The sequence below is a fragment of the Serratia sp. FS14 genome (genome assembly GCF_000695995.1).
Lineage (GTDB): Bacteria > Pseudomonadota > Gammaproteobacteria > Enterobacterales > Enterobacteriaceae > Serratia > Serratia nematodiphila.
The window spans coordinates 4,069,316-4,126,389 of record NZ_CP005927.1 but is presented as its reverse complement, the minus strand read 5'-3'; the positions used below and the strand labels follow the sequence as shown (position 1 = coordinate 4,126,389).

The following is a 57,074-nucleotide window of genomic DNA, read 5'->3' as shown; positions in this document are numbered from 1 at the left end:
GTGGAATGTCGATAATCTGACGCTGGCCAACGAGCAGGCGATTGCACGCGAACAGCAGCGCGAAGCCGCAGAGACCGCCGAGCGGCAGCAGCGGAACCTGGAACAGCAGCAGAAAAAGCAGCGCTGCCTGCGCAGACACTCGAAAGATCCTCATCCCGAGGCTAAGTGTTACATGCACAACTTCTAACCTTCAACGTCCGGGCGCTTTCTGCGCCCGACGTCGTTTAGGCCGGGCGGCAATGCTCTTTCAGCATGGCGATCGCGTCCGGTTTCAGCTGATACAGATAGACCGGCCGGCCGGTGGCGCCATACAGAATACGGGTGCCGAGGATGCCGCTTTCCGCCAGATAGATGAGGTACTTGCGGCAGGACACCCGCGAAATGCCAATGGCGTTGGCCAGATTGTCGGTAGAGAATTCGCTGTCGTGCTGTTGTTCGATCCACTCGCACACCGTGCTCAGGGTGATGCTGGTCAGGCCCTTCGGCAGCTTTTTGCTCTCCTGGCCGCCGGGCTGGCGGCGCAACAGGCTGTCGACGTCGGCCTGCGAAAACTCGCGTTGCGCCAAGAGCTGTGACTGTTGCCGGTAGTGGCTCAGCGCCTCCTTGAAGCGGCTGAACTGGAACGGCTTGATCAGATAATCCACCACGCCGTAGTGCAGCGCTTTTTGCACCGTGTTCACGTCGCTGGCGGAGGAGATGATGATCACATCGGTCTTTTCGCCGAGTTCGCGCAGGCCGGGCAGCAGATCCAACCCATTCTCCTGCTGCATGTAGATATCCAGCAACACCAGATCGATGCTGACGCTGGCGTCGGCCAGCAGGGCGCGCGCCTGGCTCAGGGTCGCGACCGTCGCCTGGCAGTGAAAACCGCCGACCTGGCTCAGGTAGTATTTGTTCAGCTCCGCCACCATCGGGTCGTCGTCGACAATCAGTACGTTAATCATGGGCTCTGCTCTTGGCCTGATAGGGAAGGTGCACGAAAAATTGGGTCAGCTCGCCCGGTTCGGATTCGAAATCGATGCTGCCGCCCAGTTTCTCCAGATGGCTGCGGATCAGCGCCAGGCCGATGCCGCGTCCCGTTCCCTTGGTGGAAAATCCGTGTTCGAAGATGCGCGCGCCGATCGCCGGATCGATGCCGGGGCCGTCGTCGCTGACGATACAGTGTAATTGATCGTCGTGATGATGGAAGCTCAGGCCGATCTCGTGGCCCTCAACGCCGTCGATGGCGTCGATGGCGTTTTCGATCAGGTTGCCGAGCACGCTGATCAGCACGTGGGTGGTTTCCGCATCGTCGGTTTCCGGCAGCAGGCTGTTTTCCTCGATGGTCAGTTCGATGCCGGCCTCGTGGGCGCGGCTGATCTTGCCGATGAAGAAGCCTGCCACCTCCGGCGAATGGATCTTGCGCAGCAGCGCGCCGATCTCTTCCTGGTAGTTGCTGGCGGTGTTGATGATGTAGTTTTCCAACTGCTGATAGGCCTTCATATGCAGCATGCCGAGTATCACATGCAGCTTGTTCATAAATTCGTGCGACTGCACCCGTAGGGCATCGGCGTAGTGCGCCATGCCGCTCAGCCGCTGCAGCAGGCGGCTGATCTCGGTCTTATCGCGGAAGGTGGCGATGGCGCCGGTCACCTGGCCGTTGACGATCACCGGCACGGTATTGGTCAGCAGTTCGCTGCCGTTGAAGCTGATCTGCCGATCGCGCAGCGGTTCGCCGCTGGCCAGCACCTCCGCCAGATGCAGCTGCGCCGGCCAATGCTTGCTGGCGGCTTCCAGCAGCAGGTTTTCCACCGGCCCGCTCTGGCGCAGCAGGCGCTTGGCTTCGTCATTGACGATGGTGATGCGGGATTCATTATCGACCGCGATCACGCCTTCTTTAATCGATTGCAGCATGGCGTTGCGCTGTTCGAACAGGTTGGATATTTCGTAAGGCTCGAAACCCAGCATGATGCGTTTGAGCGCAGAGACCAGGAAAAAGGTGCCCAGGCTGCCGACCAGGGCGGCGAAGGCGATGGTCCAATAGATGATCCATCGGCTTTCCGCCACCACCCGCTGCACGGTGTCCAGCGCGATGCCGAGCGCCACCACGCCGATTTGTTTTTCTGATCGTCATACACCGGCACGAACACCCGCAGCGCCGGAGCCAGCGTGCCGCGGTTGATGGCGCTGTTGACGTTGCCTTGCAGCGCGGGCGCCAAATCGTCGCCGATAAAATGCTTGCCGATCAGCCAGGGTTTAGGGTGCGAATAGCGGATGCCCTGCATATCCACCACCACCACGAACAGCAGCTCGTTTTGATGGCGCACCTGCTCGGCGAAGCGCTGAATGGCGCCGCTGTGATCGTGCCGCTGCAAGCCGTCGATCACGGTGTTGGAGAGCGCCAGCGTGTTGGCGACGGCGATGGCTTTTTGCTGCAGCTGATCTTGCCCCTCGCGGCTCATCTGCACGAAAAACAGCGCGAACACCACCAGCAGCACCGAAGCGATGATGGCGGACACCATCAGCGTGATGGAGGTGCTCAGCTTGAGCGGCACCCGTTGTTTTGGCATGGCGGTTCTCCGAATGGCGATATCACGGCGTATTCTAGCGAGGAATGCGGCAAGCTGCAGTTACCGGCAGCAGGTTATAGCACGCTGCCGGGGTGCGGAGGGGTTATTTTAGTTACAAAAGCGGGTCACTGCTGGTGGTAGATCTCCAGCGCCTGTTGGCCGCTGGCGCCCTGGTGGATGATCGCCATCAGGGCGCGCACCACCTGCGACGGGTTGCTGTGTTGATAGACGTTGCGGCCATAGACCATGCCGGAGGCGCCCTGGGCCATCAGCGCGGCGGATTTCTCCAGCACCGGGCCCAGCTCTCCCTTGCCGCCGCCGCGCACCAGCGTCGGGCAGCGCGCCGCTTGCACCACGCGGTGGAAATCTTCCACCCGATCGGTCGGATCGGCCTTGATGATGTCGGCGCCCAGCTCGCGCGCCAGCCGCACCAGCGGCACGATCTTCTCCACGTCACCCAGCGATCCGTAGGCGGCACCCTGGCCGGCCGGGGCCATCACCAGCGGTTCGATCATCAGCGGCATGGCGTAGCGATCGCAGGCGTGGCGCAGGCGGCCGATGTTTTCTACGCACTGGCGGAAAATGCCGGGTTCATCCGGGATCATATAGAGGTTGACCACCACCGCGGCGGCGTCCATTTGCAGCGCGGCCAGGATCGGCGCTTCCGGGTTGTGCAGCACCGCCCACATTTCGCGGTGGCGTGCGGCGTTGTAGGCGTTGCCGACGTCGGTGCGCATCACCAGCGCCGGTTTTTTCGCGCTGCGGCGCGCGCTGCAGCAGATCCGCCTGCCCGTAGTTGACCTGAATCGCGTCGGGGCGCGCGGCGATCAGGTTGCCCATCACCCGTTCGATATCTTCCAGCCCGATTAAAAAATCCGGTTCGTTGGCGATGCCGTGATCGATCGCCACATCCAGGCACTTGCCGTTGTTGAACAGGCGGTTCATCCGCACCTTACTGCTGAGCTGCATGTCAGGTCCTCCTGAGATAGGGATATGTCCATTATTGCCGAGTAAGGATGGTCGGGAAACGCGGAAACCGCAAACTGCGCGCCCGCTCGCAGTTTTTGCCGGCGCACGAAAGGGGAATGCTCGCGGGCGGCTTTCATTTCATTTGTTAGATCCGTGTCATGTTTTTGTTAATAAGCCATTCCAAAACGCATGTTTCGCTTGTTTGGGTTAAAAAGTTTCAATAGTCTAAATTATGAAATAAACATTTAAAAAAGCGGCGAAGACGCGGCTTGCTCCACCAGGGGTTTATTTCAATTGATTGTTTTTAATCTATTTTGAGATATCGATCACCATTTTGTTCACGGCCTTAATACGGCGATAACGCGGTAATTTCGCCGTATCAAAGGGATAATACCGACCGTATTGTTGTTTGAATGTAAAAAATATTTTTCATTAGCTGTCAACCAACAGACCTCTTCATTCTAACGATTAAAGGGTAACGAACATGAAGCTGAAGAAATTGATCGCCGCCTCGGTACTGATGTGCATGCTGCCGGCCAGCGTGTTGGCGAAAGACATCAAGATCGGCGTTTCCATGGCTTACTTCGATGACAACTTCCTCACCATTCTGCGCCAGTCGATGCAAAGCAAAATGAAGGCCGACGGCAACGTCAGCGGCCAGTTCGAAGACGCCAAGGGCGACATTGCGCAGCAAATTCAACAAATCGAAAACTTCGTCAGCCAGGGCGTCGACGCCATCATCCTCAACCCGGTGGATACCCAGGGCGTCAAGCCGATGATCAAACTGGCCGAGAGCGCCAAGATCCCGCTGGTGTTCGTCAACCGCAAGCCGGAAGTGACGCTCCCGGCCGGCATGGCCTACGTCGGCTCCGATTCCAAGCTGGCCGGCAAACTGCAGATGGAAGCGTTGGCCAAGCTGATGAACGGCAAGGGCAACGTGATGATCCTGATGGGGGAACTGTCGAATGAATCGACCCGCGACCGCACCCGCGGCGTGGAAGAGGTGGCGGCCAACTATCCCGGTATCAAGATTGTCGATAAGCAAACCGCCAAGTGGACGCGTAAAGATGCGGTGGATATCACCACTGACTGGGTGCTGACCGGCCAGCAGATCGACGCTATCGCTTCCAACAACGACGAAATGGCCATCGGCGCCATCCTGGCGCTCAAGCAGGCTAAAAAGTCCGGCGTGCGGGTGGCCGGCGTGGATGGCACGCCCGATGCGCTGGAATTCATCAGAAAAGGCGATCTGGCGCTGAGCGTGTTCCAGGACGCCAAAGGCCAGGGCGAGGGTGCGGTGCAGACCGCCGTTCAACTGGTGAAAGGCGAGAAAGTGGAGAGCAACGTGCTGATCCCTTACCAGCTGATCACCCAGGCCAATTACCAGCAATTCGCCGATAAAAACAAGAAATAAGCCTTGAAGCCCGCCGCGGGCGCCGGTGTGGGGCGAACGCGGCGGAAAACGTGGGTCAGTGCGGAGGTAAGCGGTATGTACCCTTATGTTCTTGAGGCCGAAGGCATCAGCAAGCAGTTCCCCGGCGTCAAAGCGCTGGATAAGGTCTCGATTAAAATCAAACCCGGCAGCGTGCACGCGCTGATGGGGGAAAACGGCGCAGGCAAATCGACGCTGATGAAATGCCTGATCGGCATCTACCACCCGGATGAAGGCTCGATAAAAATCAAAGGCCGGCCGGTCACCTTCAGCGACACGCTGCAGGCGCTGCATTCGGGCATTTCCATGATCCACCAGGAGCTGAACCTGGTGCCTTATATGACGGTAGCGGAAAACATCTGGCTGGGGCGCGAGCCGGCGCGGTTGGGGTTCGTCAACCACGAGCAGTTGAACGAGAACACCCGCGAGCTGCTGGCGCGGCTGAACATCAAACTGCAGCCGGACACGCTGGTGGGTGAACTGAGCATCGCCAACCAGCAGATGGTGGAGATCGCCAAGGCGGTGTCCTACAACGCCGACGTATTGATCATGGACGAACCGACCTCGGCGCTGACCGAAGGTGAAGTGGTGCACCTGTTCGCCATCATCCGCGAGCTGCGCGAGCAGGGCAAAGGCATCATCTATATCAGCCACAAGATGGACGAGATCTTCGCCATCACCGACGAAGTGAGCATTTTCCGCGACGGCACCTTCATCGCCTGCGACAAAACCGAAAATCTGACCAAACAGTCGCTGATCACCATGATGGTGGGGCGTGAACTGACGCAGATGTTCCCCAAATTCAACAACAATATCGGCGAGGAAGTGCTGCGGGTGGCGGGGCTGCGCCGCAGCGGCTGGTTCCACGACGTGTCGTTCAGCGTCAAACGCGGCGAGATCCTCGGCGTCGCCGGGCTGGTGGGCGCCGGGCGCAGCGAAGTGATGGAAAGCCTGTTCGGCATGCACCCGGCGGACGGCGGCGAGATCTTTATCGAGGGCCAGGCGGTGAAGGTCGATTCCCCGGCGAAGGCGATCGAGAGCGGGTTGGCCTTCCTCACCGAAGACCGCAAAAAATCCGGCCTGTTTTTGGTGCTGTCGGTGGTCGAGAACATGAGCATCGTCAACCTGTCGGAATACATCGGCAAGAACGGTTTCGTCAGCCACGTGCAGATGGCCAAAGACTGCATGGATCAGATCAAAAAGCTCAACATCAAAACGCCGACCATGGATCAGATCATCAATAACCTCAGCGGCGGCAACCAACAGAAGGTGCTGATTGCGCGCTGGCTGCTGGCGCAGCCGAAAATCCTGATCCTCGACGAACCGACGCGCGGCATCGACGTGGGAGCCAAAGCGGAAATCTACCGCCTGATCAGCGAGCTGGCCAACCGCGGCGTCGCCATCATTCTGGTCTCCTCCGAGCTGCCGGAGATCCTCGGCATGAGCGACCGGGTGATGGTGATGCACGGCGGCCGCATCACCGGCATTTTGGACAAAGACGACGCGGACCAGGAAAAGATCCTGGCGCTGGCCTCAGAATAACGAAGGGTGAACATCATGAGTAACGTAAAGATTGAGAAGCCGCTCTCCGCCGATTCAACGAGCAAGGGAACGCTGTTCTCCGGGCTGAGCGGCAAAATGCCGAAGGATACCGGCATCTTCATCGTGATGCTCGGCATCGCGCTGGTCTTCGAAATCCTCGGCTGGTACATGCGCGATCAGTCGTTCCTGCTGAACCCGAACCGCCTGCTGCTGATCGTGCTGCAGGTGGCGATCATCGGCATCATCGCAGTGGGCGTCACCCAGGTGATCATCACCACCGGCATCGATCTCTCCTCCGGTTCGCTGATTGCGCTGACTGCGGTGGTGGCGGCCAGCCTGGCGCAGACCTCGGACAGCATTTCGCCGATGTACCCGGGGCTGCTCGATCTGCCGGCGGCGATCCCGATCGGCGCGGGGATTGGGGTGGGCATTGTCTGCGGCTTTATCAACGGCTTCCTGATCACCCGCACCGGCATTCCGCCGTTCATCGCCACGCTGGGGATGATGGTATCGGCGCGCGGTCTGGCGCAGTACTACACCAAGGGTAACCCGGTCAGCTTCCTGTCGGACGGCTTCACGTCAATCGGCCAGGGCGCGATGCCGGTGATCATCTTCCTGGTGATTGCGGTGATCTTCCATATCGCGCTCAAACACACCCGCTACGGCAAATACATCTACGCCATCGGCGGCAACATGACCTCGGCGCGGGTCTCCGGCATCAACGTCAACAAATATCTGGTGACGGTTTACACCATCGCCGGCGGGTTGGCGGGACTGGCGGGCGTGGTGCTGGCGGCGCGCGTCAGCAGCGGCCAGTCGAGCATGGGGATGTCGTACGAGCTGGACGCCATCGCCGCGGCGGTGATCGGCGGCAGCAGCCTGATGGGCGGCGTCGGGCGCATCACCGGCACGCTGATCGGCGCGGTGATCCTCGGCCTTATCAAAAGCGGCTTCACCTTTATCGGCGTCGATTCTTACATCCAGGACATCATCAAAGGCGTGATTATCGTCGCTGCCGTGTCGATCGACATGCGTCGCAACCGCAAGAAACACTGATTGCCGTGAATTGCCGCCGGCGCCAGGGTTGGCCGGCGGTGTTTTTTTACCGGGGGGCACATCATGAATTACCTGAAAGGGCTGTGGCTGGCGGTGGCGCTGTGTGCGTCCACCCCGGCATGGGCGCAAACCATCGGCGTATCGATGGCCTATTTCGACCAGAACTTCCTCACCATTATCCGCCAGGCGATCGACAAGGAGGCCAAGGCGCGCGGCATTACCGTGCAGTTCGAGGACGCGCGCGGCGACGTCGGCCGCCAGACCGACCAGGTGCAAAGCTTTATCAGCGCCGGGGTGGACGCGATTATCGTCGATCCGGTCAACTCGGCCAGCACGCCGGTAATGACCAAAATGGTGCAGGCCGCCGGCGTGCCGCTGGTGTACGTGAACCGCACGCCGGGCGACGCCAAACTGCCTCAGGGCGTGGTGTTCGTCGGCTCCGACGAGCGGGAGTCCGGCACGTTGCAAATGGAAGAGTTGGCGCGGCTGGCCAACTATCAGGGCAACGTGGCGGTGATGATCGGCAACCTGACCGACGCCGGCGCGCTGCAGCGCACCAAAGACGTGGAGCAGGTGGTGGCCAAATACCCGAACATGAAGGTGGTGCAGAAGCAGAGTGCCAACTATTCACGCAGTGAAGGCATGGATTTGATGATGAACTGGCTGACCAACGGCGAAGCGATAGACATCGTCGCCGCCAACAACGACGAGATGGCGATCGGCGCGATCATGGCGCTGCAGCAGGCGGGCAAGGCGGACAAGAAAGTGCTGATCGGCGGCATCGACGCCACGCCGGACGGCCTCAAGGCGCTGGCCTCCGGCAAGATGCAGGTCACGGTGTTCCAGGACGCGATCGGCCAGGGCAAGGCCTCGGTCGAGGTGGCGCAGCGCATGATCAACGGCGAAAAGCTTGAACCGTATTACTGGATCCCATTCGAGCTGGTGACGCCGGCCAATCAGGAGAAATACGCGGCCAAACCGTGAGTTCGCCGTCGGATCCGCGTTGCCGGGGCGCTGCTTGCAGCGCCTTTTTTATTGCGCCAATTGCATGTCCGCTTGCGGCCAGCGCGGCGTCGAACCTTGCCTCACACTGAGGATCTTTAAACAACGTGAGGATGAGCGATGAACGCATTAAACGGCAAGGTGGCGGTGATCGGCGGCGCCAGTTCAGGGATCGGCAAAGCGGCGGCGCTGCTGTTCGCCCGGCAGGGGGCGGCGCTGGTGTTGGGCGCCCGGCGCGCGCCGCTGTTGGCCGAGCTGGTGGAGGACATTCGGCGCGAGGGCGGCCGGGCATTGGCGGTAGTGGGTGACGTGCGCGATGAAGCCTTCGCCGAACGGCTGACGGCGACGGCGGTCGACGAATTCGGCGGCCTGGATATCGCCTTCAACAACGCCGGCACGTTGGGGCCGCTGGGGCCGTCGCTGGCGCTCAGCGCGTCAGAATGGCGCGAGGTGCTGGAAACTAACCTGTCCAGCGCCTATTACGGCGCCAGGCATCAAATTCCCGCCATGCTGGCGCGCGGCGCGGGCTCGGTGATCTTCACCTCCACGTTCGTCGGCCACACCGCGGCGTTTCCCGGTACGGCGGCCTATGCGGCCGGCAAATCGGGGCTGATCGGCCTGACGCAGGCGCTGGCGGTGGAGTTTGGCGGGCGCGGCATTCGGGTGAACGCGCTGCTGCCGGGAGGCACCGATACGGCGATGGGGCGGCAGATGAGCAATACCCCGGAAGCCTTGGCGCAGGTGGCCGATCTGCACGCGCTGAAGCGGCTGGCGATGCCGGAGGAGATCGCGCAGGCGGCGCTGTATTTGGCGTCTGACGCTTCCTCATTTGTCACCGGCACCGCGATGCTGGTGGACGGCGGCGTGTCCATCCAGCGCGGCTGAGGCCACGGGCGCCCGCGGCTTCAGCGGGCGTCAGAAAGTGGACAGGTGGCGGCGTACGATCTCGCGGCCGATCTCCAGCGAGGCGGTCGCCGCCGGGGAGGGGGCATTGCACACGTGCAGCGAGCGTTTTCCCTGTACGAAGTGGAAATCGTCCACCAGCTTGCCGTCGGCGGTCAACGCCTGGGCGCGCACCCCGGCCGGCCCAGGCCGGATATCCTGCTCTTGCAGCGCCGGGATCAGCCGGCGGGCGTTGTCGGCGAAACGGCGGCGCGACAGCGAACGGCGCATTTCCGCCAGCCCTTCGCCGAGGTAGTTGCCGGCGATTTTCCAAAAGCCGCGATAGCCGAGCACCTCGCTCAGATCGCGCAGGCTGAAGTCGCACTTGCGGTAGCCTTCGCGTTTGAAGGCCAGCACCGCATTGGGGCCGACGTCGCGCTTGCCGTTGTACATGCGGGTGAAATGCACGCCGAGGAACGGGAAGTCCGGGTTGGGCACCGGGTAGATAAGATGGTTGACCAGGTGGTTTTTCGCCTCGTCCAGCACATAGTATTCGCCACGGAACGGTACGATCTTCATGCCGGTTTCGTAACCGGCCAGTTTGGCGATGCGATCGCTGAACAACCCCGCGCAGTTGACCAGCACCCGTCCTTCGAAGGTGTCGCCGGCGGCGGTGATGGTGACGCCGGCGGCGTGCTCACGAATGGCCTCGACCTGATGGCCGTAAGCGATTTCGCCACCGTGCCGCACAATGATCTCCGCCAGCTTGGCGGCCACCTCCGCGTAGTTGACGATACCGGCGTCGGGCACCAGCAATGCCTCGAGGCCGTTAACGTGCGGTTCACGCTCCCGCAGCTGCGCCTGCGACAGCCGGGTGACCTGCAGGCCGTTCTGCAGGCCGCGCTGATAGATATTCTCCAGCCGCTCCAGCTCGTTCAGCTGGGTGGCGACGATCACCTTGCCGCACTGGTCGTGATACAGGTCGTGTTCGCGGCAAAAGGCGAACATGCTGCGGTTGCCCTGTTTTGCCAACTGCGCTTTCAGGCTGCCGGGCGCGTAGTAAATGCCGGAGTGCACCACGTTGCTGTTGTGGCCGCTTTGGTGCGCCGCCGGGCCGCGCTCTTTTTCCAACACCAGAATGCGCCGCTGCGGATCCGCTTCCTGCAGCGCATTCACCACGCCAAGCCCTACCAGGCCGGCGCCGATCACGATCGCGTCGTACATCACGGCTTTTGCTCCTCGTTTTCCAGGCGGCGTAATTTGCCGCGCACGTTGTTCAAATGATTTTGCATGGCGGCGGTGGCCGCCGCCGCATCGCCGTCGCGAATGGCGATAAACACCCGTTCATGCTCGTCGATCACCCGCTGGCGCTCGGCCTGCCGCCCCCGATTTTTGCTGAGCGAGTACACCAGCACCCCCAGGTACAGCTCGTGCATGTTATCGAGGATTTGCACGAAAAACGGGTTATGTGACGCCAGCATGATGGCGCGGTGAAACAGGTAGTCCTGCCGATAGCCGATCTGGCCGTCGTTCAGCGTGCAGTGACGAAAGGTGAGGTGCGCCTGTTCGATCGCCTGCAATTCCTGTTCGGTGCGGCGCTCGGCGGCCATGCGCGCCGCCTGTTGCTCCATGACTTCGCGCATTTCCAACAGCGCCTCCACCTCACGGCGGTCGGCGATTTCCATCACCAGCGGCTCGTATTTGCTCAGCAGCGAATGCTGTTCCACCCGATGGCCGCCGCCCTGGCGTGAGGAGATGATGCCGCTGACCTCCAGCACGCCGAGCGCCTCGCGCACCGGCACCCGGCTGACGCCGAACGCGTCCGCCAACACATTTTCCGACGGCAGCTTCTCGCCGACCGGAAAGGTGCCGTCGTTGATGCCGGCTTTCAGCTGCGCCAGCACTTGATGAGAGGCTTTCTGGCGCGTCACTTTGCGGATCATGACGCGCCCCCTGGCAGTGCGGCGCGCTGCTTATAGCGCAGCAGGTGCATGGCGGCGGCGGCGGCGATCAGGGCCGCGCCGCCCAGATCGGTCATCAGGCCCGGTTTGATCAGCAAAATCGCCGCTGTGGTAAACAGCACCCGCTCCAGCCAATGGGTTTTCATCAGCCAGAAATTGGCGCTGGCGATCGACAGCGCGTAGATCCCCACCAGCGCGCTGATCACCATATGCAGCACCGATAGCGGATTGAGATCGTCGCCCTGCATCAGCAGCATCGGGTTGTAGACCAGAATGAACGGAATGATAAAGCCCGGCAGCGCCAGGCGCACCGCATCCCACGAGGTTTGCATCGGATCGGCGCGGGCGATGCTGGCGGCGGTGTAGCTGGCCAGCGCCACCGGCGGCGTGATGTTGGACAGTGCGCCGAACCAGAAGACGAAGAAGTGCGCCGCCAGCGGCAGCACGCCGGCCTTGATCAGGATCGGCGACACGGTGACTGCCACCACGATGTAGAGCGCGGTGGAGGGCAGCCCCATGCTGAGCACGATGCACACCAGCATCACCACCAGCAGGATCATCCACAGGGTGTTGTCGGTCATAGCGACGATGTTGAACGCCAGCGTCGAGCCGATGCCGGTCATGGTCACCACGCAGATGATCACGCCGATGGCGGCGCAGGCGATGGTGACCTGAATCGAGCCGCGCGCCGCGTCGTTCAGGGCCAGTGCGATTTTTTTCGGCGTCATGCGTACCGAGCTGTCGGGGGTGAGCCAGCTGGCGATGATGATCGAAATGATGCCGAGAAAGCCGGCGTAGATCGGCGTTTTGCCCAGCAGCAGCGTGCCGATGACGATGACGAGCGGCAGCAGCAACAGCCCGCGCGCCTTCAACACCGCGCGCACCTGGGGAATGTTCTCTTTGCTGATGCCCTTCAGGCCCTGTTTCTTGGCTTCCAGATCGATGGCCATGATCAGCGCGGCGTAATAGAGCAGCGCCGGCACGATGGCGGCGATGACGATGGTGGTGTATGAGATGCCGAGGAAGCCGGCCATGATAAATGCCGCCGCGCCCATGATGGGGGGGCATGATCATGCCGCCGGTGGAGGCGGTGGCCTCAACGGCGCCGGCGAAGCGAGGCGACAGGCCGATGCTTTTCATCAGCGGAATGGTGAAGGTGCCGGTGGTGGCGACGTTGGCCACCGCGCTGCCGCTCAACGAGCCGGTGAGCGCCGACGAGATCACCGCCACCTGGGCCGGGCCGCCGCGGCGGCGTCCGGCGGCGGCCAGCGCCAGATCGTTGAACAGCGCGGTCGCGCCGCTGACGCTGAGAAAGGCGCCGAACAGAATAAACACCACGATGGCGGTGGAGGCGGTGGACAGGGTGATGCCGAAAATCCCTTCGCTGGTCATAAACAGCCGGTACAGCAGGCGCTCCACCGAGAAGCCGCCGTGGCCGAAAATGCCCACGAAATACTGGCCGAACAGCGCATAAACGATGGCGAAAGTCGCCAGGCCGGGAATGAAATAGCCGGTGGTGCGGCGCGCGGCTTCGAACAGGACGCCGATGCCGATCGCCGCCATGACGTAATCGGTGGTGTTGGGAATGCTCTTGCGCACCACGTGCAGATCGACATAGTTAACGTAGAAATAGCCGTAGCTGACCAGCGTCAGGATGATGAACAGATAGTCCCAACGGTTGAAGCTGCGGGTGGCGTGGCGAGCTGAAAACGGGAACAGGATAAAGCCCAGGATCAGAATGCCGCTCAGGAAGGTGGTGTTGCGATAGAACTCTTGAGTGTTGGACAGCGCGTTGGCGTAGATGGCGTAGGCGGAAATGGCGATCGCCAGGACGGTCGCCAACTGCAGATAGACGCCGCTCAGCGGCCGGCTGCCGGCACCGGCTTCCTTGTCCAGATCGACGGCGGGCTGCGGTGAAGAAGAGTGAGTGCTCATACGTCCTCCTGGATTATGGGTTGGCGGCCAGCGCGGTGGCTTCCGGCGGGATCAGATAATCGGGTATCTCGACGCCGGCTTCGCGGTAGTAGCGATAGGCGCCGAGGTGCAGCGGCACCGAAACGCCTTTCAGCGCGTTTTCCAGCGAGATGTATTTGGCCGAGCTGTGCACCTGGTGCACTTCCGGTAGGTTCTCGAACATCGTTTTGGTCAGGTCGTATACCAGCTTTTCGTCGAGCCGGCTGAGGGCCACCAGAATGTTGGGCTGCGCGATGGTGGTGACCGCCTTGGGCTGGCGCGGGTAGGTATCCGCTTTGATGTCGAACCGAAACCAGGAGTTGGCGATGGCGTTGATGCTGGCCAGCTGCTCGTCGGTGACTTCCAGGATGCGCGCCGGCACGCCGCTGGCGTACATGTCGGTGACGGCGGCCGCCGGCACCCCGGCGGGCAGGGCGCCGCCGTCCAGGCGCCCGTCGCGCATCGCGGACACCGTATCGCCGTAGCCGAGGTATTCCGCCGACAGCGATTTTTTGCTCAGCTTGACGCCCTGCAGGATGATCATCGTCGACTGCTCGGTGCCGCTGGCCTGCGGCCCGACGGAAAAGCGCGTGCCGGCGATATCGTTCAGCGTGCCGTCTTTCACCCGGCTTTCCAGCATCACGAAGTGTTCGACGTTGGGCCACAGCATGGAGATGGATCGCAGCTCGCGGTCGGCGCGGCCGTTGAAGTTGCGCACGCCCTGATAGGCTTCAACGGCGATCAGGCTCTGTAGAATCGCCAACTGCGCCTCGTCTTTTTGCAGCAGGTCGATATTCTCGATCGAACCGGCGGAGGACTGACCGGTCACCTGGATCCCCTGATGCTTCAGCCGGTTGCTCCAGACGTTGGCCAGCCCGACGCCCATCGGGTAGTAGGTGCCGCCGGTGGAGGCGGTGGCGACGGAGAGGAAGGTTTTGTCGGCGTTTTCCGCTTTACCGGCGATGGCCAGCAACGCGGCGCCGACCACGGCGCAGGTAACAAGCAACGTTTTGATTTTTCTATTTTTCATTATTTTCCCCAGCGGTTTTTTGAAACAAATAGAAAACATTTACGCAAACTTGTATACAACATGGCAGCTTTATTCACCTAAAGCGCAGTGTTTGATTTGTGATCTGGGTGGGTGAAAAGTGAACGGGGCGGCGGAGGGGAAATGCAAAACCCGTGGCCTGGCGCCACGGGCATACGGGAGAGGGTTACCAGCCTTTGACGGCGTCGCCTTTGTAAATTTCGGCGGCGCTGGCCGCCACTTCGTCGGTCTGATAGGCCTTGACCAGTTCCTTCACTTTCTCGCTGTCTTTGTTGTCGATGCGGCTGGCGAAAATGTTGACGTAAGGCGAGTTTTTGTCTTCGACAAACAGCCCGTCCTTGGCCGGCGACAGGCCGATCTGGCTGGAATAGTTGGTGTTGATGATCGCCAGCGTCACCTGTTGGTCGTCCAGCGCGCGCGGCAGCTGCGGTGCTTCAATCTCGACGATCTTCAGCTTTTTCGGGTTGCTGACGATGTCCAGCGCGGTCGGCAGCAGGCCGACGCCGTCTTTCAGGGTAATCAGCCCCTGTTTTTGCAACAGCAACAGCGAGCGGCCCAGGTTGGTGGGATCGTTCGGCACCGCCACCTGCGCGCCGTCCGGCAGCTGGCTGAGTGCGGTTATCTTCTTCGAATAGCCGGCGATCGGGTAGACGAAGGTGTTGCCCACCGCCGCCAGCTTGTAGCCGCGCTCCTGCATCTGCTTGTCCAGATACGGTTTGTGCTGGAAGGCGTTGACGTCCAGATCGCCGTTGTTCAGCGCTTCGTTCGGCAGCACGTAGTCGTTGAAGGTCACCACCTCCACGTCCAGATCGTATTTCTGCTTGGCGACCTTTTGCACCACCGCCCACAGCGACTGATCGATGCCGGCGCTGATGCCGACCTTGATGTGGTGATCGTCCTGTGCGGTTGGGCCGCAGGCGGTCAGCAGCAGCGTGCCGGCGGCGGCCAGCGCCAGGGTGAGGTTTTTCAGCGTAAATGTCATTTTCCCAGGGTCCTTGTCAACATTGCCTGCTAATTTTGGCGGGCAGAATAGTGGCAGTGACTGTAGGTAATCGCTGGGCTAAAACAAAATACTGATTCACTATGACTCATAGCGATTAGCTATGAGCGGCCGCCGCTCCGCGCGGTGCGGATTGTTTTGACGGCGAATCGGCGGGCTTATTATGATAGCCGATGGCCCGCGAGGGCAGACTGGGTACTGAAACGAAGGAAAAGACAATGCGATTGAACACTTGGAGCAAGGCGCTGCTGCCGCTGGTGGTGTTGGCCTGCGTCTCGGCGACTCAGGTTCGGGCGGCGGAAAGCGATACCGGGCCGATCCCCAAACAGCTGATGGGCAACTGGCGCGTCAGCAAGATCGTGCCGACCCAAACCACCGGCTGCTGGGATCAGCAGCAGGCGCAGAGCCTGATCGGCGGCAAAATCAGTTATAAAGCGGACGCCTTCAGCTGGAACGGCACGGCGCTGAAAAGCGAAGGGGCCACCGTCAGCACCGTAGAAGCGCAGGAGTTCGTCGAGGACAACGCCGGCAGCAGCTCCTACATCGATTTCCCGATGCTGGGCATCAGCACGCCGTCGGTCGAGCGCGTGGCCATTCAGCACGCGGATACCGTCATCAAAGGCATCACCGATCAGGGCACCGATGGGGTGCCCGGCGATAACGTGCTGGTGAAAGACGCCAACACGCTGATCCTGTCGCTGTGCAACGTCTGGTTTGAGGCGCAGCGCGAGAAATAATTTCTGCCTTCAGCCCCGGCGACGGGGCTTTCCCACCGCATCACCTCCCGCCACGAGCGCCATTTCTGAACTAAAATTAATCATAACGATATGACCCCGGCGTGATATCGGAGCCTCGGCTCAACCGAGTCCATGACAGGAGGCGCTATGTGTTACCACCATATTGTCATCGCCACCGATCTGAGCGATGACGGCAAACGGCTGGTCGAAAAGGGGGCGTTGCTGGCGGAGGCGCTGCAGGCCAAACTCTCGCTGATCTATGTGGACGTCCACTACGACACCTACCACGCGGCGATCGGCTTTTCGGAGCGCAGTTATGACGGCGTGCCGTTCGAAGAGAAGATCCGCAAAGAGCTGGAACCCACCACGCAAAACGTCAATTACCCGATCGCGGAAGTGATTATCGGGCGCGGCGGCTTCGTTGACGAACTGCGCACGGCGGTCGTGGACAAGAACATCGATCTTCTGGTGTTCGGCCATCACCACGATCTGTGGAGCAACCTGTTTTCTTCTACCCGCAACGCCATCAACCAGCTGAATATCGACGTGCTGGTGATCCCGATCCGATCATAAACGCGGGCCACCGCCGGGCAACGATGGCGGTGGCCGCCGCGGCTTATTGCGTGAAGAAGTCGTTATACAACATGTACAGATGCGCCGCGCTCCAGGAGAAGTTCGGCGCGCCTTGCTGTTTGCCGGTGAGCGGGTTGTAGTTCTCGCGGATCGGCCCGTCGGCGACCAGGCCGTCGGCGTGGCGGAAGAAGGCCTGCGCCATCGCTACCGCGTCGTCGCGATAGCCGTAGCGTTCCATGCCCTTGAGGCCGAAATACAACTGATCGACCCACACGCGGCCGCGCCAGTAGATGTCCGCGCCGAACGCCGGGTTGGTCAGCGCCGCGGTGCCGAGCGGCACGTAGGTATTGAACTCGCGCGGATCCTTCATCACCCTGACCACCGCATCGGCGTGCGTCTGGCTGGCGGCGCCGTTGAACAGCGGCGACCAGCCTTCCGGCCCTTTGCCGCGTTCGACGATCGGTTTGCCGGCGCAGCCGTTGGCCAACGGCCGGCTTTCGATGCGGATGTCGTAGAAGAAACCGCTCTGCTTGTCGAACATGCAGGTGTTGATGTAGGCCGCCAGCTTATCGGCTTTGGCGCGGAAGGACTCGGCCTCGGCGCCATGGCCCAGAATATCGGCCATCTCCGCCAGGTAGCGGTTATCGCTGTACATATAGCTGGCCTGATCCACCGACTCCTGCAGCAGCGAGTAGCCGAGCAGCGTGCCGTCCGGCGCGCGGTTTTCGGCGAATTTCACCTGCCAGTCTTCGCGTTTGCCGCCCTGCGCCACGTAGCGCGCCAATTGATCCGGATCGATAAAGCCGAATACCGCCGCATCGTCACGGCCCGACTCCCAGGAGGCGGCGGTTTGCGCCGGGATCGCGATGCTGTCGTAATGCCCCTCGCGCACGATGCGATCGTAGTTGTCGAGGCCGGCCAGCGTTTGCTCGCGTTGCCCGCGTTTGACGGTAAACAGCATGCGCCCGTCGGGCGTATTGTGCGCTTTGTCGCGGGTGGCGCCGTACTCCGGCACGCCGTTGCCGTTGTGATCGCGGTTACGCAGCCACCAGTCATGGTAAGCCACCAGCTTCGGATACATCTCAGCCAGCCAGCCCTTATCGCCGGTGACGCGATAGACCTCCATCACCGCCCAGGCCGCCAGGCTCGGCTTGGTGTTGCGTTCGTTCCAGTTGCCGCCGTCGCCGCCGCGCTCCGGGCTGGGGTTGTAGGCGATAAGGTCGGGCAGGAAACCGGCGTCCCACGGCCGCAAAGCGTCGCCCGGCCGGATCTGGTAGGCGAACACCGCGCGAATGTTGTCCTTGGCCACGTCCGGGTTGAAGTGCGCCATGGCGTAGGCCTGTTTCCAGGTGTCCCACGGCCAGGTCTGGTTGCCGGAGAACCAGCGCCCGGTGACCGACGGGGTGACCGAGTCGAACTTCATCGCCCCGGCGGCGCCGCGCCAGTTGCCGTTCAGCGTTTCTATCGCTTTGACCGCCACACGCGTTTGTTCCGCCGTGGCGTGCGGGTTGCGGAGCCCGGCGGCGAGATAGCGTTCCCAACGCTGGGCCGATGCGGCCATATAGCGCTGCGGGTGAGCGAGGATGTCGGCGATAGCGCGCTGTTCGCGCTGCGCCTCGTCGGCGGTGAGCAGGTGCGAATAGGTGGTGTACAGCGTGGTGGTGCCGGCGATGCGCGCCGTGGCGCGGAAGCGGTGGCCGTCGACCGTGGTGCGCTGCGGCAGCGATTTATGGATCTGATACTCGGACTGGCCGGAGGTCATCAGCTGCGACGGCGCACGCACCTTGCCGAAGGCGACGCGCAGGCCGTCCGCCGTCGGCACAATGCGGCGCGTGTAGTCCGGAAAGGCCTGTTCGAGGGTCGCCGGCGGCTGCGGTTTTTGCTCTTTGGCCGCGTAGCGCTCCAGCAATTCGCCATCCCACACCAGCTCCAGCGGCGCATCGGTGATAATTTGCGTCTCCAGCAGCGAGGTGCGCGCACTGGCGAAGCGCAGCGTCAGGTTGACGGTAACCCCCGGCGCGCTGAGCCGTTGCACCAGGGCGCCGGGCAGGCTGTAGGCCGTCATGGTGAAAGACACCGGCTTGCCGTTGCGATACACGCTGAGCCGATCGAAATTGTTGGCCATAAAGTTGATGTATTCTTCGGTCAGCAGTGCCGGGCCGGGGAAGCCGCCCATGCCTTCCGGGCCGCTCGGCAACAGGTGGCCGTGCCAGGCGCCGAGATCGAAGAACGGGTTGAAGCGTTGATGATCGTCGAAGTCATAATCGAGCATAAAATGCGGCGCGCCGTGGCGATCGATAACGTTTGGGTAGCGTTCGGCCAGTGGGGCAGTGGGCGTTTTCGGCGCGCAGCCCGCCAGCGTCAGCGCGAGGGTGAGGGCGGTGGCCAGCGGCGTCAGGGGAGTCATGTTCATCGTAGGGGCCTCAACGGTTACCAATAGAAATATTGCATCAGAAACACCGAGTTGCTGGCGCCGGTGCTGTCGTTGCGCATAAAGAATTTGCTGTCCAGCGCGGTGGCCAGCTTACCGCCGGCATATTCGTACCAGATGCCGAACTGGGCGTAGGAGGTGGCGGTATCCGCCGCGTTATCAAACCGGTGGCGGGCGTAGCTGTAGGCGGTGGAGAGGTACAGCCCTTTGGCGGTTTCCGTCATCGCGCTGAGCATCAGGCCCGATTCGCTGCCGGGATGGCCGCCGCTGTCGCCTTTGCCGGTGTGGTGCCAAACGCGGCCGGCCAGGTGTTTGCCTCGCAGCCCCAGCAGAAACAGCTGCCCCAGGCCGTCGGTCACCTCCAGGCCGTTCAGCAGCGTCAGACCGTCTTGCAGATCGTACTGGGTGTAGCCGTTGATCATCGCCCGGTAGGTGTATTTGTCGGAGTAGCGGTCGTATTTGCCGAAGTGCAGCAGCGCCTTGCTCTCGTCGATGCGGCTTTCCGGCGCCGCCGTCACGCTGTAGCGAAAGCGCCCGGTCAGGTTTTGCAGCTTGGCGGCGTAGCTGAGATCGCGGGTATTGGGGATCACGTAGCCGTACTCCGGCGTGAAGTCGCCCCACCATTGCAGATCGTCGAGCGATGAGTCGTTGCGTACGCTGAGCATCATCTCGGTGCCGTCATCGGTGCGGTAACCGCCGTAGAAACGGTTCAGGCCCCCCTCGAAGCCGCCCCAGCCGTGTCCGGGCGTCCAGGCGTGGCCCTGGCTGTCGGCCTGCACGGTCCAGCCCTCGCCGTAAATCAGGCCGAACCAATGGCCCTGTTTGATCTCGAGGCCGCCTTCGATGTAGGTGCCGTCGCTGTATTTATGTTGATGTTCGCCGTTCAAATAGACGCTGCCGCCGATGCCGAGCTCGCCGTAAAAGCGCAGGGCGGTCGCGGCGGTTTCGGGCAACGGCGGCGGCGGCAGCTGATTGCGCTCCGCCGGGGTAACGGGTTCCTGCGCCGCCCAGACCGGCGCGCTGAGTATCAGTAACAAGGGCAACAGGGCGTGATGATTTATTGATGTCATGGGGCATGTGCCTGGTGTTGGATGGATCGGCGCGTCAGTCGAACGGCGGCTCACGCAAGGTCGCTCCCGGCTCCTTGGGAGAAGAGATAAAGTCCGCCCGGTCGCGGGCGGTAAACGGCAGGTATATTAGTAAAATATTTAGTAAAAAATACGCTTTAATCAGTAAATCGTTAACTTGATCACAACGGGTGAAATGGGTATCTTTCGCTGCAGGCGCCCGGCAACGATTTGCATGAGCGAGCGCCGGCCCGGTCTGGGAAGAGAGGAGCGGGCGGCACTGTACGTTGCGCCGCTATCCGATTAAGCTACCGTTTTTCGTCTGTGCATTGGGACTCTATGGCCACACTGAAGGAAATTGCTGAAGCCGCTAATGTGTCCGTCGCCACCGTTTCGCGCGTGTTGAATGACGACCCCACCCTGAGCGTGAAGGCGCAAACCCGCCAGAAGATCCTGGAAGCGGCGGAGCGCCTCGAATACAAGGTGGCGCCCTCCAAACGGCAAAGCGGACATCGCCTGCAATTCGCCGCGCTGTTCACCTATACGCAGGGTGTGGAGATCAACGATCCCTATTACCTGGCGATGCGCTACGGCATCGAAACGCAGTGCGAAAAACTGGGCGTGACGCTGAGCGCCGGTTACGACTTTACCGGCGACAAGGCGCTGCCGGCGGCCGACGGCCTGCTGGTGATCGGCCGGCCACAGCCTGCGCTGTATGAGCAGCTCAGGCAGCAGGAAACGCCGGTGGTGTTTATCGACGGCGTGGTGGACGATGAGCGTTTCGACTGCGTCAATGTCGACCTGTACAAGATCAGCCGCAAGGTGATCGATTACTTCATCGGCCGTGGCTATCAGCGCATCGGCTTTATCGGCGGGCGCGACCATCCGGCCGGCATCGACCAACGCGAGCAGGCGTTCGTCGAGTATGGCCGGCAGCAAAACGTGGTGCGGCCGCAGGATATTTACCACGGCGATTTCAGCAGCCAGTCGGGCTACCAGTGCGCCAAAGCGATGTTGCAGAGCAAGAATGGCTATCCGCCGGCGCTGCTGGTGGCGACCGATTCGATCGCCATCGGTGTGCTGCGCGCGCTGCATGAACACGGCATTCAGGTGCCGGGGCAGATCGCGTTAATCAGCGTCAACGACATTCCCACCGCCCGCTTTATTTTCCCCGCCTTGTCCACGGTGCGCATCCCTTCGGAAACCATGGGCGCACAGGCCGTCAACCTGCTGGCGGAGCGGCTGCGCGATGAGCGCGCCGTCCCGCTGTCGATCTTCGTTCCCAGCTCGCTGCAGCTGCGTGACACCACCGTCGCCTGACCGGCCCCCGCCTCGGCGGGGGCGTTGGCGCTCAAAATTAACGTCATGATAAAAAAAGGCATTTGAGATTTATTGTGATCCTGTCGTCATTTGGTAAATATAGACTGTAATTTTTACTAAATATTTACTATCGTTTCCGCATTGCACAGGTGTCGGGAGACGTGACGTGAATAATTGGGAAAACATTGAAAAACAGTCGGAGCACCGGTTGGCGCCGCGCGCGAGCTTCTTCAGCTACGCGGACGCCGGGCAGGCGCTGAGCTTCGATCGCAACGCCAGCCGGCGTTTCCAGCTGCTGAGCGGCCGCTGGCGCTTTCGGTTCTTCGAGCACCCGGCGCAGGTGCCGGCGGCGTTTTACCGTGAGCCGATGAGCGACTGGGGCGATATGGCGGTGCCGGGCATGTGGCAGCTGGAAGGGCACGGCCACCTGCAGTATACCGACGAGGGCTTCCCGTTCCCGATCGACGTGCCTTACGTGCCGACCAACAACCCCACCGGCGCCTATCAGCGCCACTTTACGCTCGACGCCGGCTGGCGGGACCAGCAAGTGCTGATCAAATTCGACGGCGTGGAAACCTACTTCGAGGTGTACGTCAACGGCGGCTATGTCGGCTTCAGCAAGGGCAGCCGACTGTGCGCCGAATTCGACATCAGCCCCTATGTGCGGCAGGGCGAGAACCTGCTGTCGGTGCGGGTGATGCAGTGGGCCGATTCCACCTACATCGAAGATCAGGACATGTGGTGGATGGCCGGCATCTTCCGCGACGTTTATCTGATCGGCCAGAGCGCCACTCACCTTCACGACCTGACGCTGGTCACCACCTTCGATGAGCGCTATTGCGACGCGCAGTTGGCGATCGACGCCGAGCTGCGCCATCTCGGATCGCCGGCCGCCGAGGGCTGCCGCCTGCAGGCGCAGCTGTTCGACGGCGATCGCTGCGTGGCGGAGCAGTGGCGCGACGATCTGCGCATCGAGCGGGCGCTGATCTGCCGTTTCGAGCTGCCGGTCAGCCGCCCGCAGCAGTGGAATGCGGAAAATCCCTATCTGTATCAGCTGTTGCTGAGCCTGTATGACGGCGCCGGCAACCTGCTGGGCGTGGTGCCGCAGCGGGTGGGCTTCCGCGAGATCGCGGTGCGCGACGGGCTGATGTACGTCAACGGGCGTTACCTCAAACTGCACGGCGTCAACCGCCACGATCACGATCACCGAAAAGGGCGCGCCGTCGATATGGCGCGGATGGAGCGCGACATCGTGCTGATGAAACAGCACAACATCAACTCGGTGCGCACCGCCCATTATCCCAACGATCCGCGTTTTTACGAGCTGTGCGATCTCTATGGCCTGTTTGTGATGGCGGAGACCGATCTGGAGAGCCACGGCTTTGCCAACGTTGGCGATCTGAGCCGCATTACCGACGATCCGCGCTGGGAGCAGGCTTACGTCGAGCGCATCGAGCGCCACGTGGCGGCGCAGAAAAACCACCCGTCGATCATCATCTGGTCGCTCGGCAACGAATCCGGCTACGGGTGCAACATTCGCGCCATGGCCCGGCGCTGCAAGGCGCTCGATCCGACTCGCCTCATCCACTACGAAGAAGATCGCGACGCCGAAGTGACCGACGTGATCAGCACCATGTATTCCCGCGTGGCGATGATGAACGCCTTCGGTGAATACCCGCACCCCAAACCGCGCATTCTGTGTGAATACGCCCACGCCATGGGCAACGGCCCCGGCGGGCTGTTCGAATACCAGTCGGTGTTCAACCGTCACGCCAGTTTGCAGGGGCACTATATCTGGGAATGGTGCGATCACGGTCTGCTGAGCCACGACGAGCAGGGGCGCGAGCGCTACCAGTACGGCGGCGATTACGGCGACTACCCGAACAACTACAACTTCTGCATGGACGGCCTGATCTACCCGGACCAGCGCCCCGGCCCCGGCCTGCGTGAATATCAGCAGGTGCTATGCCCGGTGGAAGTGACGGCGGAAGAAGGCGCAGGCGACGTGCTGCGGGTGAAAAACCGCTACTGGTTCAGCTCGCTGGCGGACATCACGCTGAAGGTCAGCGTCAAGACCGACGGCCGCAAGGTGGCGAGTTACGAATTCAAGCTGCCGCATCTGCAGCCGGGCGAGAGTGAAGACATGCACCTGCCGGTGCTGGCGCTGGGGCAGGGGGAAACGCTGATCGACGTGGCGGTGCATAAAGACAGCGCCACCCGCTACAGCGAGAGCGGCCAACTGCTGGGGCATTACCAGCATCTGCGCCAGGCGGCGACGCGGCTACCGGCTCCACCGTTGGCCGATGCGCCGGCGCTGCAATGCCGCGAGGAAAATCATCAGCTGCTCGTCAGCGGCGGCCGGTTCCAGCTGGCGTTCTCGCTGCTGAGCGGCGAACTGCTGTCGTGGCGGGTAGACGATGAAGAAATGGTGGGGCGCGCGCCGCGCATCACCTTCTTCAAACCGGTGATCGATAACCATAAACAGGAATATGAGGGGATTTGGCTGCCGTATCACTTCCCCATCATGCAACAGCATTTCCGCCGCCTCAGCCGACACTGGCAGGGGGAGGACCTGCTGATCGAGGTGCACAGCCTGATCGCGCCGCCGGTGTTCGACTTCGGCATGCGCTGTACCTATCGCTGGCGCATCTCTCCGCAGGGCTGTGTCAGCCTGGATCTGGCCGGCGAGCCTTACGGCGATTTCCGGCAGGTGATCCCGAAAATCGGTCTCGATTTCGGCATCAGCCGCCGCTTCGAACAGGTGGAGTACTACGGCCGCGGGCCGGGCGAGAACTACCGCGACAGCTGCCGGGCCAACCTTATCGGCCACTACCGGCAGCGCGCCGACGCGCTGTTCGAACACTATCCGTTCCCGCAGGACAACGGCAACCGGCAGGACGTGCGCTGGCTGAGCCTGCAGGACGCGGCGGGCAAGGGGATCTTCATCCAGCCGCGGCGGCCAATCAACTTCAGCCTGTGGCCGTACAGCGCCGAGATGCTGCATCAGGCCCAGCACATCAACGAGCTGGAGCCTGACGATTGCCTGACGCTGAACCTGGACGATCAGGTGCTCGGTCTCGGCTCCAACTCCTGGGGCTCCGAGGTGCTGGATACCCACCGGGTCTATCTGGCGCCGTTCAGTTACGGCTTCACGCTGGTGCCGTTCGACGGCCGGCAAACGGACGGCGCCACGCTCGCCGGTTATGACTTCGCGCCGGCCCCTCATCACCCGCAGTCTGCGGAGGAAAACGCATGATCATTCTCGAATCCCTGACGGAGTTTCAGCGCATTTATCACAGCGGCAAGAAATGGCTGCGCTGCATGGAGGCGATCGCCAATGTCGATCGCATCAGCCCGAACGTGTGCCATTCGATCGGCGACTCGCTGACCTATCGGCTGAGCGTCGGCGCCGGCCGGCAGCACGGCTGGCTGGAAGGCAACCGCCGCTACTTCGACGTGCACTACTACCTCGAGGGAGACGAGATCGTCGAAGTCGCCGACAAACGGGCGCTGACGACGGTGGCGCCCTATCAGGACGAAACCGACCGCGAGTTTTTCAGCGGCGAAGGCGAGAGGCGCCGGGTTGGCAAAGGCAACGTGGTGATCTTCGAAAACCACCAGGCTCACCGCTTCAAAGAAAGCGGCAAGGTAAAAAAAGTCATTTTAAAAGTGACGGTGGAAGACAGCTATTTCATCAACAAATAGCGCGACCGCCGATCGATAACAACAAACCGAAGTCCCCTACACCATTCGGAGAATCTCTATGGCTGCGTCGAACAGAAACACCATCGGCAAGTTTGGCCTGCTGTCGATGACGTTTGCGGCAGTGTTCAGTTTCAACAACGTGATCAACAACAATATTCAGCTCGGCATCGCCTCGTCGCCGGTATTCCTGGTGGCGACGATCATTTACTTCATTCCCTTTTGCCTGATCATCGCCGAGTTCGTCTCGCTCAACCGCAACTCCGAGGCCGGCGTCTATGCCTGGGTCAAAAGCGCGCTCGGCGGGCGCTGGGCGTTTATCACCGCCTACACCTACTGGTTCGTGAATCTGTTTTTCTTCACCGCGCTGCTGCCGCGCGTCATCGCCTACGCTTCTTACGCGTTTTTAGGTTACGACTACGTGTTTACGCCGCTGACCACGGCGATCATCAGCATCTTCCTGTTCGCCTTCTCGACCTACATCTCCAACAGCGGCGCAAAACTGCTGGGGCCGATGACCTCCGTCACCTCGTCGCTGATGCTGCTGCTGACGTTTTCCTACATCATCCTGGCGGGCGCGGCGGTGCTGGGCGGCATCGAGCCGGCCGATCCGATCAACGTGCAGGCGATGACGCCGAACTTCAACTGGGCGTTCCTCGGCATTACCGCCTGGATCTTCCAGGCGGCGGGCGGGGCGGAATCCGTGGCGGTGTACGTGAACGATGTGAAAGGCGGCAGCCGCGCCTTCGTGAAGGTGATCATCGTTTCCGGGCTGTTCATCGGCGTGCTGTATTCGGTGTCATCGCTGCTGATTAACGTATTCGTGCACCGCACCGACCTGCATTTTACCGGCGGTACGGTACAGGTGTTCGAAGGCTTGTCGGCGCACTTTGGCCTGCCGACGGTGCTGATGAACCGCTTTGTCGGCATCGTTTCCTTCACCGCCATGTTCGGTTCGCTGCTGATGTGGACGGCGGCGCCGGTGAAAATTTTCTTCACCGAGATCCCGAAGGGCATTTTCGGCGAGAAAACCATCCGCCTGAACCGGCACGGCGTGCCGACGCGCGCCGCCTGGATCCAGTTCTTCATCGTTATCCCGCTGATGCTGATCCCGACGCTGGGCTCCAGCAGCGTGCAGGATTTGATGAACACGCTGATCAACATGACCGCCGCCGCCTCGATGCTGCCGCCGCTGTTCATCATGCTGGCCTACCTGAATCTGCGGCTGAAGTACGACCGGGTGGCGCGCGATTTCAAAATGGGCTCGCGCCTGCAGGGCATCGCCATCGTCAGCGTGCTGATCGCCATCTTCACCGTCGGCTTCTTCGCCTCGACGTTCCCGACCGGCGCCAGCATCATGACCATCGTGTTCTATAACGTCGGCGGGCTGGTGGTGTTCCTCGGCTACGCCTGGTGGAAGTACAACCGCTACTCAAAGACTCTGAATGCCGAGGCGCGCTACCACGAAGACATGCCGCTGGCGCGTCTCGCGCTGGAAGCGCAGGAGGGGGCGCCTGCCGGTCAACCGGCGCTGACCACGCCCGCATGCAATAAACCGCTGTAATTGCTCACCTCTCGACTCCGCGCCCCGGCGCGGAGTCTCGCCTTGCGAAAAAAATCTGCCTCTGCGTTTGCATAATACATAAGTGAATACTAATGTGTTTGTATGAACGAAAATGACATCTTCAAGGCGTTGGCCGATCCGACCCGCCGCAGCATCTTCGACAAACTCGCTGTCGCCAGCATGAACGCCAGTGCGTTGCGTGAAGGGCTGCCCATCAGCCAGTCGGCGATGTCGCAACACCTGGCGGTGCTGCGTAACGCCGGACTGGTACGCGAGACGAGGCAGGGGCGCTGCGTCAATTACCAGGTCGACCCGGAAGGGCTGGCGCAGATCGCCCAGTGGCTGGCGAAGTACCGCGCCTACTGGCCGGCGCGCATCGACGCGCTGCAAACTTTGCTGAAGGACATGGATCAATGAACAAACAGGCTGAGCGGCCGCCGCGCGACCGGCTGGTGTTGGAATATTCGCTCGAGGCGCCGCCGGAAAAAGTGTGGCGGGCGCTCAGCGTTCCCGAATTGCGTGAGCAGTGGCTGCCGACGGGGGATCTGGCGCAGGCCGAGCCGCTGGCCGCCACGCCGGGCGAGGCGGTGAGCTATCGCTTGCGCGACGACCAACCGCCGTTTCTCGAAAGCGTCGTCACCCTGCAGATCGTGCCGGACGCCGGCGGCGGCAGCCTGCTGCGGATTATCCACCAGCTCGATGCCGCCAACGATGGCCCGCCGACGGTGATGCGCGCCGCCTGACGCGTTAAACACATTTCCCTTTGTTGCCAACCCAGGAGTTCACCGATGCGTGAGAAGATGATGCTCGTCCCGATGGTGGTGGAACAGACCAGCCGGGGAGAACGTTCCTTTGATATTTATTCGCGTCTGCTGCGCGATCGGATCGTGTTCCTTAACGGCGAAGTCAACGACGACGTGGCCGAAATGCTGTGCGCCCAGCTGCTGTTTCTGGAGGCGGAAAACCCGGAAAAACCCATCCATCTTTATATCAACTCGCCGGGCGGAGTGATCACCAGCGGGTTGGCGATTTACGACACCATGCAGTATATCCGCGCCCCGGTGCATACGCTGTGCATGGGCACCGCGCGCTCGATGGGCTCGTTCCTGCTGATGGCCGGCGAATCGGGGCACCGCATGGCGCTGCCTAATGCCAGCCTGCACGTGCACCAGCCGCTGGGCGGCTTTCAGGGGCAGGCCTCCGACATCTTGATCCACGCCGAAGAGATGAAGCGCACCAAAGACACGGTGATTCGGTTGTATGCCCAACATTGCGGCCTAAGTTATGAAGAGGTGGAGCGGGTGTTGGATCGCGATCGCTTTATGACCGCCGACGAAGCGGCGGCCTGGGGGCTGATCGATCGGGTGCTGCGGGCGCGCTAAAGGGCTCAGGAGTGCGTGGCGGATTGTAGCGTTTGCCAAACCCGTTCAAGTCCGAATTCGACCATCGTGAAATAGAGACTAAAATAGCGCTCCGCCATGATGAAGAACGAACTGTTGAGTTCGATCACCACATTATTGGTGGTGGTCAGTAGGCCGGATTTTTCCGCCGCCTGCAGAATGCGGTTCACGTGCGCGCGTGAGACGGAGCAGGACTTGGCGATTTTCGCCGAGGAGAGCAGCAGAAAGGGGGAGTCCTGTCGGATGCTTTCGATAAACAACATCAACAGCACCATGTGGCCGGCATCTTTGCTGATAAACAGCGCGGATTGCGGCACCAGGTCGATCAGGTAGACCTCCTTGAGCATCAGTTGCCCGTAGGCGGCGAAAAAGGTGGACAGAAAGTCGGGCGCCGCCAGCAGCGCCGCGATGGGCATCTGTGGCGCCAGCGCCTGATAAGGGCGCGCCATTGAGGCGATCAGCGCCTGGGTTTCCGCCAGCGCGTGCGGCGTAGGCTTATAGCGTAACTGGCGTTTGTCATGCTCGCAGGGTTTGACCTCCAGCCGGCGCCCGACCCGTAAAAAGAACAGAAAGGAATCCAGGGAATTCTCGCTGATCATATTCTTCCCTTTGAAAAAGGCTTTGATGTCTTTCAGCGCGGCGGCGTGCTGGTGGTAATAAATGGACAGGATGGTGGAGCAGATGATGAACCGGCTGTTCCTGAAAATGATTTTGTAAAACAGCGGATGCTTCTTGTAGGTCTCCCTCAATAATTCCCCGTGTTTGACGATGGCGGCGTGGAACGCCGGTGACTGCCTGATGATGTTGGCCTGTTTCTCCAGGTGAAACTGTAGCTGGAATCTGCTTAGACTCATTTTCCCTATTTCCTGTACTTAAAAAATGTGCTGCTTTTTATCGTTATGGGTTTGCTGTGTATGGCTTGACGATCTGTTGGCCCTGGTCGTTGATGAGAGTGGCCTGAACGGTGACCGGAGAAGGGAGTGTCGGCGCTGCAACGCCGTCCAGGTGATAATCTCGCGTGCTGAACGGCGCGGTCATCATGTCGCTTTCTTGCCGCACCGGGTAATCGCGCCTGTCGGCGTGCACGGCGATGCGCGCGAACGAGAGATAAAACGCCGATCGGTTTTGACAGCGCAGCAGATAACCGTCCGGCGATTTTTGCAGCGTGAATGAGACGGCCTCGGTCGCGTTCTCGGCTTTGCCCTGCAGCGCTCTGGGCCGGTAGAAGATCTTCATCTGGGTGTTCATCGCCAGCGTCACGCGCGACGCCAGCGGCGGCGTGGTCGGCGGGTTAGGCGGGATCTCATACAGGTTGAGCCAGAATACCGACTCCCGGTCGGCGGGCAGGTTAGCGCCGGCAAACAGGATGCGCAGCCCTTTCAGCGCAGAAGGCGGCAGGGCGAAAACGCTGGGCAGGGTGACAAACGGCGCGCGGGACAGTTCGGGGGCGGCGTTGACGTCACCGTTATCGACCCAGGTTTGCGCCACGATCGGGTAGCCGTTGGTGTTGAGCAGCATCAGGGTTTTTTCCGTCTCGCCCTCATGAAAGATCACCCGCGTGGCGGAGGCGATGATGCCCGCCTGCGCGCCGATGGAAGCCAGCGCCAGCAGCAGGGCGCATCCCATCGTCAGATATTTCTTTCTCATCATTGCACCTTAACCCAGACGTAGGCCCTGGCGTCCACCTTGCCGGCGGTGACGGTTTGCCCGGGCAGCCGGGCGAGCGTGGCGGTGAGCTGGGTGGTGTAGTGGGTAAACCCCGCTGCGGTGCTGCCGCCGCCGCTGGCGCCGTTGAGCACCGGGTACCAGCCGGCGTCGTTGCCCTGCGGGCATTGCCCGGCGCTGCAACGCGTCCAGCCGACAAAGTTCATCGGCGCGCCGTTGCCGGCGTTGGCGAGTGCGATGCCCACGCCGGTGGCGATGCTGCTGTCAGTGCCGTAGCCGCTGGAGAGCAGGTAGCTCACGCCGCCGTTGGCGCTGACCAGCCCGAGCTGCTGCGCCGCGACATAGCTTTCATACGGTACCTGCAGGCCGAGGGCGGTATTGTTGCTGCTGACGCCGGACACGGCGGCGTTGTCGCATTCGATATTGATAGTGAACTGCGCCTGTGAGGTTTGCCCGGCGGTCAACTGGCTGACGGAAATGGTCGGCAGGATCACCAGCGGCGTGACGTTGCGCGCCACGCAGGTGGCGGTATAGGTCAATGAGGAGATCGGTGCGGTGCCCATGCCCATCGCGTTCCAGCGCCCGGTGCCCCAGGTGGCGTAGTTGGTGGCGGAATCGCTGCCGATAGGATCCGAAGCGATGCCGGGCCCCTGAAAGGTGACATAGCCGTTCGGCTGCGTGCAGGTATAGTTCGAATTGCCGGTGGTCGACGCCATGCCCACCAGCGGGTTGCCGGCGCTGTAGCCGCAGTAGTTGCTGGCGCCCGCGCCCGGCAGCGAGCTGATGCGGATCAGATCGGCGCGGATGGCGCTGAAGTCTTTCACCCGGATCTGGATTTTGTTGCCGACGGTGGCGTAGCGGGTAATCGGCGCCGACTGCCAGTAACGGGTAAAAACCTTGCCGGAATCCAGGTGGGTCAAACGGATGCCGACGTAGGGGAAGTAGGTGGCGTAATAGTTGGGGTTGCCGTCCTGGGCGCCCAGATCGTAATAGCCGCCGACGCGATCGTCGCCGTTGGTGGCGAAGACTTCATAAATTTGCCCGACATCGCCGGCATCGCATTCATACAGCACCTTGTTGGGATCGGGATAACGGGTGCCGGAGGTCAGATCGAACACGCTGGTGCCGAGCGGCGTGCCGACGGGCTGCAGGTAAGTGCTGGTCAGGTTGACCCGGCCCAGCGCCGTGCCCACCCCGCAAGGATCGCAGCCGGAGTCGATCCAGGGGGTGACGCGCGTGCATTGCGCCAGCGCCGCGGGGGCGCCGAACAGCGACAGGGCGAACAGCGCCGGGGCGGCGACCAGATAAGAAATGTGTTTCATCGTCTCTCCTGAGATCAGTTAAACGGGCTAGCGGCATGGGGCGCTGAGCCGCTGAATCGGGCTGTCTTCCGCGGCGGGCTGGCGATAATGCAGCGTGCACTGCTGGCCGGGCGCGTCGCCCCAGTTCAGCGTCAGTTCGCCGGCGCTCCGATCGCTGCGTAGGTACACCTGGCTGGCCTGGCCGACCATACCCACGCTGTTGCCTGCCGCGTCAAGGACGTTGGCGCCCATCGGGATCGGTGCGTTATCGGGCCGCTGTGCGGTGATCAGCAGCGCCTGGCCGCGCACGGTGTTGAAGTGCAGGCGCACCGTGGCACCGGCATAAGGAGCCACGCGCCGCTGGCCGTCTTCCAGTTCCGTTTTGTCGTTCATGCCCTCGGGGTTCAGCGCGACGGTGTTGTAGTGATAGGGCACCAGCGACGGCGCCAGGGCATAGCCGAAGCGATCGACGCGCGCGCCCTGGCCGTCCATCACCCGTGCGCCGCTGGCGCCGGGCGCTTCGATCAGGGCGAAGGTGTCGCCGACATACGGCCCTAATGTCACGCCGCCGCGGTGCGCCACCACCGCGCCCTGCAGCGACAGGGAGCCTTGTCGGTACTGGCGCGCGGTGGAGAACGAGCCGGTGACGTTGGCGTAAGGCAGGCGGGTTTGCAGGTTGCCGCCCCAGACGCTTTGTTGGCGATCGTCGTCGGTGGTGAAGTTCAGGCCGTAACTGACCGGCTGTTCGTCGCCGACGCTGCCCGACAGCGCAGCCTGATAGTTGCCGCCCTGACCCTGGCTGTGGTTGGCCAGCAGCGAGACGCTGGGGGCGGATGATGAACGCCCGAGCGGGAAGCTCAGCGACAGGGCGGTGACGGTCTGCGCGTTCTGCGCCAGCGGCGCGCTGTAGACGTTATCCAGCGGCCCGTAGCCGCGGTAGTCGCCGTTGCTGTAGCCCAGGCTGCGGGTGCGGGTGACGGAGAGGTTAAGCGCCACGCCGTTGCCGAAGGTTTTCCCCCAGCCCAGCTGGAGCTGATTGTCGCGGCCGCGCTGATCGCGGTAGTCCTGAGTCGAGCCGGACATCGTCAGGCTGCCGAACGCGCCCATGCCCTGATTGACGGCCACCTCGAAACGCGAACGCTGGCGGTAGGAGTCGGACTGCCAGTTTTGGCCGGTAACGGCGGCGCGCCGCACGCCGAGCACGTCGCTGAGATCGCGAAAGCCTTCGGTAGAGTAGCGGTAGCCGGCGATGGATAGCGTGGTGTCCGTCGGGCTGAAAGTTCGGCTGTAAGAGAGGTGCAGCATCCAGCCGGAGGCGCCGCCGTCCGGCAGGCTGGCGTGGGAATAGGTGGTATCCATGCCGAAGGCGCCCAGCCAGCTGCTGTACACGCCGCCCAGCATCATCGCCTGATAGCCGTCCGCCAGCTGATTGCCGAGGTTGAAGGTCAGGGCGTTGGTCAGGCCGTGCTGCCAGGTCACTTCGCTGAACAGATCGTTGTCGCCGACGTAGCGGGAACGGCCGACGATGGCGGAGTAGCGCGACTGGCCGGGGCGAATGGATTCCGGCACCGCGGCGAACGGCACGGTGAAGGTGCTGACGCTGCCGTCGGCTTCGGTCACCACCACGGTCAGATCGCCGGCGTAGTTGGTGGCGTACAGATCGTTGATGGCGAACGGCCCCGGCGCCACGGTGGTTTCGTACAGTGTGCTTTTACCCTGCAGCACCGTCACGCGCGCGTTGCTTTTCGCCACGCCGCGCACCACCGGCGCATAGCCGCGCTGTGAATCCGGCAGCATGCGATCGTCCGAGCTGAGCTGAATGCCGCGAAAGCCCAGGCCGGAGAAGAAGTGCCCGTCGGTAAAGCCTTCCCCTAACAGCATTTCGCTGCGCCAGGGCAGGATTGCGCGCTGCACGTAGCGGCGGCTGGTGTCCAGGTGACCGCCGAACTCCCGATCGTAGCGGTAGCTGGACTGCTGGCGGTAGCGCCAGAGCCCGAGGTTGAACCCGCCGTTCAGGTTGGCGTAGGTCGAATCGAGATCGCGGGTTTGCCCCTGCCGGTAGCTGACGTGGTACTGGTTGAGGTTGTAATTGACGAAGGCCATTGATTCGCCGCTGTCCAGGCTGGCGGGATTGACGCTGCCGCGCGGCCGGCCGTTCAACAGCGCCTGCGGAATGCTGAGATCCAGCCGCAGCCGCGAGATATCGGCGTTCACCATGATGTCCTTCAGATCCCGGCCGGGCAGCAGGCATGCCGTTTTGGCCGCCGGCGGATTTTTCAGCCCGAAGCGCGTCAGCTGCGGCCGATCGAAACAGGGCAGCACCTGCTGGCCTGCGCGCACGAAGCGAATTTGATCGCGCTCGAGAAACTGGCCGTTGAGGTACAGATCGATCTGATAGCTGCCGGGGGCGACGGCGTCCTGCTGGTTGAACTGGCTCAGGGCGCTGTTGCTCAGCACGCTGCCGCGCAGCAGCGCGGGATCGAAGGTGTAGCCGTCGGCGGCGGCGCAGCCCAACGGCAGCGCCAGCAGCGCGCAGCACCAGCGTGCGGGCAACGGCGTCGCCTTGCGGACATCGAACATGAAAACCTCCCTGTCTGGTTTCAGCGCGCGACGTTCAGGGTGCGCGTGATTTCCACCCCGTAGTCATTGATGACGCGCAGCGCGACCTGCCGCACTTCCCCGTTCACCGGCCAATTGGCCTGTGAAAACGGCGGGATCAGATCCGCCTGCGGAATGGCGCTGCGCTTCGCGCCGCTCAGAATTACCGCCTGGCTGACGTTGGCGTAGTAGCCGGTCGGGTTGTCGACGCGCAGCGCGTTGCCGACCTGGCGCAGGCTAAGGCGATCGATGACGTGGTTGGCGTCGCCGGCCAGCGCGGCCGGGCGGTAGAACACCTTCAGCCGGTTGGTGACCACCAGCAGCAGTTTGTTCTTGTCGCTGTCCGTCTGACGCACCGCGGGGACCTGCAGGAAGTTGAGGTAGAACAGCGATTCGCGATCGCGCGCCAGCGGCTGGCCGACGAACGACAGCCGCACCATTTGCCCGCTGTGCGGATCCATGCGGAAGATTTGCGGCGAGGCGACAAAGGGCGCATCGGCGTTTTCCGGCGTGGACTGCGGGTTGTTGATGTCGAGCCAGATCTGCATCAGCGCCGGGGCGCCGTCATCGTTGGTGAACTGCAGCGTTTTCTCCCGCGCCTCGGCGGGGTAGATCACGCGGTTGCCGAGCAGCGTTACGCTGGCCAAGGCGTGGGTGGCGGCAAAACTCATCAGGCAAAGCGACAGGGCGGCCCATCGGCGGGCGGAACGGGATATCTGCGGCATAAACGTGAACCGATAAAGGAGCGAGTCATTCAGCGCCGTCCGCTAAGGAACGGCGCTGGCATCAACAGGTATGGCGCCTGACGCCGGCTTATTTGTAGCTAATGGCGAACTGGGCGGTGGCGATCACCGAACCGGCCGCCACGCCGGTGTCTTCCGCGTAGTAGCGGGCCACCAGGTTCTGCGAGGTGGAGGTGGCGTCTTTCGCTAGCGTCATCGCCGACGTGGTGACGGTCGAACCGCTGGCGAACGACAGCGGCGTGGTGGCGTCGCTGTCCAGCAGTTGAATGGACACCTTGGCCGCATCGCCCGCGTTGCCCAGGTTGCCGTTGGTGGTCGGGTTGTTGCCCGCCAACACGGTTTTGATCGCCGTATCGCTGGTCGCCGCCGCACAGCCCGTGACGTTAACGGTAAAGGTGGTGTCGCCGGCGGTGGCGCCTTTGGTGGCGAGCTGGCTGGCGGCGACGGTCGGCAGCAACACGACCGGGTTGGATTGGTTGCCGTTAATATTCACCGAACAGGTTTGCGTGCTGACTTCGCCTTTGAATTGCACGGTATTGGACGAGGCGGCCGCACAGGCGCCGGAGAGAGCCAGCATGGATAATGCGACTAATTTAACATTCATGTGAAATACCCTTTAATTAACTTTAGAGAAAAGCTTTCCTGACAGTAATAAATTACTGACGTGCGTTTGTTGATTAATCATGTTGCGCAATTGTTTTTTAAACGCGTCGGCAAACATGGATTTTCATCCTAACAAACTAAGAATTTTCCCTATAGGTGTTTTCCGTATGGTAATAAGTTGGTGGTGCGGGTTGTTACATTTATTTTCATTTTTGCTTATATCATACAAAATGGAAAATAGATCTATATCATTGCGTTGCGTTTTTATTGGATCGTCGGTTTTTGTTTATGAAATAATTTGAAACATTCATGCCTTTTTTGCGTATTAATCAAAGTGCTGGCTGTTGCGTGATTATTTGAAAAACATGTTATCAAGATGTTTTATATCGGTGTGCTTTGCAAGCGAATTACCCCAAAAAAGAACAGCGACAAGCTGCCTAAGGTGTGGAAGCATGTTTTCATGCTGATAAGGAGAATTAAAGTGAGAGTGATTTATATCGACGGTTCGTCGTTGTGCCGGTTAGGTATGAAAACATTATTGGGGGGTGGGGTGATAACCTTATCTGCGCCTAATATTAACATCGTTAAAAATATAAGCCCGGCGCCTGATTTAATTATCATGGATTTTCCCCATGAAATCTATCGGTTCGAAGCCTATTTGAGGTTTGTTGACCTTTGCCGCGCTGAATATAAAGACGTCCGGATACTGTTCTTCGTCGATAAGACTTCGCCGCTGATCCTGGCATTTATCGCGGCGGCGCGGCCGGATGCGATTTTGCACAAACGGGAAGCGCTGCAGGTGGTGTGGGAAACCTGCGCGGCGCTAGTCCGCCGTGAAGCGGCGGGCGAACGGCGCGTGGTGAACCGGCATCGGGCGGCGGCGATCACGCCTGGCGAGGCGGCGGTACTGTGTGAAACCGCCCGCACCGAAGATATCCGCCAGACCGCGCGGCGGCTGAATTTGCACCCGAAAACCGTTTATTCGCACCTCAACAATGCCGGCAAGAAGTTCGGCATCCGTAATCGGGTGGAACTGCTGAAGATGATTGCGCTGCTGTAGCGCGCCGTTAACGGGCCTGGCCTACGGCCAGCCGCCATCGCGTGATCTCATCGGCGCCGGGCCCGGCGGCCAGCGCCAGGCTTTGCGGCGGCAGAGATTCGCCGGTCACGGCATCTACCACGCGCAGGGTGGCGGGGTGGCCGGTTACGCGGTCAACCACGCGCAGCGGCGGCCCGGCCAGCTCGGACAGATTCCATTTGTCGCCAATCTGAATCATCGCCATCACCAGCAGCCCGAGATCTTTTCCCTTCTCCGTCGGCAGATACTCGTAGCGATCGGGACGCGTCTGGTATTGCCGCTTTTCGATAAGGCCGTGGCTTTCCAGGGCCTTGAGGCGATCGGTCAGCGTATTGTTGGTGATGCCGGTCGATTGGCGCAAATCGTCATAGCGCGAGAGCCCCAGCAATAGATCGCGCATGAGAATCGCGCCCCAGCGATCGCCCAGTGCCGACAGCACGTGCGCCACCGAGCACGTCATACCTTCAAACCCTTTTGCCTTCACGTTGCCTTACCTCCGCTTGCCGCCTGATTGCCGAGAATGTTATCGCCTCGGCTTGATAACTTCAATAATTGGAGTTATTACTCTTATTATTGGAGTTTGTCATTAACAGCGGCTGATGGCTTGAACGCCGGCCGGAAAACCTAGGAGATAACGCGATGCCACTGTGGCAGATTTACCACCCGGAGCCGGCCTTCAGCGCCGCCGATAAACGCGCGATCGCGCAGAAAGTCACCGCCCTGTATCAGGACTTTTTGCCGCGTTTCTACGTCAACGTCTTTTTCCACGCGCTGCCGCCAGGATCGGCGTATCTCGGCGGCGAACCGGCCGATGATTTCGTGCGGGTGGCCATCGACCATATCGCGCGCGCCATGGACAACGACGCGGAGCTGCAGCAATTTCTGGCGGCCTGCACCCGCATCCTGCAACCCTACATCGCCGCACGCGGGCTGCGCTGGGAGCTGCACGTGGACGAAACGCCGTTCTCGCTGTGGACGATAGACGGATTGAAACCGCCGGCGCGGGGGACGGCGGCCGGGGAGAGGTGGCGCAAGGAGAACCGGCCTTCGGCGTGGGAGGGGTAGCGGCGTCTTCGGAATGCCCAATGCTTAAAGGCAGCGATGAGTGTCGGTTTTGATCTTCGCGTTCAAAGAGGGGCGAGATTAAGCGTGGGGGGAGGAGAAATCGACGAAAGTCATAGATTACTTTTTACATCTGATATGAAGGCATTAACGATGGCGGATTTTTCATTCTCACGATAGATGAAAAAAAACTCAGTCACGTTATCGACACCGGGGATCGCTCTGTAGGTAATGTTAGGCAGCTTGATTGAGGATAGTGTAGAAGGAACGATAGCGATGCCCAGGCCAGAAGCCACCATGGCGAGCACGCTTAGTGTGCTGTCCAGCCGATAGGAAACCTGGACGTCTTCTTCAAGAAGGGCTTTCAGGATACGAAGCTGGCCATCGTCTCCGCTGTTTTCCGAGTAGATGATAAAGTCTCGTCCCGAGAGGTCTTCTTTTTTCAAGGTCTCTTTTTTCGCCAGATCGGAGTCTTCCTGAATCACGACGACCCAGTCAAACTTTTTAATGGGTATAAGGCCGAGCCCCGGTGGGATTTTGAGATCCAGATTGGGGCAGTAGCTGACGTCGATATTTCCGTTGACGATCTCATCGATTTGTTTCCAGTAAGACATCTCTTTGGCGCGGAAGTTAACGCCGGGATGCTCTGCTTTAAATCGATGAATATCGGCGGTGACTAATCCCGCCGCGACGGCATTGCCGACAAATCCGATGCGCACATTGCCATTCTCACCTTTCGCTGCTGCTTTGGTTTCGTCAAGCGCGCTTTTTATTTTTTCATAAATATCCGGTGCATTTTTTAAAAATATCTCTCCTACTTCGGTAAGTTCGACATTGCGGTTGGTGCGAATAAAAAGTGGTGCACCAATTTCTTCTTCCAGCGCTTTTATCTGCATGCTGAAAGCCGACTGTGTAACATGAATTCGCTTAGCCGCCTTGCCGAAATGTTTTTCTTCAACGAGAGCCAGGGATGCCTGGATATGGCGAAAATTCATGGATTAGATTCCTGCATCAGTTGTTCAAAAAATGAATTGGATATATAGCGACCATGAAAATACCCTCTAATAGAACTCACGTTAAAGTGTAGATTATTTCTGGAATGCGGGTTAGTCAACAATACTCAGCATGTTGCTATCTGTTTCAAAGACCGAATATATGCATAGTGGAGGCGTTAAATGAATTCATTAGCCAGAATCGATGTTCATACTCACCTGGTCCCACCTTTTTGGGGCAGCGCGCTGCCCAGCCACGGCGGCGATCCATCCGGTTGGTCTCTGCCCAAATGGACGGCGGACGACCATCTGGGCTATATGGACAAACAGCAAATAGCGACCAGCGTCCTGTCGTTAACCGCGCCGAGCGTGGTTGGCTGGGAAGGCCAGGCGCGCCGCGATATGGCCAGAAAAGTCAATGAGTATACGGCGGATCTGGTGGCGAAATACCCTACGCGGTTTGGTAACTTCGCGACAGTGCCGTTGCCGGACGTTGAGGGGGCGGTGCTGGAAGTGGAGTATGCGCTGGATGTGCTGAAAGCCGATGGCGTGGTGTTATTAACCAACTATGAAGGGGTTTATTTAGGGGATAAAAAGTGGGCTCCGCTTTGGGCTGCACTAAATCAACGCTCTGCCGTTGTTTTCATTCACCCTGGTCATCCCATCATGGATTTGCTGGATGGCGTTCCGGGTCCCTTGGTTGATTATCCGTTTGATACTGCCCGCAATGCCGTCCATATGGTGTTGAACGGCATTATGGACAATTATCCTAACGTGAAAATTATTCTTTCGCATGCCGGCGGATTCCTGCCTTATGCCGTTCTGCGCTTTACATTGCTGGCGGAATCGCTTAATCCAAATGGGCCGTCAGCTCAGGAATTGAACGATAAATTTAAGCGTTTTTATTTTGATACCGCATTGTCTTCCGGCCCGAATGCATTTTCCAGCCTACTGACGTTTGCGAATCATAACAATATTCTGTTCGGCAACGATTATCCTTATGCACCGGAGTCCGTCGCCGCTAAGTTTAATCATATTCTCGACGCCGAAACAAACCTGACGGATGCGCAGAAAGTAAGTTTCAACCGGAATAATGCTCTTGCACTTTTCCCGCGGTTAAATAAATAAGGATTTCTGCTGGGGCGATGCCGCACTGCTTCAAGCGCTGGTGGGTTCCTTCCCGAAAACAAAAAATCCACGCCGAAGCGTGGATTTTTCCGTTTCCGGCAGCGGAGAGAAACGCTGCGGGGAAGGGGTTAGACGTTGAACAAGAAGTTCATCACGTCGCCGTCTTTGACGATGTAGTCTTTACCTTCGGAGCGCATTTTGCCGGCTTCTTTGGCGCCTTGCTCACCCTTGTAGGTGATGAAGTCGTCATAGGAGATGGTTTGCGCGCGGATAAAGCCTTTCTCGAAGTCGGTGTGGATCTTGCCGGCCGCCTGCGGGGCAGTGGCGCCGACCGGGATGGTCCAGGCGCGCACTTCTTTCACGCCGGCGGTGAAGTAGGTTTGCAGGTTCAGCAGCTCGTAACCGGCGCGGATCACGCGGTTCAGGCCCGGCTCTTCCAGGCCCAGCTCGGCCATGAACTCGTCGCGCTCTTCGTCTTCCAGCTCGGCGATGTCGGATTCCACGGCGGCGCACACGGCAACCACTACGGAGCCTTCGGCGTCGGCGATTTTACGCACGGTGTCCAGGTACGGGTTGTTCTCGAAGCCGTCTTCGTTGACGTTGGCGATGTACATGGTCGGCTTCAGCGTCAGGAAGCTCAGGTATTTGATCGCCGCCTTGTCTTCTGCGGTCAGATCCAGCGCGCGCAGCATGCCGGCGTTTTCCAGGTGCGGCAGGCATTTCTCCAGCGCCGCCAGCTCGGCCTTGGCGTCTTTGTCGCCGCCTTTGGCTTTTTTCTGCACGCGGTGGATAGCGCGTTCGCAGGTGTCCAGGTCAGACAGCGCCAGCTCGGTGTTGATGACGTCGATATCTTCGGCCGGATCGACCTTGTTGTTGACGTGAATGATGTTGTCGTTCTCGAAGCAGCGCACCACGTGGCCGATGGCTTCGGTTTCGCGGATGTTGGTCAGGAACTGGTTGCCCAGGCCTTCACCTTTAGACGCGCCTTTCACCAGGCCGGCGATGTCGACGAATTCCATGGTGGTTGGCAGAATGCGCTGCGGCTTGACGATCTCGGCCAGCTTATCCAGACGCGGATCGGGCATCGGCACCACACCGGTGTTCGGTTCAATGGTGCAGAACGGGAAGTTGGCTGCTTCAATGCCCGCTTTGGTCAACGCGTTGAACAGGGTGGATTTGCCTACGTTAGGCAGGCCGACGATACCGCATTTGAATCCCATGTTGTAATCACCTTAAATATCTTAACTATCAGCTGGTTAGATTTAACCGACTGCATAAAGGGCAAAATAATGCCGCCATTATACACGTAATGGGCGTTTATCTCGATCAGACTTGCTTGGCCGGGGCGAACGCAGCGCGGACGGCCGGTTTTTATTTGAGATTTGGATCACATTTACCCATACTGGCCATTCCGATTAACCGACAGGAAACGTGCCGGATGTATTTCTTGCCTACGCCACCCTGAGCTGTGCCCGCCTGCACTCTGCCGCGCCTTGCGGTACCCCATACCCGCTACGCGGGGAGATGATGTCATCTGTCATAAGTGAATAATGCATGTTTAACCTGAGTAACGTCAGGATCGCGGACGTTAAAAATGAAGTCCTGGCGGGCTTTGTGGTGGCGGTTTCGATGATCCCCGAGGCGGTCGGCTTTTCGCTGGTCGCCGGTCTTTCGCCGATTGTCGGCTTGCATACCGCGTTTATTATTGGCCTGGTCACGGCGCTGTTCGGCGGCAAACCGGGCATGGTTTCCGGCGCCGCCGGCTCCATTGTGGTGGTGCTGATGAGCCTGGCGGCGCAGTACGGCATGGGTTACGTGCTGTGGGCCACGCTGTTTGCCGGGGCGATTCAAATCCTGATCGGCGCCTTCCGGCTGGGCAAGTTCATTCGTCTGGTGCCGCTGCCGGCGATCCACGGCTTCGTCAACGGCCTGGCGATCGTCATCATGCTGGCGCAGCTGAAGATGATCGCCGGGCAGGGGCCGCTGATGTACGGCCTGGTGGCGCTGGCGATTGCGGTGGTGGTGCTGTTCCCGCGCCTGACCAAGGCCATTCCGTCTTCGCTGGCGGCGCTGCTGGTGGTCTCGGCGTTGGCCATCGGCCTCAACCTGCACACGCTGCGGGTGGGCGTTCTGGCGGACATTTCCGGCGCGCTGCCGCACTTTAGTCTGCCGACGGCGCCGTTTACCCTGGAGATGGTGCGGGTGGTGCTGCCCTATGCGGTGGTGATCGCCCTGGTCGGTTTGATTGAATCGCTGCTGACCATGACGGTGCTGGATGAAATGGGCGGCAAGAAGGGCAACGGCAATCGCGAGAGTATCGCGCAGGGCGCCGGTAACGCGGTATGCGGCCTGTTCGGCTGCTTCGCCGGCTGCGCGATGATCGGCCAGTCGATCATCAACTTCACCTCGGGCGGGCGCGGGCGCATCTCCGGCACGGTGGGCGCCATCCTGCTGATTCTGTTCGTGGTCAGCCTGTCGCGCTATATCGGCCTGCTGCCGGTGGCGGCGCTGGCCGGGGTGATGCTGGTGGTGTGTTACAACACCTTCGAGTGGAGCTCGCTGCGCCGCTTGCGCCGCATGCCGAAAGCCGACGCGCTGGTAATGATCGTCGTCACGCTGATCACCATCTTTACCGATCTGGCGGTGGCGGTGATCAGCGGGGTGATTATCTCGGCGCTGGTGTTCGCCTGGCAGCAGGCGCGTATCCGCGTGCGCCAGCGGCAGGTAACGGGCGACGTGGCGGTGTATCAACTGGATGGCCCGCTGTTCTTCGGCTCCGCCGCGGCTTTCGCCGAGCTGTTCGATCCGCAGCGCGATCCGCAGAATGTGGTGCTGGATTTTGCCGGCACCCGGGTGATGGATTCCAGCGGCGTAGAGGCGATCGATAAGCTGACGGCGCGTTATCTGGCGGCGGGGAAAAGCATTCGTCTGCGCCACCTGAGCGCTGACTGCGTGCGCCTGCTCAAACGCGCCGGGCCGTTCTGCAGCCATGAGCTGGACGATCCGCAGTATTACGTGGCGGAAGAGGGCTTCACCTCCGATGAGCGCCGGGTGGGCGAGGAAACCTTCAACCCGCGCGGCTAAAAGCAAGCAGCGGGCAGGGCGCCCGCTGCGGCAAGGATCAGGCCTGCGCCTTGAAGCTGTGCAGGCGCTGAACGGTTTTTTCCAGCCCGTCCTTCATCAGCATTTCGGTGCAGCGCAGCGACTCGTCGATCGCTTCGTCAATCATCTTCTGTTCGCCGGCCGGCGGCTTGCCGAGCACGAAGCCCACCACCTTGTTCTTGTCGCCCGGATGACCGATGCCGATGCGCAGGCGATAGAAGTTCGGGTTGTTGCCGAACTTGTTTTGGATGTCTTTCAGGCCGTTGTGGCCACCGTTGCCGCCGCCGAGCTTGATTTTGGCCACGCCGGGCGGCAGATCCAGCTCGTCGTGCGCCACCAGGATCTCGCTGGGTTCGATGCGGTAGAAGTTGGCCATCGCCAGCACCGCTTTGCCGCTCAGGTTCATGAAGGTGGTCGGCACCAGCAGGCGCACGTCGTTGCCCGCCAGGTTCAAACGGGCGGTGTAGCCGAAGAACTTGCTCTCTTCTTTTAACTGCTGATTGTGGCGCTGGGCCAGCAGATCGACGTACCAGGCGCCGGCGTTGTGGCGTGTCTGGGCGTATTCCGCGCCCGGGTTGGCGAGACCGACTATCAATTTAATACTGCTCACTGGGAGATTCGCTATGATCAGGGTAATGGAAAGGGCCTTAGTCTACCTGTCGGGGCGATGAATGACAAAACCCGATCTCTGCCGTCACCCTGGGTAAGAAAGACGAATGATTCATTAGCTGAATAATTCAATTTGTCCGCTAATTTTCAGCGCCGTGTTAAGAAGTGTCAATAATTCTTTACCATTTGTGATCGCCTCCGCAATCCCCTTGCCGCAACAGGGACTATACTTAACTTATCAAAGTGGGTTAACAAGTTGCAGCGTTATCCCGGTTGGCACATGGCAATCATGGAGGTGGCATATGAAACGTAGAAGCGCGGACAGAGTGGGCAACTTTTTTATGGGGCTGGGGCTGGTCGTGATGATCGGCGGCGTCGGATACTCAATTATTGCTGAAGTATCCCAGTTCAATCTGCCGCAATTTTTCGCCCACGGCGCCATCATGAACATCTTCGTCGGCGCGCTGTTGTGGCTGGTGGGCGCACGTATCGGCGGCCGCGAACAGGTGGCGGATCGCTACTGGTGGGTAAAACACTTTGATAAACGGTGCCGCAACGATCAACATCGTTCGTCGCATTGATTAAAAAAGCAGAAGGGAAGCAAGAGCGGGGCAAGGGAACATCTGCCGTGCATTAAGGTTTGAGGTCATGTCGGACTACAAGTAGAAAACCCGTTGTTGCTCGCGCACCAACGGGTTTTTCTTTTCTGCTGTCGGGCTCGCTATCTTTCCGGCGCAGTGGGCGCCGCACCGGAAAGACGACGAAATTAATGCTCGAACATCGCAGAGATCGACTCTTCGTTGCTGATGCGGCGGATGGCTTCAGCCAGCATGCCGGACAGGGTCAGAGTGCGAACGTTTTTCAGTGCCTTGATTTCCGGCGACAGCGGAATGGTGTCGCAGACGATCACTTCATCAATCACCGAGTTCTTGATGTTGTCCACGGCGTTGCCGGAGAAGATCGGGTGCGTCGCGTAGGCGAATACGCGCTTGGCACCGCGTTCTTTCAACGCTTCAGCCGCTTTACACAAGGTGCCGCCGGTGTCGATCATGTCGTCGACCAGCACGCAGTCGCGGCCCGCCACGTCACCGATGATGTGCATCACCTGAGAAACGTTCGCGCGCGGGCGGCGTTTGTCGATGATGGCCATGTCGGTGTCGTTCAGCAGTTTGGCGATGGCGCGGGCGCGCACAACGCCGCCGATGTCCGGGGAAACCACGATCGGGTTTTCCAGGTTCTGCTGCAGCATGTCTTCCAGCAGGATCGGGCTGCCGAACACGTTGTCTACCGGTACGTCGAAGAAGCCTTGAATCTGCTCAGCATGCAGATCCACCGTCAGAACGCGGTCAACCCCTACGCTGGAGAGGAAATCGGCAACCACCTTGGCGGTGATTGGCACACGCGCGGAACGCACGCGGCGATCCTGGCGGGCATAGCCGAAGTAAGGGATAACGGCGGTAATACGACCTGCGGAGGCGCGACGCAGGGCGTCGACCATCACAACCAGTTCCATCAGGTTGTCGTTGGTCGGGGCACAGGTGGACTGGATGATGAAAATATCACCGCCGCGTACATTTTCGTTGATTTGCACGCTCACTTCGCCGTCGCTAAAACGACCTACAGCGGCGTCACCAAGGCTGGTGTACAAACGGTTGGCAATACGTTGTGCTAGTTCCGGGGTGGCGTTACCAGCAAAAAGCTTCATATCAGGCACGAGAAGAACCTCAGGCTTGCGTCCAGAGAAGATATTGTCATACGACCTCGCCAAGGAGCAGTCGGCGACGCCGGCGCAATATACATACGGGTATGTAAAACTAAAATTGAGATCGCAGGCAGCGCAGGGATAACAGGGCCAGGTGTGCATGACCCTGCGCAGCGAAACGTTGAGCTACGACTCAAACCGCCCGGAACGAATGCGATGTAGTGGGGAGACGTTAACGCCGCGCGCTACAAAACCACACAACCACTCCGGGGCTTGATTTAACACCTGACGGGCGGCGATTTCTGTGTCGAATTCAGCAAACACACAAGCACCTGTGCCAGTCAGGCGTGACGGGGCGTATTCTAACAGCCATGAAAGAAGCTGTTCAACCTCGCGAAAACGTTTTCTTGCGATCGGTTCGCAATCATTTGCGTACGGCGCCTGCAACAGCTCACTTAAGGAGCGAACCGGGGTGTCCCTTTTCAATTCGGCGTCGCCGAAGATAACCGGCGTCGGGATGCCGACGCCGGGATGCGCCACCAGATACCATTTTTCCTGCGGCTCGGCCGGCTGCAGGCGCTCGCCGATGCCTTCGGCGAAGGCGGCGTGGCCGCGCACGAACACCGGCACGTCGGCGCCAAGGCTGAGCCCCAGCTCTGCCAGTTGGTCGTCGTCAAGGCCGCAGCGCCACAGTTCGTTCAGCGCCACCAGCACGGTGGCGGCGTTGGAGGAGCCGCCGCCCAAACCGCCGCCCATCGGCAGGCGCTTGTCGATGCTGATGTCGGCGCCGCGCGGTGCGGTCTGCAAGCCCTGTTCATCACAATAGCGCTGCAGCAGGCGGGCGGCGCGCACGATCAGGTTCTGCTCGTCCGGCACGCCGTCGACCGGCGTCAGCAGGTGAATGCGATCGTCCTGGCGCGGGTCAATGGTCAGGGTGTCGCCGTAGTCCAAAAACTGGAACAGCGTCTGCAGCAGGTGATAGCCGTCTTCACGACGGCCGGTAATGTACAGAAACAGGTTGAGCTTCGCGGGGGAGGGCCACTGGCGGATCATTTGAGCGTCCAGTTATCCATTTTCAGTTTGATGCGTTGGTCGCCCTGCTGCAGCTCCAGACGGTTCGGCAGCGTCGGCTGCACCTCGGTGCTGTAGCTCTGGTAATCCACCTTCCAGGTTTGACCGCCTTGCTGGTAGGTCAGTTTGCTCAGGCGATATTGGTCATCCAGCGCAAAATCGCTGGCTTCGCCCGGCAGGCCGACCATCCACTGGCGCAGGTTGTTCAGCGGGATCGCCATCCCGGTCAGCTTGCGGATCATCTCTTCCGGGTTGTCGCTGACGTAGCGTTTGCCCTGGTTGTCGGTCAGCTGCACCACGTTTTTCTGTACGTTGAGATCCATTTCCGTGCTGCCCAGCGGGTTAGTCAGCAGCAGGCGGTAGCGCTCCGGCGAAAACTGCTGCCAGAAGAAGCGGGCATAGACTTTTTTCTGATCAGACAAGTAGGCGAAGGAGCCGCGGGTCTGATAGGTGCTAAGCTGCTGCACCGCCTGCTCATGGGCGCGCCACTGCGGTGAGGTCGGGCTGGTGGCCGGGCCGGTTGGCTTGGTGGTGGTACAGGCGGCCAGCACCAGGCTGGCCAGCGGGATCAGACGGAGCAAACTAACTTTGCGTATTGGCATAACTTTTTCTTGTCCTTTTGTCCTTGCGGGCATGCGCGACGAAACCCGGATTCAGCGCTCACGCTAACGGGGCGGCGGCGGCGCGTCAATTTTTTGCTGCATCGCGTTGAATCTTGCCGTGTTTATCGGCGTAGTGCCAACGCGGTGCGCGCGTTGGGGTTGCCATTAAGCGTAACACAATCGCCTGAAGGCGGGGGAGGCGCTCCCGATAAGCGGTGCAGAGTTGCGCAAACGCCGCCGTTATGTGCGCCGAATAGCGTGCGCGTCTTCGCAAACTGCGCTAAAATTTAAACCATCAACCCACCCTTTGACTATTTATCCCGCTGTATTTATTACTTATTCATTAATTGATGTCGTCTATGACAGCGATTGAACGGAAGATGCGGTTGTTACTTTTATTGATCCCGCGCATCAAGTAGAATGCCGCTCAACGAGAACCCGTACCAACAGAAGTATTACTCGAAGCAATGACCCTGCTGGCGTTAGGTATAAATCACAAAACCGCTCCGGTTTCTCTGCGTGAAAGGGTGACCTTCTCGCCAGAGTCCATCGATGAGGCGCTGACCAGCTTGCTCCAACAACCGTTGGTGCAGGGCGGCGTCGTGTTGTCCACCTGCAACCGCACCGAGCTGTATCTCAGCGTGGAGCAGCAGGAGCACATGCACGAGCAGCTGGTCGCCTGGCTGTGCGCCTACCACAACCTGCGTCCGGAAGAGGTGAAGAAAAGCCTCTACTGGCATCAAGGCAACGATGCGGTCAGCCATCTGATGCGGGTGGCCAGCGGGTTGGACTCGCTGGTGCTGGGCGAACCGCAGATCCTCGGCCAGGTGAAAAAGGCCTTCGCCGAGTCGCAACGCGGCCAGTCGCTGTCCGGCGAGCTGGAACGCCTGTTCCAGAAATCCTTCTCCGTCGCCAAGCGCGTGCGCACCGAAACCGAAATCGGCGCCAGCGCAGTTTCCGTTGCTTTCGCCGCCTGTACGCTGGCGCGGCAGATTTTCGAATCGCTGGCCGATCTCAACGTCTTGCTGGTGGGCGCCGGTGAAACCATCGAGCTGGTGGCGCGCCACCTGCGCGAGCACAAAGTGCGGCATATGATCATCGCTAACCGCACCCGCGAGCGCGCGCAATTGCTGGCGGAGGAAGTCGGCGCGGAAGTGATCACCCTGCCGGAGATCGACGAGCGTCTGGCGGACGCCGACATCATTATCAGTTCCACCGCCAGCCCGCTGCCGATCATCGGCAAGGGGATGGTGGAGCGGGCGCTGAAAGCGCGCCGCAACCAGCCGATGCTGCTGGTGGATATCGCCGTACCGCGCGATATCGAGCCGGAGGTCGGCAAACTGGCCAACGCTTATCTGTACAGCGTGGACGATCTGCACGCCATCATTCAAAGCAATCTGGCGCAGCGCAAAGCGGCGGCGGTGCAGGCGGAGTCGATCGTGCAGCAGGAAAGCACCAACTTTATGGCCTGGCTGCGTTCGCAGGGCGCGGTGGAAACCATCCGCGACTACCGCTCGCAGGCCGACCAGATCCGTGCAGAGATGGAGGCCAAAGCGCTGGCCGCCATCGCGCAGGGCGCCAACGTGGAGCAGGTTATTCACGAGCTGGCCCATAAACTGACCAACCGTCTTATTCATGCCCCTACCAAATCCCTCCAGCAGGCCGCCGGCGACGGCGATGTGGAGCGGTTGCAGTTATTACGCGACAGCCTCGGGCTGGATCAGCATTAGTTTTCTCTATTAACAGGGTTTATTACCACGCATGAAGCCTTCTATTGTTGCCAAACTGGAAGCGTTACAAGAGCGCCATGAAGAAGTGCAGGCGCTGCTCGGCGATGCCGGCGTTATCGCCGACCAAGACCGGTTCCGCGCGCTGTCGCGAGAATACGCGCAGCTGACCGACGTCAGCCGCTGCTTCCTGGAATGGCGTCAGGTGCAGGAGGATCTGGAGACGGCGGAAATGATGCTGGACGATCCGGAAATGCGCGAGATGGCGCAGGAAGAGCTGAAACAGGCGCGGGCGAGCAGCGAAGAGCTGGAACAGCAGCTGCAGGTGCTGTTGCTGCCGAAAGATCCGGACGATGAGCGCAGCTGCTTCCTCGAAGTGCGCGCCGGCACCGGCGGCGATGAGGCGGCGATCTTCGCCGGCGATCTGTTCCGCATGTACAGCCGTTACGCCGAAGGCCGCCGCTGGCGCGTCGAGGTGATGAGCGCCAACGAAGGCGAACACGGCGGCTTCAAAGAAGTGATCGCCAAAGTTTCCGGCGACGGCGTGTACGGCCAGCTGAAGTTTGAATCCGGCGGCCACCGCGTGCAGCGCGTGCCGGAAACCGAATCCCAGGGGCGCATCCACACCTCCGCCTGCACCGTGGCGGTGATGCCGGAAGTGCCGGAAGCCGAGCTGCCGGACATCAACCCGGGCGATCTGAAAATCGACACCTTCCGCTCCTCCGGCGCTGGCGGCCAGCACGTTAACACCACCGATTCGGCGATCCGCATCACCCACCTGCCGACCGGCATCGTGGTGGAGTGCCAGGACGAACGTTCACAGCACAAAAACAAAGCCAAGGCGATGTCGGTGCTGGGCGCGCGCATTCGCGCCGCCGAGATGGCCAAGCGTCAGCAGGCCGAGGCGTCCACTCGCCGCAACCTGCTGGGCAGCGGCGATCGTTCCGATCGCAACCGCACCTACAACTTCCCGCAGGGGCGGGTGACCGACCACCGCATCAACCTGACGCTCTACCGTCTGGACGAGGTGATGGAAGGCAAACTGGACATGCTGATCCAGCCGATCGTGCAGGAGTATCAGGCCGATCAGCTGGCGGCGCTGTCCGCCGAGCAAGAGTGATGGATTATCAACACTGGCTGCAAGCCGCCGCCGCGCGTTTGACCCACAGCGACAGCGCCCGGCGCGACGCGGAAATCCTGTTGGGTTTCGTGACCGGCAAGGCCAGAACCTTCCTGATGGCGTTCGGGGAAACCCTGCTGACGCCGCTGCAGCAACAGCAGCTGGAGACGCTGCTGGCGCGCCGCGAACGCGGTGAGCCGGTGGCCTATCTGGTGGGCGAGCGCGAGTTTTGGTCGCTGCCGCTGTCGGTCTCGCCCGCAACGCTGATCCCGCGCCCGGATACCGAATGCCTGGTGGAACTGGCGCTGGCGCGCCTGCCGCCGCAACCCTGCCACTTCCTCGATCTCGGCACCGGCACCGGCGCCATCGCGCTGGCGCTGGCCAGCGAGCGCCCGGATTGTTCGGCTATCGGCGTCGATGTGCAGCCGGAGGCGGTTGCGCTGGCGCAGCACAATGCGCACAAGTTGAAGATCGATAACGTCCGGTTCTTGCAGGGCAGCTGGTTTACGCCCGTCGCGGGGCAACGCTTCGCGCTGATCGCCAGCAATCCGCCCTATATCGACGCCGCCGATCCGCATTTGTCGCAGGGCGACGTGCGCTTCGAGCCGGGCAGTGCGCTGGTCGCCGCCGAGCATGGCTTGGCGGATCTGGCCGCCATCGTGCGCCAGGCGCCGCACTATCTGCAGCCGCAGGGCTGGCTGCTGTTGGAACATGGCTGGCAGCAGGGTGAGAGCGTGCGCGCGCTGCTGCAGGCCGCCGGATTTTCCGCTGTCGCCACCCACCGTGATTACGGCGACAACGACCGCGTGACGCTCGGCCAATGGCCGGGATAAGCGCCCTCATAATAACGACGCCCGAGCCATTTAAGGGAGCATCATGACTGCATACACCGCGTTGAAACATTTCCATTTGCTGACGGTCGCCATCAGTATTACCTTGTTTGTGCTGCGTTTCTTTTGGCAGTGGCGCCGTTCGCCGATCATGGGGCGTCGCTGGGTCAAGATAGCGCCGCACCTGAATGACACGCTGCTGTTCGTCAGCGGCATCGCGCTGGTGGTGACGTTCGGGTTTTATCCGCTGCTGGGTATGGACTCATGGCTGACCGAGAAGCTGTTTGGCGTTATTATCTATATCCTGCTTGGCTACGTCGCATTGGGCAAGAAGACCAAAAGTCAGCGGCTGCGAACCGTGGCGTTCGTGCTGGCGTTGGGCTGCCTGTACCTGATAATTAAACTTGCCACGACGAAAATACCGTTTCTGATGGGATACCTATGAGTAGCATTGCTGATTTTGAATTTAACACCTCGCCGCTGAGCGAAGGGGTGATCCTGGTGTCGCAGTCGGTGCGGCGCGATTTCCCGGCTGCCGACGTGGAGCGCAAGCTGCAACAGCTGGTGGACGAAGCGCGCGCGGTGGTGCCGGCCGATATCACTCAGGAGCAGCAACTGGATGCGCTCATTGAACTGTTCTACAAGACCTGGGGATTCGGCGGCGCCAGCGGCGTGTACCGCCTGTCGGACGCCATCTGGCTGGACAAGGTGCTGGAGGGGCGGCAGGGCACGCCGGTTTCGCTCGGCACCATCTTCCTGCACATCGCCAACGCGCTGGATCTGCCGCTGCTGCCGGTGATTTTCCCCACTCAGCTGATCCTGCGCGCCGATTGGCTGGATGAAGAGCTGTGGCTGATCAACCCGCTGAACGGCGAAACCCTGAGCGAACACCAGCTGGAAGTGTGGATTAAGGGCAACCTGGGCTTGGGTGCCGAGCTGGAAGACGACGATCTCGACGAATCCGAGAACATCATGGTGGTGCGCAAGATGCTGGATACGCTGAAGGCCGCTCTGATGGAAGAAAAGCAGCTGGAAATGGCGCTGCGCACCAGTGAAACGGTGTTGTGCTTCGATCCGGAAGATCCGTACGAGATCCGCGACCGCGGGCTGATTTACGCCCAGCTGGAGTGCAACCATATCGCGATTTCCGATCTCAACTATTTTGTCGAGCAGTGCCCTGAAGACCCGGTCAGCGAAGTGATCAAAGTGCAGATCCATTCGATTGAGCCGAAACAGGTGACGCTGCATTAATTTAATGACTCCGTGCAGTTTGCAAGGCGACGGTTACAACCTTAACAAAGGCGAAAGCATGAAACAGAAAGTGGTTAGCATTGGCGACATCGACGTAGCAAACGACCTGCCGTTTGTGCTGTTTGGCGGTATGAACGTGCTGGAATCGCGCGATCTGGCGATGAGCATCTGCGAGCACTACGTCACCGTGACGCAAAAACTGGGCATCCCTTACGTTTTCAAAGCCTCTTTCGACAAAGCCAACCGTTCTTCCATCCACTCGTACCGCGGTCCGGGCCTGGAAGAAGGGATGAAGATCTTCGAAGAGCTGAAGAAAACCTTCGGCGTGAAAATCATCACCGACGTGCACGAAGCGGCGCAGGCGCAGCCGGTTTCCGAAGTGGTTGACGTGATCCAACTGCCGGCCTTCCTGGCGCGTCAGACCGATCTGGTGGAAGCGATGGCGAAAACCGGCGCGGTGATCAACGTCAAGAAGCCGCAGTTCGTCAGCCCGGGGCAGATGGGCAATATCGTCGACAAGTTCAAAGAGGGCGGCAACGACCAGGTGATCCTGTGCGATCGCGGCAGCAACTTTGGTTATGACAACCTGGTGGTCGACATGCTGGGCATCAACGTGATGAAGAACGTGACCGGTGGCCATCCGGTGATCTTCGACGTGACCCACGCGCTGCAGACCCGCGATCCGTTCGGCGCCGCGTCCGGCGGCCGTCGCGCTCAGGTGGCCGAGCTGGCGCGTGCCGGCATGGCGGTTGGCCTTGCAGGGCTGTTCCTCGAGGCGCACCCGGATCCGAACAACGCCAAGTGCGACGGGCCGTCTGCGCTGCCGTTGGACAAGCTGGAACCGTTCCTGGCGCAGATGAAAGCCATCGACGACCTGGTGAAGAGCTTCCCGGAGCTGGATACCAGCAACTAAGCGCTCATCGCCAAAAAAAAGCCCGACGCGTCGGGCTTTTTTACGTTTAGGCGCCGGTGGCCGCCAGCGCTTCCGGCAGCGTCGGGTAGAACTGCAAGCGGCCCTCGATCGGCTGCACCCGCGCGCGCGCCAGGGTTTTCAGCGGCTGGAACGGCACGTCGGTGATCACCAGCTTTTTATCCGCCGGCAGCGCGTCGATAAAGCGCCGCAGGGCGCTCAGGCCGCCGGCGTCGAGCACCGGCACCGCATCCCACTGCAGCACGATCGTCCGGTAATCCTCGCTGCGCGCCAGCAGTTCGCTAAAGATGCGCTCGGCGGCGGCGAAGAACAGCGGGCCATTCACTCGCAGCACCAGGCGGCCATCGTCGGCGCTCAGCTCGCTCAGCCGCGTCATGCGGGCGATGCGACGCATAAACAGCAGCGACGCCAACACGATGCCCACGGTAATGGCGATCACCATGTCGAACAGCACCGTCAGCGACATGCACAGCAGCAGCACCAGAATGTCGTCCTTCGGCGCCCGGCGCAGCAGGTAAATCACTTTGTGCGCCTCGCTCATGTTCCAGGCGACCATCAACAGCAGCGCCGCCATCGCCGCCAGCGGCAGATAAGAGAGCCACGGCGCCAGAACCAGCAGCGCCAACAGCACCAGCAGCGCGTGGATGATGGCGGAAACCGGCGAGGTGGCGCCGGCGCGCACGTTGGCGGCCGATCGGGCAATCGCAGCGGTCGCGGTGATGCCGCCGAAGAACGGCGCGATGATGTTGCCCGCACCCTGGCCGATTAATTCGCTGTTCGAGTTATGCTTCTTGCCGGTCATGCCGTCGAGCACCACCGCGCACAGCAGCGATTCGATCGCCCCGAGCATCGCCATCGAAAACGCCGCCGGCAACAGGGCGGAAACGGTTTGCCAACTCAGAGTGAACGGTTGCCCGCCGCCGCCCGGCAGATCCCAGGGCAGCAACAGCTGCGGCAGGATCGGCGGAATGCCCTGGCCGCTGCTGCCATCGGCCAGCAGGTAGCTGAAGCGGGAGCCGATGGTCGCCACCGGGTGGTCAAACAGCGTCAGCAGCCCCATCAACGCGGTGCCCGCCAGCAGCGCCGGCAGGTGCCCGGGCACCCGCAGGCCGAGTTTGGGCCAGAAGATCAAAATCAGCAGCGTCACGGCGCCGATCAGGGTATCGCCGATATCCAGCGTCGGCAGCGCCTGCAGCAGGGCATACAGCTTGCCGACGTAATTTTCCGGCGTGTGCGTCAGCTGCAGGCCGAAGAAGTCCTTGATCTGCATGGTGGCGATGGTGATGGCGATGCCGGAGGTAAAGCCGAGCGTCACCGGCAGCGGAATGTACTCGATCAGCCTGCCAAAGCGCGCGAGCCCCATCAGCAGCAGAAATACCCCGGAGATCAGCGTGGCGACCAGCAGGCCGGCCAGGCCGAACTGCTGCGAGACCGGATAGAGGATCACCACGAAGGCGGCGGTGGGGCCGGAGACGCTGTAGCGCGAACCGCCGCTGACGGCGATGACGATGCCGGCGATGGCGGCGGTATACAGACCATACTGCGGCGGCACGCCGCTGGCGATCGCCAACGCCATCGCCAGCGGAATGGCGATAATACCGACCGTCACCCCGGCGATAGCGTCTTTCAGCAACCGCGCCAGGTTATAAGGTTCCCGCCAGCAGGCGTCTATCAGCGCGCTGAAGGGGCGAATTTTGTTTATTTCATGCGTTTTCATCTACGGTGCGTACCAAATCTTCAAAAGTGAAAGGAATGGCGGGCCCGATGAGGTCCGTCTTGTCACGTGACAGATACCATACGCCTTTTGTTCAGCGGATTACCAGACCTGTATCAATTTGGCGCAGGAAATCAGAGAGTCGCCCTTTTGTTCGGCGCTAAATTTCGATAATAGAGACGTCAGCCGCAGATTCTGCGGCTGACAAGAAAGGTGACAGTCAAGGTTTTAACGGTTATTGCAGGGCGGGCAGGGATAAGCCGAGAAAATGGGCTAAAGTGCTCACCAGCAGCTGATGATCTTCCTTCTGCGGCGCGCCGGAAATGCTGATGCTGCCGACGCAGCCGAGGCCGGTCAGGGTGAGCGGGAAGGCGCCGCCGTGCACCGAATAGTCACGCACGCTCAGCCCGTAACGCTCCTCCAGCGACGTTTGCCGCTGCTGCAGGCGCAGGCCGATGGCGTAAGAGCTTTTGTGAAAATGGTTCACCAGATTGCGCTTGCGCCGCACCCAGTCGGCAATGTCCGGCGTTGCCCCCGGCATGGCGTAATAAAACAGCGTCTGCCCGGCCAGTTGGATCTCGATGGCGATGCTCAGGCCGCGCCGCTCGGCGGCGGTTTTCAGCGCCGCGCCCAGTTCCCAGGCGGTGGCGGCGTCAAAATGGGTAAAGGCCAGCGTCGCTTCCTGTTCGCTGAGCGCTTGCAGTTCGTCGTCGATATTCATGCGGTTCTCCCCCGATAACACAACGCACAGAGTAGCCTGAAGCGGGCGTCGTGAGATAGACGGCTTGGCGATAAGATAGAACTGCTACTCTATTAATAGACTGTGTAAAATGGCCGCCGCCGAAGCGGAGACGACAGGGATGCGTTATTCAACGTCTGCACATTACCCCCTGGCGATCCCGAGGAGCGCGCTGACTATTTATGACTTACATTGCGTCCATTTCTACCCTTTACAGCGACGCCTGCATCACCTACGCCACGCTGTCGATAAGCTATTTCCTTCTCAGCAAGAATGCCCCTTTTTCTTATCAATCCGCACTGTGGAAGCGGGTTGTTTTCGGCCTGCTGGCCGGGGTGGCGGTGCTGTATTTGAGCCAGGATCGGCTGGAGCTGACCGATAAGGTGCATTACAGCTTTGCGATGATCCCGATGATATTGGTGACTTTCTTCGGCGGCGGCGTCAGCGGGCTGGTGAGTTTTCTGTTCGCCATGACGCTGACCGGCGGTTTCACCGTCGATAACCTGTTCATCGCCTCGATCGTCGCGCCGCTGCTGTTGTCGCGCGTGTGGCTGAAAAAATCCCACCGGACGTTTTACCTGACGATCGGCATCATCGCGCTGTATCGCATCGCGGTGGTGTGGCTGCTGGTGGACATGAGCGGGCTGTGGCCGGATGTGTTGCTGTACCAGGCGGTTTCCGCGCTCTGTCTGGCGATTTGCTATCATGCGCTGAATTTCAAAGAGCGCCATATCTACGCCTATTTCGCGATGCGCGCGCGCGCCACCACCGACAGCCTGACCCACATCAACAACCGCGCCAGCGTCGATTATCAGCTGATGCTGCAGCGTGCCGAGCGCCGCCCGTGCGGGCTGATGATCCTCGATTTGGATAACTTCAAAAGCATCAACGATACCTACGGCCATCCGGCCGGTGACGTGCTGCTGGCCAGCGTCGGCCGGCTGCTGCAAAACAGCGTGCGCAATGAGGACTTCGTCGGGCGCTACGGTGGCGAGGAGTTTATGGTGATCACCGCCAGCTACGATCCGCAGGTCATCGGCGGGGTGGCGGAGCGCATTCGCAGCGCGGTTGAAAGCTCGACGTTCTTGCTGAATGCGCACGACGAAGCGCACATCACGCTGTCGATCGGCGTGTCGCTGTATCTGCCGGGCATGAGGCTGGACAAGGCGATCGCCATGACCGACGAGGCCTTGTATGAGGCGAAGCGCAGCGGCAAAAACCGGGTAGTGACCAGCCGCGTGATGCAGCTGGCGCCGCTGGGCGCCGGATTCCCGCGCGAATAAGCCGCCCCCGCCGCCACGGCGGGGCATTGGCTCAGACCGCCAGCGTGTGTTCGCGGAAGGCGTTCAGCAGCTCTTCGGTGAACGCCAGGCGTTTTTGGCGATCGGCCAGATCGAGCGTGAACTTCAGCTTGCTCGGGCCGTCCAGGCGGTAAACCTGCGGATTGCCCTGCAACAGGCCGATCAGATAACCCGGATCGACGCGGTTGTTGTCGCCGAACTCGATAAAGCCGCCGCGCTCGTTGCTCTCGATGCGTTTGATCCCCAGTTTCTGCGCGTGCAGGCGCAGCGCCGCGCACTGCAACAGATTGCGCGCCGCATCCGGCAGTTGACCGAAGCGGTCGATCAGCTCGACCTTCAGCTCGTCAAGCTCACCGTCGTTCTTCGCGCTGGCGATACGCTTATACAGCGACAGGCGGGTATTGACGTCGGGAATGAAATCTTCCGGCAGCAGCGCCGGCATGCGCAACTCTACCTCGGTCTGGTTGCTGGTGAGATCTTCCAGCGACGGTTCGCGGCCGTTTTTCAACGCGTCGACGGCGCTTTCCAGCAGCTCCATATAGAGCGAGAAGCCGACGGTGGTCATCTGGCCGCTCTGGTCTTCGCCCAGCAGTTCGCCGGCGCCGCGGATCTCCAGATCGTGAGTCGCCAGCGCGAAACCGGCGCCGAGATCTTCCAGCGACGCGATGGCCTCGAGCCGTTTATGAGCGTCGGTGCCCATGGCTTTCGGGTTTGGCGTCAACAGATAGGCGTAAGCCTGATGGTGCGAACGCCCGACGCGGCCGCGCAGTTGGTGCAGCTGCGCCAGGCCGAAGCGATCGGCCCGCTCGATGATGATGGTGTTGGCGCTGGGGATATCGATGCCGGTTTCGATGATGGTCGTGCACACCAGCACGTTGAAGCGCTGGTGGTGGAAATCGTTCATCACCCGTTCCAGATCGCGTTCGCGCATCTGACCGTGACCGATGGCGATGCGCGCCTCCGGCACCAGCTCAGCCAGGCGTTGCGCCGCTTTCTCGATGTTTTCCACGTCGTTGT

The 57,074-nt window shown here is 60.7% G+C and carries 50 protein-coding genes and 3 pseudogenes (2 of these 53 running past the window's edge); 27 read left to right on the top strand and 26 right to left on the bottom strand.

Annotated elements, in window-relative coordinates; genetic code table 11:
• Positions 1-187 carry the 3' portion of a hypothetical protein gene (locus tag L085_RS18785; protein WP_004940957.1) on the top strand. Its footprint begins 149 nt before the window's first position, so 187 of the gene's 336 nt are visible here — the last part of the coding sequence; its start codon lies off the left edge, out of view; its stop codon occupies positions 185-187.
• Between the two features lie 37 nt (positions 188-224).
• Here L085_RS18785 and dcuR read toward each other — a convergent pair whose 3' ends face one another.
• The 3 genes and pseudogenes from dcuR to L085_RS18770 form a co-directional block, all read right to left on the bottom strand.
• Positions 225-944, bottom strand: coding sequence for a two-component system response regulator DcuR (gene dcuR / locus L085_RS18780; RefSeq protein ID WP_004940959.1), 720 nt, complete (start codon positions 942-944; stop codon positions 225-227).
• A pseudogene (locus L085_RS18775) lies at positions 937-2,549 on the bottom strand (sensor histidine kinase). The gene dcuR and the pseudogene L085_RS18775 overlap by 8 nt, the downstream one beginning before the upstream one ends.
• A 125-nt stretch (positions 2,550-2,674) precedes the next feature.
• Positions 2,675-3,518, bottom strand: a pseudogene (locus L085_RS18770) (aldolase).
• 484 nt (positions 3,519-4,002) lie between these two features.
• On the opposite strand from L085_RS18770, the gene L085_RS18765 reads away from it, so the two are divergent.
• From L085_RS18765 to L085_RS18745, 5 genes are all read left to right on the top strand, one after another.
• Positions 4,003-4,932: a sugar ABC transporter substrate-binding protein gene (locus L085_RS18765; RefSeq protein WP_044031453.1), complete on the top strand. Its 930-nt coding sequence runs from the start codon at positions 4,003-4,005 to the stop codon at positions 4,930-4,932.
• A 75-nt stretch (positions 4,933-5,007) separates the two neighbouring features.
• A complete protein-coding gene (locus L085_RS18760) occupies positions 5,008-6,492 on the top strand; it encodes a sugar ABC transporter ATP-binding protein (protein ID WP_004940975.1) in 1,485 nt (494 codons plus the stop codon).
• A 15-nt stretch (positions 6,493-6,507) separates the two neighbouring features.
• A complete protein-coding gene (locus L085_RS18755; RefSeq protein WP_004940978.1) occupies positions 6,508-7,548 on the top strand; it encodes an ABC transporter permease in 1,041 nt (346 codons plus the stop codon).
• Positions 7,549-7,611: 63 nt separating this feature from the next.
• Positions 7,612-8,532, top strand: coding sequence for a sugar ABC transporter substrate-binding protein (locus tag L085_RS18750; protein WP_004940980.1), 921 nt, complete (start codon positions 7,612-7,614; stop codon positions 8,530-8,532).
• A 138-nt stretch (positions 8,533-8,670) separates the two neighbouring features.
• On the top strand, positions 8,671-9,435 hold the full coding sequence (locus L085_RS18745) for an SDR family oxidoreductase (protein ID WP_044031452.1): 765 nt from the start codon (positions 8,671-8,673) through the stop codon (positions 9,433-9,435).
• A gap of 30 nt (positions 9,436-9,465) precedes the next feature.
• Here L085_RS18745 and lhgO read toward each other — a convergent pair whose 3' ends face one another.
• The 5 genes and pseudogenes from lhgO to metQ form a co-directional block, all read right to left on the bottom strand.
• Positions 9,466-10,656 carry an L-2-hydroxyglutarate oxidase gene (gene lhgO / locus L085_RS18740; RefSeq protein ID WP_044031451.1) on the bottom strand — a complete coding sequence of 397 codons (1,191 nt, stop codon included), beginning with the start codon at positions 10,654-10,656 and terminating at the stop codon, positions 9,466-9,468.
• Positions 10,656-11,375 (bottom strand): FadR/GntR family transcriptional regulator, encoded by a 720-nt coding sequence (locus L085_RS18735; RefSeq protein ID WP_044031450.1) that lies wholly within the window; start codon positions 11,373-11,375, stop codon positions 10,656-10,658. Before L085_RS18735 ends, lhgO begins: the two co-directional genes overlap by 1 nt.
• Positions 11,372-13,328, bottom strand: a pseudogene (locus L085_RS25950) (TRAP transporter permease). Before L085_RS25950 ends, L085_RS18735 begins: the two are co-directional and overlap by 4 nt.
• A 13-nt stretch (positions 13,329-13,341) precedes the next feature.
• Complete coding sequence (locus L085_RS18725) at positions 13,342-14,376, bottom strand: TAXI family TRAP transporter solute-binding subunit (RefSeq protein ID WP_044031449.1); 1,035 nt, start codon at positions 14,374-14,376, stop codon at positions 13,342-13,344.
• A 184-nt stretch (positions 14,377-14,560) separates the two neighbouring features.
• Entirely contained in the window at positions 14,561-15,376 is an 816-nt protein-coding gene (gene metQ, locus L085_RS18720) for a methionine ABC transporter substrate-binding lipoprotein MetQ (protein WP_044031448.1), read from the bottom strand.
• Between the two features lie 236 nt (positions 15,377-15,612).
• On the opposite strand from metQ, the gene L085_RS18715 reads away from it, so the two are divergent.
• Positions 15,613-16,131: a hypothetical protein gene (locus tag L085_RS18715; RefSeq protein ID WP_044031447.1), complete on the top strand. Its 519-nt coding sequence runs from the start codon at positions 15,613-15,615 to the stop codon at positions 16,129-16,131.
• Positions 16,132-16,278: 147 nt separating this feature from the next.
• Positions 16,279-16,704, top strand: coding sequence for a universal stress protein (locus tag L085_RS18710; RefSeq protein WP_015377548.1), 426 nt, complete (start codon positions 16,279-16,281; stop codon positions 16,702-16,704).
• 43 nt (positions 16,705-16,747) lie between these two features.
• On the opposite strand, the gene ygjK is transcribed toward L085_RS18710, so the two are convergent.
• Positions 16,748-19,117, bottom strand: coding sequence for an alpha-glucosidase (ygjK, locus tag L085_RS18705; protein ID WP_081835535.1), 2,370 nt, complete (start codon positions 19,115-19,117; stop codon positions 16,748-16,750).
• Positions 19,118-19,134: 17 nt separating this feature from the next.
• A complete protein-coding gene (gene ygjJ / locus L085_RS18700) occupies positions 19,135-20,205 on the bottom strand; it encodes a protein YgjJ (RefSeq protein WP_015377550.1) in 1,071 nt (356 codons plus the stop codon).
• 336 nt (positions 20,206-20,541) lie between these two features.
• Between ygjJ and ebgR the strand changes: the two genes are divergently transcribed.
• From ebgR to L085_RS18665, 7 genes are all read left to right on the top strand, one after another.
• Positions 20,542-21,522, top strand: a complete 981-nt coding sequence (gene ebgR, locus L085_RS18695; RefSeq protein WP_044031446.1) for a transcriptional regulator EbgR — start codon at positions 20,542-20,544, stop codon at positions 21,520-21,522.
• Positions 21,523-21,688: 166 nt separating this feature from the next.
• Entirely contained in the window at positions 21,689-24,778 is a 3,090-nt protein-coding gene (ebgA, locus tag L085_RS18690) for a beta-galactosidase subunit alpha (RefSeq protein WP_044031445.1), read from the top strand.
• Positions 24,775-25,227 carry a beta-galactosidase subunit beta gene (locus L085_RS18685; RefSeq protein WP_004941002.1) on the top strand — a complete coding sequence of 151 codons (453 nt, stop codon included), beginning with the start codon at positions 24,775-24,777 and terminating at the stop codon, positions 25,225-25,227. Before ebgA ends, L085_RS18685 begins: the two co-directional genes overlap by 4 nt.
• Positions 25,228-25,285: 58 nt before the next feature.
• The gene (locus tag L085_RS18680) at positions 25,286-26,788 is read left to right on the top strand and encodes an amino acid permease (RefSeq protein ID WP_015377554.1); all 1,503 of its coding nucleotides are present in this window, start codon (positions 25,286-25,288) and stop codon (positions 26,786-26,788) included.
• Positions 26,789-26,890: 102 nt separating this feature from the next.
• The gene (locus L085_RS18675) at positions 26,891-27,205 is read left to right on the top strand and encodes a metalloregulator ArsR/SmtB family transcription factor (protein WP_004941008.1); all 315 of its coding nucleotides are present in this window, start codon (positions 26,891-26,893) and stop codon (positions 27,203-27,205) included.
• Positions 27,202-27,531, top strand: a complete 330-nt coding sequence (locus L085_RS18670; protein ID WP_015377555.1) for an SRPBCC domain-containing protein — start codon at positions 27,202-27,204, stop codon at positions 27,529-27,531. The genes L085_RS18675 and L085_RS18670 overlap by 4 nt, the downstream gene beginning before the upstream one ends.
• 45 nt (positions 27,532-27,576) lie before the next feature.
• Positions 27,577-28,170 (top strand): ATP-dependent Clp protease proteolytic subunit, encoded by a 594-nt coding sequence (locus L085_RS18665; RefSeq protein ID WP_015377556.1) that lies wholly within the window; start codon positions 27,577-27,579, stop codon positions 28,168-28,170.
• Between the two features lie 5 nt (positions 28,171-28,175).
• Here L085_RS18665 and L085_RS18660 read toward each other — a convergent pair whose 3' ends face one another.
• From L085_RS18660 to L085_RS18635, 6 genes are all read right to left on the bottom strand, one after another.
• A complete protein-coding gene (locus L085_RS18660) occupies positions 28,176-29,042 on the bottom strand; it encodes a hypothetical protein (RefSeq protein ID WP_044031444.1) in 867 nt (288 codons plus the stop codon).
• A 43-nt stretch (positions 29,043-29,085) separates the two neighbouring features.
• On the bottom strand, positions 29,086-29,835 hold the full coding sequence (locus tag L085_RS18655; protein WP_044031443.1) for a molecular chaperone: 750 nt from the start codon (positions 29,833-29,835) through the stop codon (positions 29,086-29,088).
• Positions 29,835-31,175: a fimbrial protein gene (locus L085_RS18650; RefSeq protein ID WP_044031442.1), complete on the bottom strand. Its 1,341-nt coding sequence runs from the start codon at positions 31,173-31,175 to the stop codon at positions 29,835-29,837. The genes L085_RS18655 and L085_RS18650 overlap by 1 nt, the downstream gene beginning before the upstream one ends.
• Positions 31,176-31,202: 27 nt before the next feature.
• A complete protein-coding gene (locus L085_RS18645; protein WP_044031441.1) occupies positions 31,203-33,734 on the bottom strand; it encodes a fimbria/pilus outer membrane usher protein in 2,532 nt (843 codons plus the stop codon).
• A 20-nt stretch (positions 33,735-33,754) separates the two neighbouring features.
• Entirely contained in the window at positions 33,755-34,477 is a 723-nt protein-coding gene (locus tag L085_RS18640) for a molecular chaperone (RefSeq protein WP_044031440.1), read from the bottom strand.
• Positions 34,478-34,565: 88 nt separating this feature from the next.
• The gene (locus tag L085_RS18635) at positions 34,566-35,099 is read right to left on the bottom strand and encodes a fimbrial protein (protein WP_033633310.1); all 534 of its coding nucleotides are present in this window, start codon (positions 35,097-35,099) and stop codon (positions 34,566-34,568) included.
• 618 nt (positions 35,100-35,717) lie between these two features.
• Between L085_RS18635 and L085_RS18630 the strand changes: the two genes are divergently transcribed.
• Positions 35,718-36,158: a LuxR C-terminal-related transcriptional regulator gene (locus tag L085_RS18630; RefSeq protein ID WP_044031439.1), complete on the top strand. Its 441-nt coding sequence runs from the start codon at positions 35,718-35,720 to the stop codon at positions 36,156-36,158.
• Positions 36,159-36,165: 7 nt separating this feature from the next.
• Here the strand turns inward: L085_RS18630 and L085_RS18625 are convergent, their stop codons facing one another.
• Complete coding sequence (locus tag L085_RS18625) at positions 36,166-36,636, bottom strand: helix-turn-helix domain-containing protein (RefSeq protein WP_021504832.1); 471 nt, start codon at positions 36,634-36,636, stop codon at positions 36,166-36,168.
• A 179-nt stretch (positions 36,637-36,815) separates the two neighbouring features.
• Here L085_RS18625 and L085_RS18620 point away from each other — a divergent pair, with 179 nt between their 5' ends.
• On the top strand, positions 36,816-37,241 hold the full coding sequence (locus L085_RS18620; protein WP_044031438.1) for a tautomerase family protein: 426 nt from the start codon (positions 36,816-36,818) through the stop codon (positions 37,239-37,241).
• A 110-nt stretch (positions 37,242-37,351) separates the two neighbouring features.
• Here L085_RS18620 and L085_RS18615 read toward each other — a convergent pair whose 3' ends face one another.
• Positions 37,352-38,233 carry a LysR family transcriptional regulator gene (locus tag L085_RS18615; protein WP_044031437.1) on the bottom strand — a complete coding sequence of 294 codons (882 nt, stop codon included), beginning with the start codon at positions 38,231-38,233 and terminating at the stop codon, positions 37,352-37,354.
• A 180-nt stretch (positions 38,234-38,413) separates the two neighbouring features.
• On the opposite strand from L085_RS18615, the gene L085_RS18610 reads away from it, so the two are divergent.
• Positions 38,414-39,358, top strand: coding sequence for an amidohydrolase family protein (locus L085_RS18610; protein WP_044031435.1), 945 nt, complete (start codon positions 38,414-38,416; stop codon positions 39,356-39,358).
• A gap of 128 nt (positions 39,359-39,486) precedes the next feature.
• Here the strand turns inward: L085_RS18610 and ychF are convergent, their stop codons facing one another.
• Positions 39,487-40,578, bottom strand: coding sequence for a redox-regulated ATPase YchF (gene ychF / locus L085_RS18605; RefSeq protein WP_033633304.1), 1,092 nt, complete (start codon positions 40,576-40,578; stop codon positions 39,487-39,489).
• Between the two features lie 334 nt (positions 40,579-40,912).
• On the opposite strand from ychF, the gene L085_RS18600 reads away from it, so the two are divergent.
• The gene (locus L085_RS18600) at positions 40,913-42,442 is read left to right on the top strand and encodes a SulP family inorganic anion transporter (RefSeq protein WP_044031434.1); all 1,530 of its coding nucleotides are present in this window, start codon (positions 40,913-40,915) and stop codon (positions 42,440-42,442) included.
• A gap of 37 nt (positions 42,443-42,479) precedes the next feature.
• Here the strand turns inward: L085_RS18600 and pth are convergent, their stop codons facing one another.
• The gene (gene pth, locus L085_RS18595) at positions 42,480-43,070 is read right to left on the bottom strand and encodes an aminoacyl-tRNA hydrolase (RefSeq protein WP_033652046.1); all 591 of its coding nucleotides are present in this window, start codon (positions 43,068-43,070) and stop codon (positions 42,480-42,482) included.
• 301 nt (positions 43,071-43,371) lie between these two features.
• On the opposite strand from pth, the gene ychH reads away from it, so the two are divergent.
• Entirely contained in the window at positions 43,372-43,650 is a 279-nt protein-coding gene (gene ychH / locus L085_RS18590) for a stress-induced protein YchH (protein ID WP_044031431.1), read from the top strand.
• A 185-nt stretch (positions 43,651-43,835) separates the two neighbouring features.
• Here ychH and prs read toward each other — a convergent pair whose 3' ends face one another.
• The 3 genes from prs to lolB all read right to left on the bottom strand — a co-directional run bounded on the left by prs (position 43,836) and on the right by lolB (position 46,444).
• Positions 43,836-44,783 (bottom strand): ribose-phosphate diphosphokinase, encoded by a 948-nt coding sequence (gene prs, locus L085_RS18585; protein WP_004941061.1) that lies wholly within the window; start codon positions 44,781-44,783, stop codon positions 43,836-43,838.
• Between the two features lie 174 nt (positions 44,784-44,957).
• Positions 44,958-45,824, bottom strand: a complete 867-nt coding sequence (gene ispE, locus L085_RS18580) for a 4-(cytidine 5'-diphospho)-2-C-methyl-D-erythritol kinase (protein ID WP_044031429.1) — start codon at positions 45,822-45,824, stop codon at positions 44,958-44,960.
• On the bottom strand, positions 45,821-46,444 hold the full coding sequence (gene lolB / locus L085_RS18575) for a lipoprotein insertase outer membrane protein LolB (protein WP_004941069.1): 624 nt from the start codon (positions 46,442-46,444) through the stop codon (positions 45,821-45,823). The genes ispE and lolB overlap by 4 nt, the downstream gene beginning before the upstream one ends.
• A 467-nt stretch (positions 46,445-46,911) precedes the next feature.
• On the opposite strand from lolB, the gene hemA reads away from it, so the two are divergent.
• Genes hemA through kdsA form a run of 6 tightly spaced genes read left to right on the top strand, consistent with a single transcriptional unit; the run spans position 46,912 to position 52,285 of the window.
• Positions 46,912-48,174 (top strand): glutamyl-tRNA reductase, encoded by a 1,263-nt coding sequence (hemA, locus tag L085_RS18570; RefSeq protein WP_004941072.1) that lies wholly within the window; start codon positions 46,912-46,914, stop codon positions 48,172-48,174.
• 31 nt (positions 48,175-48,205) lie between these two features.
• The gene (gene prfA, locus L085_RS18565; RefSeq protein WP_033652048.1) at positions 48,206-49,291 is read left to right on the top strand and encodes a peptide chain release factor 1; all 1,086 of its coding nucleotides are present in this window, start codon (positions 48,206-48,208) and stop codon (positions 49,289-49,291) included.
• On the top strand, positions 49,291-50,124 hold the full coding sequence (gene prmC, locus L085_RS18560) for a peptide chain release factor N(5)-glutamine methyltransferase (protein WP_044031428.1): 834 nt from the start codon (positions 49,291-49,293) through the stop codon (positions 50,122-50,124). Before prfA ends, prmC begins: the two co-directional genes overlap by 1 nt.
• A gap of 40 nt (positions 50,125-50,164) precedes the next feature.
• The gene (locus L085_RS18555; RefSeq protein WP_171455054.1) at positions 50,165-50,566 is read left to right on the top strand and encodes a SirB2 family protein; all 402 of its coding nucleotides are present in this window, start codon (positions 50,165-50,167) and stop codon (positions 50,564-50,566) included.
• A complete protein-coding gene (gene sirB1 / locus L085_RS18550; RefSeq protein WP_015377575.1) occupies positions 50,563-51,372 on the top strand; it encodes an invasion regulator SirB1 in 810 nt (269 codons plus the stop codon). The genes L085_RS18555 and sirB1 overlap by 4 nt, the downstream gene beginning before the upstream one ends.
• Before the next feature lie 58 nt (positions 51,373-51,430).
• Positions 51,431-52,285 carry a 3-deoxy-8-phosphooctulonate synthase gene (kdsA, locus tag L085_RS18545; RefSeq protein ID WP_004941087.1) on the top strand — a complete coding sequence of 285 codons (855 nt, stop codon included), beginning with the start codon at positions 51,431-51,433 and terminating at the stop codon, positions 52,283-52,285.
• A 46-nt stretch (positions 52,286-52,331) separates the two neighbouring features.
• Here kdsA and dauA read toward each other — a convergent pair whose 3' ends face one another.
• Both dauA and L085_RS18535 read right to left on the bottom strand, forming a co-directional pair.
• The gene (dauA, locus tag L085_RS18540) at positions 52,332-54,020 is read right to left on the bottom strand and encodes a C4-dicarboxylic acid transporter DauA (protein WP_015377577.1); all 1,689 of its coding nucleotides are present in this window, start codon (positions 54,018-54,020) and stop codon (positions 52,332-52,334) included.
• 232 nt (positions 54,021-54,252) lie between these two features.
• Positions 54,253-54,738: a heme-degrading domain-containing protein gene (locus L085_RS18535; protein ID WP_004941092.1), complete on the bottom strand. Its 486-nt coding sequence runs from the start codon at positions 54,736-54,738 to the stop codon at positions 54,253-54,255.
• A 200-nt stretch (positions 54,739-54,938) separates the two neighbouring features.
• Here L085_RS18535 and L085_RS18530 point away from each other — a divergent pair, with 200 nt between their 5' ends.
• The gene (locus tag L085_RS18530) at positions 54,939-56,039 is read left to right on the top strand and encodes a GGDEF domain-containing protein (protein ID WP_015377579.1); all 1,101 of its coding nucleotides are present in this window, start codon (positions 54,939-54,941) and stop codon (positions 56,037-56,039) included.
• Between the two features lie 31 nt (positions 56,040-56,070).
• Here L085_RS18530 and mfd read toward each other — a convergent pair whose 3' ends face one another.
• Positions 56,071-57,074, bottom strand: partial view of a transcription-repair coupling factor gene (gene mfd, locus L085_RS18525; RefSeq protein ID WP_044031427.1) — the 3' end only. 2,470 nt of this gene lie beyond the right edge of the window; 1,004 of the gene's 3,474 nt are visible here — the last part of the coding sequence; the start codon falls outside the window, past its right edge — the gene reads right to left on this strand; it ends in the stop codon at positions 56,071-56,073.

Bases quoted from the DNA above. Each gene is read 5' to 3' on its own strand.
- dcuR (WP_004940959.1), bottom strand. From the start codon at position 944: ATGATTAACGTACTGATTGTCGACGACGACCCGATGGTGGCGGAGCTG.
- L085_RS18765 (WP_044031453.1), top strand. From the start codon at position 4,003: ATGAAGCTGAAGAAATTGATCGCCGCCTCGGTACTGATGTGCATGCTG.
- L085_RS18760 (WP_004940975.1), top strand. From the start codon at position 5,008: ATGTACCCTTATGTTCTTGAGGCCGAAGGCATCAGCAAGCAGTTCCCC.
- L085_RS18755 (WP_004940978.1), top strand. From the start codon at position 6,508: ATGAGTAACGTAAAGATTGAGAAGCCGCTCTCCGCCGATTCAACGAGC.
- L085_RS18750 (WP_004940980.1), top strand. From the start codon at position 7,612: ATGAATTACCTGAAAGGGCTGTGGCTGGCGGTGGCGCTGTGTGCGTCC.
- L085_RS18745 (WP_044031452.1), top strand. From the start codon at position 8,671: ATGAACGCATTAAACGGCAAGGTGGCGGTGATCGGCGGCGCCAGTTCA.
- lhgO (WP_044031451.1), bottom strand. From the start codon at position 10,656: ATGTACGACGCGATCGTGATCGGCGCCGGCCTGGTAGGGCTTGGCGTG.
- L085_RS18735 (WP_044031450.1), bottom strand. From the start codon at position 11,375: ATGATCCGCAAAGTGACGCGCCAGAAAGCCTCTCATCAAGTGCTGGCG.
- L085_RS18725 (WP_044031449.1), bottom strand. From the start codon at position 14,376: ATGAAAAATAGAAAAATCAAAACGTTGCTTGTTACCTGCGCCGTGGTC.
- metQ (WP_044031448.1), bottom strand. From the start codon at position 15,376: ATGACATTTACGCTGAAAAACCTCACCCTGGCGCTGGCCGCCGCCGGC.
- L085_RS18715 (WP_044031447.1), top strand. From the start codon at position 15,613: ATGCGATTGAACACTTGGAGCAAGGCGCTGCTGCCGCTGGTGGTGTTG.
- L085_RS18710 (WP_015377548.1), top strand. From the start codon at position 16,279: ATGTGTTACCACCATATTGTCATCGCCACCGATCTGAGCGATGACGGC.
- ygjK (WP_081835535.1), bottom strand. From the start codon at position 19,117: ATGAACATGACTCCCCTGACGCCGCTGGCCACCGCCCTCACCCTCGCG.
- ygjJ (WP_015377550.1), bottom strand. From the start codon at position 20,205: ATGACATCAATAAATCATCACGCCCTGTTGCCCTTGTTACTGATACTC.
- ebgR (WP_044031446.1), top strand. From the start codon at position 20,542: ATGGCCACACTGAAGGAAATTGCTGAAGCCGCTAATGTGTCCGTCGCC.
- L085_RS18685 (WP_004941002.1), top strand. From the start codon at position 24,775: ATGATCATTCTCGAATCCCTGACGGAGTTTCAGCGCATTTATCACAGC.
- L085_RS18680 (WP_015377554.1), top strand. From the start codon at position 25,286: ATGGCTGCGTCGAACAGAAACACCATCGGCAAGTTTGGCCTGCTGTCG.
- L085_RS18675 (WP_004941008.1), top strand. From the start codon at position 26,891: ATGAACGAAAATGACATCTTCAAGGCGTTGGCCGATCCGACCCGCCGC.
- L085_RS18670 (WP_015377555.1), top strand. From the start codon at position 27,202: ATGAACAAACAGGCTGAGCGGCCGCCGCGCGACCGGCTGGTGTTGGAA.
- L085_RS18665 (WP_015377556.1), top strand. From the start codon at position 27,577: ATGCGTGAGAAGATGATGCTCGTCCCGATGGTGGTGGAACAGACCAGC.
- L085_RS18660 (WP_044031444.1), bottom strand. From the start codon at position 29,042: ATGAGTCTAAGCAGATTCCAGCTACAGTTTCACCTGGAGAAACAGGCC.
- L085_RS18655 (WP_044031443.1), bottom strand. From the start codon at position 29,835: ATGAGAAAGAAATATCTGACGATGGGATGCGCCCTGCTGCTGGCGCTG.
- L085_RS18650 (WP_044031442.1), bottom strand. From the start codon at position 31,175: ATGAAACACATTTCTTATCTGGTCGCCGCCCCGGCGCTGTTCGCCCTG.
- L085_RS18645 (WP_044031441.1), bottom strand. From the start codon at position 33,734: ATGTTCGATGTCCGCAAGGCGACGCCGTTGCCCGCACGCTGGTGCTGC.
- L085_RS18640 (WP_044031440.1), bottom strand. From the start codon at position 34,477: ATGCCGCAGATATCCCGTTCCGCCCGCCGATGGGCCGCCCTGTCGCTT.
- L085_RS18635 (WP_033633310.1), bottom strand. From the start codon at position 35,099: ATGAATGTTAAATTAGTCGCATTATCCATGCTGGCTCTCTCCGGCGCC.
- L085_RS18630 (WP_044031439.1), top strand. From the start codon at position 35,718: ATGGATTTTCCCCATGAAATCTATCGGTTCGAAGCCTATTTGAGGTTT.
- L085_RS18625 (WP_021504832.1), bottom strand. From the start codon at position 36,636: ATGACGTGCTCGGTGGCGCACGTGCTGTCGGCACTGGGCGATCGCTGG.
- L085_RS18620 (WP_044031438.1), top strand. From the start codon at position 36,816: ATGCCACTGTGGCAGATTTACCACCCGGAGCCGGCCTTCAGCGCCGCC.
- L085_RS18615 (WP_044031437.1), bottom strand. From the start codon at position 38,233: ATGAATTTTCGCCATATCCAGGCATCCCTGGCTCTCGTTGAAGAAAAA.
- L085_RS18610 (WP_044031435.1), top strand. From the start codon at position 38,414: ATGAATTCATTAGCCAGAATCGATGTTCATACTCACCTGGTCCCACCT.
- ychF (WP_033633304.1), bottom strand. From the start codon at position 40,578: ATGGGATTCAAATGCGGTATCGTCGGCCTGCCTAACGTAGGCAAATCC.
- L085_RS18600 (WP_044031434.1), top strand. From the start codon at position 40,913: ATGTTTAACCTGAGTAACGTCAGGATCGCGGACGTTAAAAATGAAGTC.
- ychH (WP_044031431.1), top strand. From the start codon at position 43,372: ATGAAACGTAGAAGCGCGGACAGAGTGGGCAACTTTTTTATGGGGCTG.
- ispE (WP_044031429.1), bottom strand. From the start codon at position 45,824: ATGATCCGCCAGTGGCCCTCCCCCGCGAAGCTCAACCTGTTTCTGTAC.
- lolB (WP_004941069.1), bottom strand. From the start codon at position 46,444: ATGCCAATACGCAAAGTTAGTTTGCTCCGTCTGATCCCGCTGGCCAGC.
- hemA (WP_004941072.1), top strand. From the start codon at position 46,912: ATGACCCTGCTGGCGTTAGGTATAAATCACAAAACCGCTCCGGTTTCT.
- prfA (WP_033652048.1), top strand. From the start codon at position 48,206: ATGAAGCCTTCTATTGTTGCCAAACTGGAAGCGTTACAAGAGCGCCAT.
- prmC (WP_044031428.1), top strand. From the start codon at position 49,291: ATGGATTATCAACACTGGCTGCAAGCCGCCGCCGCGCGTTTGACCCAC.
- sirB1 (WP_015377575.1), top strand. From the start codon at position 50,563: ATGAGTAGCATTGCTGATTTTGAATTTAACACCTCGCCGCTGAGCGAA.
- kdsA (WP_004941087.1), top strand. From the start codon at position 51,431: ATGAAACAGAAAGTGGTTAGCATTGGCGACATCGACGTAGCAAACGAC.
- dauA (WP_015377577.1), bottom strand. From the start codon at position 54,020: ATGAAAACGCATGAAATAAACAAAATTCGCCCCTTCAGCGCGCTGATA.
- L085_RS18535 (WP_004941092.1), bottom strand. From the start codon at position 54,738: ATGAATATCGACGACGAACTGCAAGCGCTCAGCGAACAGGAAGCGACG.
- L085_RS18530 (WP_015377579.1), top strand. From the start codon at position 54,939: ATGACTTACATTGCGTCCATTTCTACCCTTTACAGCGACGCCTGCATC.